Genomic DNA, 57,671 nt, shown 5'->3' on the forward strand with positions numbered 1-57,671 from the left:
AGCGCCCGGTGAAGGCGCCCGCGGCCAGCAGGCGGTCGCCGTCGGTCTTGAGCCCGGTGACCTGGGTGCGGCCGTCCTGGCCGCCGGGCAGGAAGGGCTCGAGTGTCTTCGCCCCGACGGGCCCGCGGTAGACGGTGCCGTCGGCGATGCTGCCGGTGTAGACGTAGCGATGGTCGGCCGTGACGCTCTCGGGGAAGGCGTTGTCGCCGTCGACGGCGATCGTCCGCACGCTGCCTTCGCGGCCCGTCGGCGCGGCCGTGGCGGAGGCGGGGATCACGAGGGCGGCCAGGACGGCGAACGTCGCGGTCGAGACGAACAGCATGCGCCGCCGGGTGGCGTGCGCGGTGGTGCCGGTGGACATGAGGAGTTGCCTTCTGACGTGCTCGGAGGGATTCGGAGAGATTCAGAGGGATTCACAGGGGTGCGTTCTCTCGCGACCGCGACGCGTATGCCGCCGGGCTGGGCGGTGATCGCAGCCGATGGCGGGCCGGGCCGGCGCAGCGCGTGAGCGGTGTCAGCGCGGGGTGTCGGCGGTGGCCGCCGCAGGGCGTCGGTGGTGTCAGCGCAGGGCGTCGGCGATCGCGTCGGCGAGGGACGTGGTGGGCCGGCCGATCAACCGGCTCAGGTCGCCCGAGTCGGTGAACAGCTCGCCCCGGCTCATGCCGAGGTCGGCGTCGGCGAGGACGTCGGCCAGCGCGGCGGGAAGGCCGGTGCCGGTCAGTACCTGGGCGAGTTCCGCGGCCGGGGTATCGGTGTAGCCGATCCGCCTGCCGGTGGCGGCCGAGACGGCCGCGGCGAACTCCGCCAGGGTGAAGGCCTCGTCGCCGCCCAGCTCGTACACCGCGCCGGCATGCCCCTCGGTGGTCAGCACCGCCGCGGCGGCCTCGGCGTAGTCGGCGCGGGCAGCGGCGCTGATCCTCCCCTGGCCCGCGGCTCCGGTCACCGCGCCCTGCTTGAGGATCACGGGGAGCTGCCCGGTGTGGTTCTCCAGGTACCAGCTGTTGCGCAGCAGCACGCTGGGCGCGTCGCGCTCCCGCAGGTACTCCTCGGTGGCGCGGTGCGTGGCGGCGAGGATCGTGGTGGCCGTGTCGGCGTGCACCATGCTCGTGTACGCCACCAGCGACACACCCGCGGCCAGCGCGGCGTCGATGGCGCGCCGGTGGTTGCCCAGGCGCTCGTCCACCGTGGTGGTGGAGATCAGGAGCAGCTTGTCGGCCCCGGCGAAGGCCGCCGCGAGGCTGTCCGGGTCGGCGAAGTCGGCCCTGCGCACCACGACGCCGCGGTCGGCAAGATCCTTGATCCTCGCGATGTCCCGGCCGGTGGCGACGATCTCGGAGGCGGGGACTCCCCGCCGCAGGAGCGCCTCCACGGCAAGCCTGCCCATCTGTCCGGTGGCTCCGGTGACGACGGTTGACATGGGTGTTCCTCATTCCTGCCGCGTCCTCCCGCGGCACGTTCCCCACGTTGACCTGGGCGCTCTCCATAGGGAAGTGACCACTTTTTGGTAAGGTGGCCACCCGCGGGAAAGGAACGAGGTGAATGCCGTGGCGTCCGGAGCGGCCGTGACCGAGCCCACACCGCCATGGGACCCGTACACGCGTGGCTGCCCCTCGCGCGACCTGCTCGACCAGATCGGCAGCAAGTGGGCCGTTCTCGTGGTGGGCGAACTCGGCAGGCACGGGGCGTGCCGCTTCACCCAACTGCGGAAGCAACTGGCGGGGGTGAGCGAGAAGATGCTCACCCAGACGCTGCGCGCCCTCGAACGCGACGGCCTGGTCCTGCGCACGGTCTATCCGGAGGCCCCGGTGCGTGTGGAGTACGCGCTGACCCCGCTCGGCCAGACGGTCCGGGAACCGCTGCGGGCGCTTGCCGACTGGTCGGTGCGGCACACGGACGAGGTCATCGCCGCCCGCGAGAGGTACGACACCCGCACCGGGCCGACCGGCTGACTCCTTGCCGCCGCGGTCTCCGGGAGCGGGCCGGCGCCTGGGTTGGGAGCGGGCCGTCGCCTGCGTTCCTGCTAGGCGAGGCCGTGGGAGAGCAGGCTGCGGGCGCAGTCGACCACGGTCTCGCGGGCCGGGCGCGGCTGCCATCCGAGGATGCTGTGCGCCTTGGCCGTGCTGTGCCGGTTGCGGCGCCCGAGGGCCGGGGCGATCTCGCTCATCGCGGGATTGCCGCGGACGACGTCGTCAGGGATCTCCTGCGTGGAGACGCGCTCGCCGTCCTCGCCCAGCTCTTCCTTCAGGGCGCGGGCCATGTCCAGCATCCAGGTGAACTCGCCCGTGGCGAGGAAGCGTTCGCCCGCGGCCTTGGCGGAGGTCATTGCGCGGATGTGGATGTCGGCGAGGTCGCGGACATCCACGATCTCCAGACCGATACGGGGTACGCCGCTCATGGCGCCGGTGAGCATCTGCTGGACGATGCCGGTCGAGCCCATGCTGCTTGTGGACAGGATCGGCCCGAAGACGGCGCCGGGCAGGATCGTGGTGAGTTCGGTGGGGCCGTCACAGGTGGCCATGTAGTCCCACACGGCCCGCTCGGCCAGCGTCTTGGAACGGCGGTACGGGATCAGTGTCGGGTCGTCGGGGTCGGTCCACAGCGTCTCGTCGGTGACGCCGTCCTCGGCGTACGAGGAGGGGCTCGCGGTGTTCGCCGCGGACGTCATCACCACCCGCCGCACTCCGGCCTCGGCGGCCGCGCGCACCACGCGCAGTGCGCCGCCGCGGGCGACGGCGACGAGTTTGTCCGGGTCGGCGTCCGCGCCGCCCATGGGGGAGGCGACGTGCAGGACATGGTCCACGCCCCTGACGGCCGTGTCCCAGCCTTCGTCCGATGTGAGGTCGGCGACCGCGAACTCCAGGCGGCCGTCCGCGTCCACCTGGCCGGCCACGGCGTCGCGCACCGCCTGTTCCCTGCCGCGGCTGCGCACGGTGGTGCGCACCTGGTAGCCGCGCCTCAGCAACTCGGCGACGCACCAGCCGCCGACATAGCCGGTGCCTCCGGTGACCAGAACCGTTTCCGGCATGCCCGTCCTCCAGGTGATGTGACAAACTTAAGCGGAAGCCCTTCCGGTACTTCCCCGCGAACGTAACGGAAGCCTCTCCGTTTTGCAACCGAGCCGATGGGACCAGCTGTGACCGCGTCCTCCTCCCGCGCCAGGCGCACCGACGCGCTGAGCAACCGGGCGCGCATCCTCGCCGTCGCGGGCGACGCCTTCGCCGCGTCCTCGGGCGCCTCGATGACCGCGATCGCCAAGCAGGCCGGGGTGGGCGTCGGGACGCTGTACCGGCACTTCCCCACCCGCGAGGCGCTGATCGTCGAGCTCTACCACCACGAGATCCAGAAGGTCATCGACCTCGCCCACACTCTCGCCGCCGAGTTGCCCCCGCTGGACGCCCTGCGCCGCTGGTTCGAGGAAGTGGCCCGGTACGGCACGTTCAAGTACGGCGTGTCCGAGGTCATCCACGCGGCGACCAACGGCGGCCTGGACGACAAGAACTACGCGCCCTTTCTCGGCGCCATCACGGCCCTTCTCGACGCCGGCACCGCCTTGGGCGACCTGAAACCGGGCCTCGACGCGGAGGACGTCCTGCTCCAGCTCAGCGTCCTGTGGCGCATCCCCCCGGGCGACGACGCGGCAGCCCGCGCCACCCGCCTGCTGACCCTCATCCTCGACGGCCTCCGCGCCCGCCCCGAGGAGCACGTGGGGCATCCCGGTCCCCCACCAGCTCCGCCAGCCTGCGGAGGATCACCTCCAGCTCCCGGTCGGTGAGGGGGACGAGTTCGAGCGTCAGCTCGCCCTTCTCCTTGGCCTCGGACATGACCCAGATCGGCGGGGAACCGCTTGCGAGCGCCTCGGCCAAGGCGGCGGCGGTCAGCCCCGCCGTGGCGGAGTCGACGTCGAGCCGTGCGCGCGGGAACGGCAGCCCGGTCGGGTCCGCGACGACCGTGGTGCTGATCCCCGGCAGCCGCCCTGCCGCTTCGGCGAAGCGCGCGGCCTTGTCGTACTGCTCCTGTTCCCACGCGGGCCGGTCCATCTCCTGCCGTGCTTTCAGGGCGGCGACCACACCGACGATGGCCTCCTTGCTCGGCTTCATCGCCCGGCCGATCCCCTTCTCCTGCGCCCGGACGGCCCGAACGAGGTCCGCACGGCCGATGACCAGCCCGGCGGTGGGCGAACCGAGGTACTTCTGACCACTGACAGCCACAAGGTCGGCACCCGTGGCCAGCAGTTCCTTGATCCGGAAGTCCTGGGCCGCGCCGTCGACGATCACGGGGACGCCGTGCCGGTGGGCCAGTTCCGTCGCCTCCGCGATCGGCAGGTCGTCTCCCCGGGTCAGCCGGGAGGAGACCATCAGCAGGCACGCCACATCCGGGCGCGCGAGGCCGTCCTCCAGTTCGCCGAGGGAGCATCCGGCATCCGACCCCAGGAGAACCGGGGTCGCTCCGGTCAGCCGGATGTCCTGGACGATCGGATGTCCGTAGTCGACAGCGTGCCCGGCCGGGAGGAGAACGGTCCCGGGCATCCCCTCGGTGTGCGGCAGGGCCGCGATCCGCGACGGTGCGGCACCGGTCATCGACGCGGCGACGGACAGAGTGATGGCCGCGGACGTGCAGTGCACGACGGTGCCCGCTTCCGCCCCCGTGACCTGGACGATGGTGCGATCGGCGAGGTCCTTCAGCTCCTCCATGACGAAGAAGCCGGACAGCGCCGCAGCCGCAGCCGCGGCGACCTCCTCCGTACTCCGCGAGACACCGAGCGGGGTGAACGTCCCCCGCGCGTTGATGACCGGTGTCAGGCCGTACTGGTCGTGCAGCTCCATGCTTCTCATCTTCGCTGTGCCGCCCCCTGGTGATCCACATACCAGGAGAGACGTTGCCTCGGCCGGATAAGGTGGCGCGATCACCTGCGGACGCGAGGAGCGAGGGCGAGGCATCGGAAGGCCACCTGCCGGTGTTCGCCGGACAGCTCCGGAGGAGCAGGCTCACAGGATCGAGGCAGTCCCGTCGAGATCGCCGCCGTCGCCACGGCCGAGGACGGGTACGAAGGCCCGCAGGAGTGACCATGACGCACCACCGAGCACGCAGTGAGCAGCAGGAGCCCCTGATCCGACCCAGAACCGAGGACGACCTCGGGGACTGCGCCCGCGCCCTCGCCGAGGTCCACCGGCAGGACGGCTATCCGCTGAACTGGCCCGAGCAGCCCGCCGAGTGGATCGCGGAGGCCGGTGGGCTCGGCGCCTGGGTCGCCGAACTCGACGGCCGGTTGGCAGGCCACGTCGGGCTGTCCCCGAGCGGACCGGGAGACCTCGCCCCGGTGCTCTGGGGCGACCGGAACGGCACAGGGCCGGAGCGGGCCGCCGTCGTGAGCCGGCTCTTCGTCGCCCCGGGAGCACGGGGTCACGGGATCGGGGCGCTGCTGATCGGCAGGGCCGAACGGGAGGCCCGGCGGCGGGGCTTGCACCCGGTGCTGGACGTGGCGGCTTCCGACAAGGCCGCCGCGGCCCTGTACGAACGGCTGGGCTGGGAACGGCTGGCCACGATGGAGCAGCAGTGGAGCCCGCGGCAGACCGTGACCGTCCACTGCTATGCCGCCGGCTCCCGCACCATCGCCCCCGCACGTCCGTAGCCGACTGCGGCCGACAGCGGCCGACACAGCGGGTGCCCGGACGCCGACGACCCTCCTGCCCGAATCGGGCAGGAGGGTCGCTGACGTGCACAAGCCGCTTGTGGAGCCTAGGAGATTCGAACTCCTGACATCTGCCTTGCAAAGGCAGCGCTCTACCAACTGAGCTAAGGCCCCGTGTCGGAGACAGCGTACCGGGTTCCGGGGCGGGAGCCGAGTCGGTATCGGCGAGGGAGGCGGGGGAACGGGGGGTGCGGGGCGGGGGAACGGGGAGGCGGGCGGGACGGGAAGCCGTGGGGCCTCGCCCGAGCGGGGGCGTACCTGGCAGAGTTTGTGCGTGCACCAGGAGTGAGCGGGCACCGCAACGGGATCGCCGCGGGCCGCGCGGACGGCGGAGAAGGGAGCGGGCGGCCGACCATGGGTGAGGTCTTCGCGGGCCGGTACGAACTGGTGGACCCGATCGGGCGCGGCGGGGTCGGGGCGGTCTGGCGTTCCTGGGACCACCGCCGGCGCCGCTACGTGGCCGCCAAAGTGCTCCAGCAACGGGACGCGCACGCCCTGCTGCGCTTCGTCCGCGAGCAGGCGCTGCGCATCGACCACCCGCACGTCCTCGCCCCCGCGAGCTGGGCCGCCGACGACGACAAGGTGCTCTTCACGATGGACCTGGTGCGCGGCGGCTCGCTGTCGCACCTGATCGGCGACCACGGCCCGCTGCCGCCCCGCCAAGTGACCGTCCTGCTCGACCAGTTGCTCGCCGGCCTGGGCGCCGTGCACGCCGAGGGCGTCGTCCACCGCGACATCAAGCCGGCCAACGTCCTGCTGGAGGCGACCGGCACCGGCACCCCGCACGTACGCCTGTCGGACTTCGGCATCTCCATGCGCAAGGGCGACCCCCGGCTGACCGAGGCGGACTATGTCGTGGGCACCCCCGGCTACTTCGCCCCGGAGCAACTGCTCGGCGCCGAGCCGGACTTCCCCGCCGACCTGTACGCCGTCGGCCTCGTCGCCCTGTACCTGCTCAGCGGCCGCAAGCCCGACGCCCAGGCGATCCAGGAGCGGTTCCTGGCTTCGGGCATGCCGCCGGCCCCGCTGGGCGTCCCCGATCCGCTGTGGCAGGTGGTCGGCGCGCTGCTCCAGCCGGACCCGTACGCCCGGTTCCGTACGGCGACCGGGGCGCGCAAAGCGCTGGCCGCCGCGGTGGAACTGCTACCGGATGCCGAGGGCGAGCCGCCGATCGAGGTGTTCGACCGGATCGGCCCGCTCCCGGAGGGCTTCGGCCCGGACGGCCCGCTGACCGCGAGCTCCGGACGGCACGCGATGGGGCCGCCGCTGGCCTTCGGGGCGGCCATCGGGGGGCAGCAACTGCCCGCGCCGGGCGACCGGGCGCCGAGTCCGCAGCCCCCGGCCGGCCCGCCGACCTTCCCGCCGGTCCCGCTCACCCCGCCCGACCCGACACCGGCCGGCGCCCTGCCGCCGCCCCCGCGTACGCCCCCACTGGCCCCGCCGCCGTCTCCGCCGAGCACCCCGCCGAACGCCCCACGAAGCGCGCCGCCCAAGCCCGCCGAGGCGCCGTCCTCCGGGGTGCCCCTCCTCCCGGCCCCGGCCCAGCAGCCCCTGCCGGACAGCGGCCCCGCCGCACACGTCCCCGCGGGCAGCCCCACCGGCGAGCCGCTGACCCACCCCCGCACCCGCCTCGACGTGCCCGCGCCCCTCCCGCTGCCGAGCCCCGCCCCCGGCCCCGTCCCGCCCGCGGCACCGACACCCGCGCCCGCGGCCCAGGCCGACACCGCCTCCGCCCGGCTCCCCGCGACCCGTCCGCGCCCCGGCCCCCCGGCGAGGATCGCGATCCCCGTCCTGCTCCTCGCGCTGATCTGCTTCGCCGTGGGCATCGCGGCCCTGGCAGCGTCCTGAGCGGCCCTCCGGGGCCAGGACGGACCGCAATTCGCCGCGCCCACGAAGGCCGCTTCGCGATGCCGCCCCACCAGGAACGGCTCAGCCAGTAACCCGTGTGCCGGCACCGCGCTACAAGCCCGCCCCCTCACAAGCCGCCCAAAGCCAGCCCTGCCAGGCACCCGCCCCACGAGCCCGTCCCCCCACCAGCCCGGCCCGCGAACCGCCCTACGACGCCGTTCGGCCCGAGCGGAGCGCCTGGCGGCGGGCCAGTACGTACCAAGCCGCCAGGCTGAGCAGCAGCACCGTCCCCGCCCCGATCGCCCCGAACCCGAGCAGCCGCAACGCGGAGGAGGAGGGCGCGGCGGAGGCCGAAGAGCCCCCCGTCGCCGTACCGTCCGCCGCTTCGGCCGCACGGCGGCTCAGCCCGATGCCCGAGGACGCCGGATCACCGGAGTAGTGCGGCCCCGCCTGGGCCGCGCCCCCGACCTCCACCCGCAGCGTGATCGGCAGCGCGCCCTTGACCATCCGCGCCACATCCGGGTGCACGGTCACCGCGAGGTAGTACCAGCCGGCGTAGCGGACGCGCTGGACGGTGTCGTCGTCCGAGGTGCGGTTCGCGTACGCGACCGGCGCCAACTGCTCGACGAGCGCAGCCGGATCGCCGTCGTACCCGGCGTCGACGCCGTCCACGTACTGCCGGGTGGGGCTGAAGACGGTCAGCCGGGTCCCCTCGCCCACCAGGTCGAAGCCCTTGCGGTCCGGGGCGCTGGAGAAGTCCGCGAAGACGGTGGCCTGCTGGCCCCAGTCGACGGGGACCTTGTAGAAGCGGGTCTCACCGGGCAGCACCCGGTCCGTCCAGATCCCGGTCCGCACCGCGGCGGCCGTCTCGAAGCTCGCCCCGCCGCTCGCCGGGCGCGGGGTGCCGGCGGTGAGCGGGGTCGGGGAGGCGCTGGGGGTCGTGGGCACCGGGCCCGGTACAGCGCCGGAAGCCAGCGGCGGTTCGAGGACGAGCCGCACCTCCAGCGGCCAGGGCGCGGGATCGGAGGTGCCCGCGCTGGTGCGGTGCACCTGGAGCGTGTAGGCGTTGGCGTCCTGGCAGATGTCGTCCGGGTCGGTGATCGTGCGGGCCACCGCGGTGCCGATCGGGCGGGCGTCCCCGTCGTCGTCGAAGTGTTCCTCGCCGCTGTCGCACTGCGTGCCGTCCGCGCTGGTCAGCTCGATCTCGATGCCGTCGTTGTAGGCGACCCGGGAGCCGGCCGGCGGGACGGCGAACGCCGAGGCGTAGGCGGAGGACCGGGCGTCCAGCGCGACGCCGTACATCCGGGTCTGGCCGGGCCGGATGCTGTCCCGGTAGGTGGTGCCGGGCTTCAGCGCGGGCGCGTCGGCGCTCGTGGCGGTCCCGCTGATCGCCGTGCCCTGCGGCTGCCAGACGACAGGGGCCGCGGGGGACGGCGGGGCCGTGGTGTCCGCGGCCGCCCGGCCCGGGAGGGCGGCCACCGCCAGCAGCGCGGCCGCGGCGGCGAACATCGTGCGCTTCATGCCCTGCTCCTGTCCGTACGGGTCCGTGCGCGGTGCAGAAGTGCGGTGGCGGTCATCCCGGCGAGCGCGAGCGCCCCGCCCACGCCGAAGGCCGCGAGGTCGGCCCCGTGCAGACCGCCGGGCAGCGTGCCGCCATCGGACGCGGCCTCCCGGGTGCGGCCCGAAGTGCCGTGGGGACCCCGGGAGTTGCCGGCGGCCGGGGAAGCGGTCGATGAGGCATGCGCGCCCGCCGGTCCTGCCAGCGGTGGCGCCTTGTACTGGGGCCCCGCCAGTTCGGTGCCGGTGACCTCCACCCGCAGCACCACGCCCACCGAGGTGTCCTGCCCGGACGCGACCGGGCCGAGGGTGACCGCGATCCAGTAGTCCCCCGCCTGGTGCACCGGCTGCGAAGTGGCGTCGTCCGTCCAGCGGTTGGTCCAGGTCACGGGTACGGTGCCGAGGCCCGCGGTGACCGGGGTGCCGTCGTAGGCGTGGGCGGTGCCCCCGGCCGCGCCGGCCGAGGCGTCCGCGACCGGCAGCCGGCCCGGGGCGTAGGCGCCGGTGGTGACGTAGGTGTCCACGTGGCCGCCGAGCGCGGGCGCGTTGGCGAACTGCGCGGCATAGCTGAGCTGCTGCCCCCAGCCGAGGTGCAGCCTGTACCAGCGGGTGCGGCCGGGCCGCAGCCGGTCCCGCCAGACACCGGCGCCGATCCGGGCGGCGTCGTCGAAGCCGCTGCCGCCGGCGGTGTCCCGCGGGGTGCCGGTGGCGGGTGCGGGCGCGGTGCCGTAGTCGGTGCGGGCGGCGGCCGGGGTGGTGCCGGCGGGCAGCGGCGGCTCGGTGGAGACGAGCAGGGCGAGCGGCCAGCGGGCCCGGTCTGAGCCGTCGCCGGTGGTGCGGTGGACGGCGAGGAGGTACGGGCCGGCCTTGTCGCACGGATCGGTGCCGTCGTGGCTCGGCACGCGGCTGACCGCGGCGGTCAGTGGAGCCGCGGCCGCATCCTGGCCGAAAGGCGCCGTTCCGGTGCCGCATGGGTCGCCTGAGGCGGTGGTCAGCGCCACATCGATGCCGTCGCCGTAGCCGGTGGCGGCGCCCGGCTCGGGCACGGCGGTGACGGCGAGGTCGGCGGTGGCGGAGGCGTCCAGGGCGATCCGGTACCAGCGGGTCTGGCCGGGGCCGATGGTGTCGCGGGAGCGGCCGGGGCCGATCATGGCGGCGGTCCGGGCGCTGCGGCCGCCCGAGACGGCGGTCCCGGCGACAGGGAAGGTGCCGGGTGGGGCGGCCGTGGCGGGCCCGGCGGCGGATAAGGCGGTGAAGGAGGCGAGCAGGGCGGCGGCGCCCGCTATGAGGCCGCGGGGGCGGCGCTCGCCGCTCGTACGGGCCGTGCCGGCTGCCCCTGCTGCCATGGCGTCCACCCCCTCACGTCCCTCGCCCTGCGTCAGCCAGCACCGTATGCGATGTGCGGCGGAACTCAAGGGCGCTCCCGGCAGGTGGGCCCGAACGCCCAGGCCGCGCCGGGGAACGGCGAAGCCCCGGCCGCGCTGCGACCGGGGCCCGAAAGGACGCCCGCGCGCCTTGCGGCGCTACCGTCGGCGTCTCACACGTTCGTGCCGGAACCGCCCGGGACCGAGTCCGTGGCTTCCGTCCACAGGTCCTGCTCGGCGCGGTCCGCCTGAATCTGTCGGTACACGAACAGCCCGGCGACGGCGGCCAGTGCGATCAGGAGAATCTTCTTCATCCCGTGACCCTCCTCCTTCTAGTGCGAGACAGGCTCTGACGCGCCCGACTATACACAGCGACCGATACCGAACGGTTACCTGCCACCGGTTTGACGCGACCGGCCCCGTGATCGGTCCGCGGAGCAGCGCACCGCGCCCGCTCACAACCGAGCCGGACAACGACGAAGGTGGTGCCGGTCCGGAGACCGGCACCACCTTCGATGCCTGTGGGGCTAAGAGGACTTGAACCTCTGGCCTCTTCCTTATCAGGGAAGCGCTCTAACCGTCTGAGCTATAGCCCCGCGCTGCACGGAAAGATTAGCGCACGTCAGGCCGAGCCCCAAAATCGGTTACTCGTCCTCCGCGAGGGTCAGCTCCACACCGCCGACGAAGCCCGCCGACAGGTTGTAGATGAAGGACCCCAGCGTGGCCAGCGCGGTGGCCAGCACCACGTCGATCACCGCGATGATCGTGGTGAAGGTGAGCACGCGGGACAGCGAGAGGAACGACACCAGGTCGAAGCCGCCCTTGCCGTTGTCGGTGGAGGTGGCGTCGTTGATGGTGGAGCCCACCGTACTGAAGACGCCCATGGTGTCCAGCACCATCCACAGCACCGCCACCGCCACGATCGTGCAGATGCCGAGCGCGATCGACAGCAGGAAGCTGACCTTCATCACCGACCACGGGTCGGCCTTGGCGACGCGCAGCCGCGCCTTGCGGGTGCGCGGCACGGACCGGGCGGCCGGCCTCGGTCTGCGCACCCCCGCGGCGGCCGCGGACCCGGGCGTGCCCGGCGGCTGCGGCGGCGCGTAGGCCGACGGCGGCTGGTGCGGCGCCTGTCGGGTGTCCGTCACGGTGTATCCCCCCTCTTGCGGACCGCTGCCGCCGGCCGAGCCGGCTGAGCCATGGGCACCGCCCGTCCTGCCGGATCGATCCCCGCCCGCGGCGCCCATGGCTCCACTCACGGCCTACTCCTCCGAATCAGCGGCCTGGGACGGGGTGTCCTGGGCCGCAGCGTCCTGCTGTGCTGCGCTGTCCTGCGCGGTGCCGGCCGGCTCGCCGCCGTCCGCCACTGCCGCCGCCTCCGGATCATCCTCCGCTTCGGCGTTCCGCGCGATGGCGACGACCGCGTCCCGCTTGCCGAGGTTGATCAGCTGGACGCCCATGGTGTCACGGCCGGTCTCCCTGACCTCGTCGGCCCGGGTACGGATCACGCCACCGCCGAGGGTGATGGCGAGGATCTGGTCGGCCTCCTCGACCACCAGCGCCCCGACCAGCGAACCGCGGTCCTCCACGATCTTCGCCGCCTTGATGCCGAGCCCGCCGCGCCCCTGGACGCGGTACTCGTCGACCCGGGTGCGCTTGGCGTACCCGCCATCGGTGGCGGTGAAGACGAACGTACCCGGCCGGACGACGTTCATGGAGAGGAGTTCGTCACCTTCGCGGAAACTCATCCCCTTGACGCCCGAAGTGGCCCGGCCCATCGGCCGCAGCGCCTCGTCGGTCGCGGTGAAGCGGATGCACTGGGCCTTCCGGCTGACCAGCAGCAGGTCGTCCTCGGCGGAGACCAGTTCGGCGCCGATCAGCTCGTCCGATCCTCCGGCGCCACCCGCCTCCCCCTCGGCCTCGCGCAGGTTGATCGCGATGACGCCGCCCGAGCGCGGGGAGTCGTAGTCCTTCAGCGCGGTCTTCTTCACCAGGCCGGACTTGGTGGCGAGCACCAGGTACGGCGCCGCCTCGTAGTCCTTGATCGCCAGGATCTGGGCGATCCGCTCGTCCGGCTGGAAGGCGAGCAGGTTGGCCACGTGCTGGCCGCGCGCGTCCCGGCCGGCGTCGGGCAGCTCGTACGCCTTGGCGCGGTAGACCCGGCCCTTGTTGGTGAAGAACAGCAGCCACTGGTGGGTGGTGGTGACGAAGAAGTGGTCGACGATGTCGTCCTGCTTCAGCTTGGTGCCGCGCACGCCCTTGCCGCCGCGCTTCTGCGAGCGGTAGTCCTCGGTCTTGGTGCGCTTGACGTAGCCGCCGCGGGTGATCGTGACGACGATGTCCTCCTCGGCGATCAGGTCCTCGATGGACATGTCGCCGTCGAAGGGCACCAGCTTGCTGCGCCGGTCGTCGCCGAACTTGTCGACGATCGCCTGCAGTTCCTCGCTGATGATCTGCCGCTGCTTCTCCGGGGAGGCGAGGATCGCGTTGTACTCGTTGATCTTCGCCTGCAGCTCGTCGTGCTCGGCGATGATCTTCTGCCGCTCCAGGGCGGCCAGCCGGCGCAGCTGCATCTCCAGGATCGCGTTCGCCTGGATCTCGTCGATCTCCAGCAGGCCCATCAGGCCCGCGCGGGCGGTCTCGACCGTGTCGCTGCGCCGGATCAGCGCGATGACCTCGTCGATCGCGTCCAGCGCCTTGAGCAGGCCGCGCAGGATGTGGGCGCGCTCCTCGGCCTTGCGCAGCCGGAAGCGGGTGCGCCGGACGATGACCTCGACCTGGTGGGTGACCCAGTTGCGGATGAAGGCGTCCAGCGACAGGGTGCGCGGCACGCCGTCGACCAGGGCCAGCATGTTGGCGCCGAAGTTGGTCTGCAGGTCGGTGTGCTTGTACAGGTTGTTGAGCACGACCTTGGCCACGGCGTCGCGCTTGAGCACGATCACCAGGCGCTGGCCGGTGCGCGAGGAGGTCTCGTCGCGGACGTCGGCGATGCCGCCGATCCGGCCGTCCTTCACCAGGTCGGCGATCTTCTGCGCGAGGTTGTCCGGGTTGACCTGGTAGGGCAGCTCGGTGACCACCAGGCACTGGCGGTTCTGGATCTCCTCGACCTCGACCACCGCGCGCATGGTGATCGAGCCGCGACCGGTGCGGTAGGCGTCCTCGATGCCCCTGCGGCCCACCACCAGGGCGCCGGTGGGGAAGTCGGGGCCCTTGATCCGCTCGATCAGGGCGTCGAGCAGCTCCTCCGGCTCCGCCTCGGGGTTGGCCAGGAACCACTGGGCGCCCTCGGCGACCTCGCGCAGGTTGTGCGGCGGGATGTTGGTCGCCATGCCGACCGCGATGCCGGCCGAGCCGTTGATCAGCAGGTTCGGGAAGCGCGACGGCAGCACCGTCGGCTCCTGGTTGCGGCCGTCGTAGTTGTCCGTGAAGTCGACGGTCTCCTCGTCGATGTCGCGGACCATCTCCATGGCCAGCGGCGCCATCCGGCACTCGGTGTACCGCATGGCGGCGGCCGGGTCGTTGCCCGGGGAGCCGAAGTTGCCGTTGGAGTCCACCAGCGGCATCCGCATCGACCACGGCTGCGCGAGGCGGACCAGCGCGTCGTAGATCGAGGAGTCGCCGTGCGGGTGGTAGGTGCCCATCACGTCGCCGACGACGCGGGCGCACTTGTAGTAGCCCTTCTCCGGCCGGTAGCCGCCGTCGTACATCGCGTACAGCACGCGGCGGTGCACCGGCTTCAGGCCGTCCCGCACGTCGGGCAGCGCGCGGGAGACGATGACGGACATCGCGTAGTCGAGGTAGCTGCGCTGCATCTCCGTCTCGAGCCCGACGGGCTCGATGCGCAGCGAGCCGGCCGAGTTGCGCTGGTCCTGCTCGGACTCCGGGATGTCGGGCACGGGCGGGTTCTCGGGGGTGGTGTCGTCGGCCATCGCTTCGTTCAAGTCCTTTCACACGGCCGGTGGGTCGGGGCCGACTCAGATGTCCAGGAAGCGGACGTCCTTGGCGTTGCGCTGGATGAAGGTGCGGCGCGCGTCGACGTCCTCGCCCATCAGCACCGAGAAGAGGTCGTCGGCCAGGGCCGCGTCGTCCAGGGTGACCTTGCCGAGCACGCGGTGGTCGATGTCCATCGTGGTCACCCGCAGCTCCTCGGCGTTCATCTCGCCGAGGCCCTTGAAGCGCTGGATGGAGTCCTCGCGCACCCGCTTGCCGCTCTGCTTGCCGAGTTCCACCAGGGCGTCGCGCTCGCGGTCGGAGTAGGCGTACTCCCAGTCGTCCCGGCCCCACTTGATCTTGTAGAGCGGGGGGCGGGAGAGGTACACGTGGCCGGCCTCGACCAGCGGGCGCATGAAGCGGAAGAGGAAGGTCAGCAGCAGGGTGTTGATGTGCTGGCCGTCGACGTCGGCGTCCGCCATGAGGATGATCTTGTGGTACCGCAGCTTGGCGATGTCGAAGTCCTCGTGCACGCCCGTGCCGAAGGCGGAGATCAGCGCCTGGATCTCCTGGTTCTGCAGGATCTTGTCGATCCTGGCCTTCTCCACGTTGAGGATCTTGCCGCGGATCGGCAGGATCGCCTGGTACTGCGGGTTGCGGCCGGACTTCGCCGAGCCGCCGGCCGAGTCGCCCTCGACGATGAAGATCTCGCACTTCGTCGGGTCGTTGGACTGGCAGTCGCTCAGCTTGCCGGGCAGCGAGGCGGACTCGAGCAGGCCCTTGCGGCGGGTCAGGTCACGCGCCTTGCGGGCCGCGACCCGGGCGGTGGCCGCCTGGATCGCCTTGCGGACGATGTCCGCCGCCTCGGTGGGGTTGCGGTCCAGCCAGTCGGCCAGGTGCTCGTGGACGACCTTCTGCACGAAGGTCTTCGCCTCGGTGTTGCCGAGCTTGGTCTTGGTCTGGCCCTCGAACTGCGGCTCGCCGAGCTTGACCGAGATGATCGCCGTCAGGCCCTCGCGGATGTCCTCGCCGGCGAGGTTGTCGTCCTTCTCGCGCAGCAGCTTCTTCTCCCGCGCGTAGCGGTTGATCAGGCTGGTCAGCGCGGCCCGGAAGCCCTCTTCGTGGGTGCCGCCCTCGTGGGTGTGGATGGTGTTGGCGAAGCTGTAGACACCCTCGCTGTACTGGGTGTTCCACTGCATCGCGACCTCGACCGACAGCATCCGCTCGCGGTCCTCGGCCTCCACGTCGATGACGGTGGGGTGCACCAGCTCGCCCTTGCGCGAGTTGAGGTACGTGACGTAGTCGACGATGCCGCCCTCGTAGTGGTACGTGGCCGACAGCGGCTTGCCCTCCTCGTCCACGTGCTCCGCGCGCAGGTCGGTGAGCGAGATCCGCAGGCCCTTGTTGAGGAACGCCATCTCCTGGAAGCGCCGGGAGAGCGTCTCGAAGGAGTACTCGGTGGTCTCGAAGATGTCCGGGTCGGCCCAGAAAGTGACCGAGGTGCCGGTCTCCTCCGTCGGCTCGTTCCTGGCCAGGGGTGCGGTGGGGACGCCCAGCTTGTAGTCCTGGCTCCAGCGGTACCCGTCGGTGCGCACCTCGACGGCGACGCGCGTCGACAGCGCGTTCACCACGGAGACGCCGACGCCGTGCAGGCCACCGGAGACCGCGTAGCCGCCGCCGCCGAACTTGCCGCCGGCGTGCAGGACGGTGAGCACGACCTCAAGGGCCGGCTTGCCCTCCGAGGGGACGATGCCGACCGGGATGCCGCGGCCGTTGTCCACCACGCGCACGCCGCCGTCGGGCAGGATCGTCACGTCGATGGTGTCCGCGTGGCCGGCCATGGCCTCGTCGACCGAGTTGTCGACCACCTCCTGGACGAGGTGGTGCAGGCCCCGCTCACCGGTCGAGCCGATGTACATGCCCGGGCGCTTGCGCACCGCCTCGAGCCCTTCCAGCACGGTGATCGCGCTGGCGTCGTAGGACCTGTTGGAGTTCTCGTTGGGGTTGCCGGAATCGGCCACGAAGCGCCCTTTCTGGCACAGCACGGGCCGGTCCCCGCCGGGGCGGGATCGGCCGTGTCGTCTAACTGTCGCTCGACATGTTCCGCTGGGGTCACCCCTGCCGGGCTCACCGGTACTGCCAGGGGAGGGCGGTGTACGACCAGTCTACCGGTAGCGCCGACATGAATGGGGCTTTGGCGGTACCTGAGTTCCCATGTGCCGACCGAATCCCCGCTCGCTGGACTCCCTCCACGCGGCCCCGGGGCCAAAACGGCTCACGCGGGCATTGCGGGCTTCCGGCTGTCAAGGCCCGGCTACGCACAGCAGGGGCACCCATGACCCGTCGGCAATGCCCGGGATATGACCGAAATCACCCCCGGTTCCCGGCTCCGCGCCCACCCATGAGGAGCGTCCACCTCCAGCCCACGCCGAGCCCACGCGGATTCCACGCCGTTTTCCCGCCGTACGCGTGTCCGGATCGCGCTCCCGCGTGCGCCGGCGGCTCACCCGTAGGTGTCGCCGGGTCCCTTGCTGCCGGGGGCGCGCAGCCGCCCGTACGAGCGGGGCGGGCCGGCCGGGCCGAGCACCTTGAGCAGCTTCACCGTGCCGTGGCCGAGGTCGGAGTTGAGCCGCGCTACCAGTGTGGGGGCGAGCAGCCGCAGTTGGGTCGCCCAGGCCGTGGAGTCGCACTGGACGGTGAGGACGCGCGCCTCCTCGTCGTAGGTGTCCGGGGCGCAGTGCTGCGCGACCTCGGGCCCCACCAGCTGCGGCCAGCGGCCCATCACCCCGCCGACCGCGGCCGGCGCCTCCCAGCCGCGCTCGGTGATCAGCCGGCTGATCGCGGCGCCCAGCGGCAGCGGGTCACGGCCGTCCGCGCGCGCTCCGCTGCGCAGCCCGCCGCGCCGGGCCTGCTTCTTCTGCATCGCGGCGTTCCCCCGGGCGCGGGCCTGCTCCTTGGCCGCCCGCAGCGCCACCCGGGCCAGGTCCACGCCCGAGGCGCCCTCCTGCCGCGGTACGGCGGCCCCGTCCCCCAGCTGCTCCGCGTCAGTCACTGTCGCTCACTGCCGTTCCACCGTCCCGTTCTCCACCGAGAACCGCGCCCCCACCAGCACGTCCGGTACGTCGTCGTCCACCGCGGCGGTGACCAGCACCTGCTCGCCGTGGGCGACCAGCTCCGCCAGCCGGTTGCGCCGGGCGGCGTCCAGCTCGGCGAACACATCGTCCAGCACCAGCACCGGCTCGCGGCCGTCCGCGCACAGCAGCTCGTAGGAGGCCAGCCGCAGCGCCAGGGCGTACGACCAGGACTCGCCATGGCTGGCGTAGCCCTTGGCGGGCAGCGGGCCGAGCCGCAGCACCAGGTCGTCGCGGTGCGGGCCGACCAGGGTCACCCCGCGCTCGATCTCCTGCCGCCGGGCCTCGCCGAGCGCGGCCAGCAGCCGCTCGTAGAGCTCCTCGCGGCCGAGGGAGGCCGGCTCCTGCGGGTCGGCCGGGGCGCCCGGTTCGCCGAGCGAGTCCTTGTAGTCCAGGCCCACCGGCCCGCCGCCGGGTGCCAGTTGCTCGTACGCCTTGTCGGCCAGCGGCTGCAGGGCCGCCACCAGGTCCAGCCGCTGGGCGAGCAGTTCGGCGCCGGCCCGGGCCAGGTGCTGGTCCCACACGTCGAGGGTGGACAGGTCGGCGCCGCCGGTGCGGCCGCCGGGGCCCGCCGCGGTCCTGGCCCCGTGCCGGCGGGCCAGGGCGGCGCTCTTCAGCAGGGTGTTGCGCTGCTTGAGCACCCGGTCGTAGTCGGCCCGCACCCCGGCCAGTCGCGGGGCGCGGGCGGTGACCAGCTCGTCCAGGAACCGGCGGCGTTCGCCCGGGTCGCCCTTGACCAGGGCCAGGTCCTCGGGCGCGAAGAGCACGCTGCGCACGATGCCGAGCACATCGCGGGGGCGGACCTGCGAGGAGCGGTTGATCCGGGCCCGGTTGGCGCGGCCCGGGTTGATCTCCAGCTCGACCAGCTGCTGCCGGGTGTCCTGCACCACCTGGGCGCGCACCACCGCCCGCTCGGCGCCGAGCCGGACCAGCGGCGCGTCGGCCGCGACCCGGTGGCTGCCGAGCGTGGCGAGGTAGCCGACCGCCTCCACGAGGTTGGTCTTCCCGTGCCCGTTGGGGCCCACGAAGGCCGTCACGCCCGGGTCGAGGGGGACCTCGGCCCGGGCGTAGGAGCGGAAGTCGGCGAGCGACAGGTGCGCGACGTGCATGCGCCTGCCCGCTACTCGGCCGCCGTGACCGCGTGGCCGCCGAACTCGTTGCGCAGCGCGGCGATCATCTTCATCTGGGGGGAGTCCTCCTGGCGGGAGGAGAAGCGGGCGAAGAGCGAGGCGGTGATGGCCGGCAGCGGCACCGCGTTGTCGATGGCGGCCTCCACCGTCCAGCGGCCCTCGCCGGAGTCCTGCGCGAAGCCCTTGAGGTTCTCCAGGTGCTCGCTCTTGTCGAGCGCGTCCACCGCGAGGTCGAGCAGCCAGGAGCGGATCACGGTGCCGGCCTTCCAGGAGCGGAAGACCTCGCGCACGTCGGTGACCGAGTCCACGGCCTCCAGCAGCTCCCAGCCCTCGGCGTAGGCCTGCATCATGGCGTACTCGATGCCGTTGTGGACCATCTTGGCGAAGTGGCCGGCGCCGACCTTGCCGGCGTGCACGGCGCCGAAGTCGCCCTCGGGCTTGAGCGCGTCGAAGAACGGCTGCGCCTTGGCGACGTCCTCGTCGGTGCCGCCGTACATCAGCGCGTAGCCGTTCGCCAGGCCCCACACGCCGCCGGAGACGCCGCAGTCGACGAAGCCGATGCCCTTCCCGCCCAGCTCCTTGGCGTGCCGCTCGTCGTCGGTCCAGCGCGAGTTGCCGCCGTCGATCACCAGGTCGCCGGGGGAGAGCAGCTCGCCCAGCTCGTCGATGGTGGCCTGGGTGGCGGCGCCGGCGGGGACCATCACCCACACCACGCGGGGTCCCTGCAGGGAGTCCACAAGCTCCTTGAGGCTGTGGACATCGGCGAGATCCGGGTTCCGGTCGTACCCGATGACGGTGTGGCCCGCGCGGCGGATGCGCTCGCGCATGTTCCCGCCCATCTTGCCGAGACCGATGAGACCGAGCTCCATCACAGACCCTTCGTTCGAAGCTGTCGACGCGTCACGGCGATACGCGACCGCGACTCCTGCCTGATACCTGCCTGACCTGACCCGAGCCTACGTCGGCCCGGTGACCGGATCTCCGCCGGACGCCCCTTGCCGCGCCGCCGGGCGGACTTCGGCGGGGCGGCAGCCGGTCACCCGGCCGGTTTCCGGCCTTTTCGCGGCCTTCTTCCGGCCGGGTGTCAGCCGGACAGGCGGACCGGCATGATCAGGTACTTGTACGCGTCGTCGGCCTCCGCGTCGACGGCGGGACGGCCGCTGAGCAGGGCGGGCTTGGTGGAGGTGGTGAACGACAGCTGGGCGGCGGGGGAGTCGATCGCGCTCAGGCCGTCGAGCAGGAAGGTCGGGTTGAAGGCGATCGAGATGTCGTCGCCGTCGAGCTTGGCGTCGACCCTTTCCACAGCCTGTGCGTCGTCGCTGGAGCCGGCCTCCAAGGTGAGCACGCCCTGCTCGAAGCTCAGCCGCACCGGGGTGTTCCGCTCGGCGACCAGGGCGACGCGCTTGACCGCCTCCACGAAGGGGGCGGTCTCGATGACGGCGACCGAGGCGAACTCGGTGGGGAACAGCGTGCGGTACTTGGGCAGGTCGCCCTCGAGCAGCCGGGTGGTGGTGCGGCGCCCGGCGCCCTCGAAACCGATCAGGCCCTCGCCCTGCCCGGCCCCGGCCAGCGCGATGGAGACGGTGTCGCCGCTGGTGAGCGACTTGGCGGTGTCCAGCAGGGTCTTGGCGGGCACCAGCGCGACCGCGGAGATGTCGGCCTGCTCGGGCTTCCACAGGAACTCGCGGACCGCGAACCGGTACCGGTCGGTGGCGGCAAGGGTGACGGTGTCGCCCTCGATCTCGATCCGCACGCCGGTGAGCACCGGGAGCGTGTCGTCGCGCCCGGCGGCGATGGCGACCTGGGAGGCGGCGGCGGCGAAGACCTCGCCGGGGACGCTGCCGGAGGCGGTGGGCATGGCGGGCAGCGCCGGGTACTCCTCCACAGGCAGGGTGTGGAGGGTGAACCGCGAGCTGCCGCAGACCACGGTGACCCGCACGCCATCGGTGGAGATCTCCACCGGGCGGTTGGGCAGGGCGCGGGAGATGTCGGCGAGCAGGCGGCCGGAGACGAGCACCGTGCCCTCCTCGTCGACCTCGGCCTCCACCGAGACGCGGGCGGAGACCTCGTAGTCGAAGCCGGACAGGCTCAGCTTGCCGTCGTCGGCCTTGAGCAGCAGGCCGGCGAGGACGGGCACCGGAGGACGGGCCGGGAGGCTGCGGGCGGCCCAAGCCACTGCCTCGGCGAGTACGTCGCGCTCCACCCGGATCTTCACCGGAACCGCCTCCTGCTTGTTGCTGGCTGTCGGGGTCCAGTCTGACGCACCGGACTGACAGCAGGTGCGCCTTGGCGTCAAGCCGTGACATGCGTGGCGGTCGGCACCGGGCCGAGTTGTGCACAGCCCCCGCTTCGAAACGACTTCGCAGCTCTCTCTGTGCAGTCGTAGTAGTAGGGGGTGTGGATACCGTGGATAACCACTTCCACCGCAGGTCAGGGGCCGTTTTTTGTCCACCGCACCTGTGGGCGGCGCCGGTGGACAACCAGGCCCTGCTGTGGACGGCGGAAAGTTGTGCACACCCGATGCACAGGCTCCACAGGGTTCTCCCCAGCTGCGTCCCCAGAAATACCCAGGTTCTCCCCAGCCCAACCCACCTCCTTGGTGTGACGGCTTTCACTCGATCGTGTGAGTGGGGGCATCGACTTGCCGAACAGTGGACACAGGTGTGGAGAAGCGGCCCCCTCCTGTGCACAAGGACGGGCATCCTGTGGGCGGGCTGGGGACAACCACCTGTGGGCGGCCGGGAGCCGCCTGCTCCGTCCACAGTCTGTGGATCGGGCCCGCCCACATTTCCCCAGCCCGCTGAGCTGCGGGTACGGTCCCCGGGGCGGCCCGGCTGTGGAGGACGCTCTGGACAACTCCGCCGTCCCCAGGGTGTGGACAGCGCATCCGCGCCGTTTCTGTGGAGAAACGGCACAGGCGCGGAGGGAATCGAACAGGCCGGACACATGGGCACGCCGACCGGACCCGCGCGAGGGCGCCCGCCGGACCCTCGCCGGGAGGCCAGGCGGCCCATCGGCGAGCCCGGCGGGACACGGCAACGCCCCGGGAGCGGGGCTTCCGGGGCGCTTGTGCAGACGGGGACGGGGCGGCCGGCGTCAGCTCTTGATGCGGTTCGTGAGCTCGGTCACCTGGTTGTAGATGGAGCGCCGCTCGGCCATCAGCGAGCGGATCTTGCGGTCGGCGTGCATCACGGTGGTGTGGTCGCGGCCGCCGAAGAGCGCGCCGATCTTCGGCAGCGACAGGTCGGTCAGCTCGCGGCACAGGTACATCGCGATCTGCCGGGCGGTGACGAGCACCCGGCTGCGCGAGGAGCCCGACAGGTCGTCCACCGCGAGCCCGAAGTACGCCGCCGTCTCCGCCATGATCGCGGTGCCGCTGATCTCCGGCACCGAGTCGTCGCCGCCGGGGATGAGGTCCTTGAGCACGATCTCGGTCAGCTGCAGGTCCACCGGCTGCCGGTTGAGGCTGGCGAAGGCGGTCACCCGGATCAGCGCGCCTTCCAGCTCGCGGATGTTCCGCGAGATCCGCGAGGCGATGAACTCCAGCACCTCCGGCGGCGCGTTCAGCTGCTCCTGCACCGCCTTCTTGCGCAGGATCGCGATGCGCGTCTCCAGCTCGGGCGGCTGGACGTCGGTGATCAGGCCCCACTCGAAGCGGTTGCGCAGCCGGTCCTCCAGGGTGACCAGCTGCTTGGGCGGCCGGTCGGAGGAGAGCACGATCTGCTTGTTCGCGTTGTGCAGGGTGTTGAAGGTGTGGAAGAACTCCTCCTGCGTCGACTCCTTCTGGGCCAGGAACTGGATGTCGTCCACGAGCAGGATGTCCATGTCCCGGTACCGCTTGCGGAACGCGTCCGCCTTGCCGTCCCGGATGGAGTTGATGAACTCGTTGGTGAACTCCTCCGAGCTCACGTACCGCACCCGGGTGCCGGGGTAGAGGCTGCGCGCGTAGTGCCCGATGGCGTGCAGCAGGTGCGTCTTGCCGAGGCCGGACTCGCCGTAGATGAAGAGCGGGTTGTACGCCTTGGCGGGCGCCTCGGCGACGGCGACCGCGGCCGCGTGCGCGAAGCGGTTGGACGCGCCGATCACGAAGGTGTCGAAGAGGTACTTGGGGTTGAGGCGGGCCGTCGGCTCCACGGCGCCGCCGCTGCTGCCGCCCGCGGGCGCCCCGGGCACGCCAGGCACACCTGAGGAGCCGGGGCCGCCGGGGGGCTGCTCGCTGCGGGCCGGCGGGACCTGGCCGGGCTGCGGATAGGACGGACCCGGGCCCTGCCCGTAGGAGGGGCCGCCGCCCTGGCTGCCGGGGTGCCCGCCCGGGTGGCCCTGGTGCGGGACACCGGGGTAGCCGTCGCGCGGCTCGGGGCGGTAACGCCGCTCGTCGTAGGGCTCGGGCCGGCCGTCGTAGCCGCCGGGGTCTCCCGCGTCGCCGCGGGACTCGTACCTGTCGCGCCGCTCGTCGTAGGAGTCGCGGCGCTCCTCGTACGCCGGCTCGCGCCGCTCCTCGTAACTGTCCCGGCGCTCGTCGTAGCCGTCCCGCCCATCGCGCACATCACGGACATCGCGGACGTCCCTGGCATCCCTGATGTCGCGGCGGACCTCATAGGTGTCGCGGCCGTGGAAGTCGGCGCCGACCGGGACGCCCCAGCTGCCGAGCTTGGGCTGCTGCCAGTCGGCGTGCTCGGGATAGGCCGGGCGCACCCGGGGCTCCTCGGCGGGCTCCGGCGCGGGGGCCTGCTCCTGCTCGCCGCCGGAGGCGACGGCGATGGCGATCCCCACCGGGTGACCGAACTCACTGCTGAGCACCTTGGTGATCAGCGGCATCAGCCGCCCCTCCAGGACGCTCTTGGCGAACTCGTTCGGCGCGGAGAAGACGGCGGTGCCGGCCACCAGCGTCAGCGGCTGGGTGCGCTGCAGCCACTCGGCGTCCTTGGGCTTGAGCTCGCTGTCGACCAGCAGCTTCTGCAGTACCCGGGGCCACACTGCGGCAAGATCGGCAGTCACGTCGGCCACAGTGCACGCTCTCTCGGTCGCTTGGTGGTGCTGAGAACTCCCGCGAACGTGTGATCCTCCGGGCGGGCGGGAAGAGTACGAGGTTCGGTCGGCGGATCGGCCCGGGGTCCAGCCACGGTAGTCAGGGCGGCCTGTGTGGTTCAAGTCGTTGTCCACAGGCTGTGTACAAACACCCGGTGGCCGCGGTGCGAGTTTGACCGGATGGCCTAGCCGCACGTACCGTATCGAGGTCGAGTTGTCGATGGCTGCTGCCGCCTGCCTACTGATGGGCGAAGATCCTCCGGGTGCTCCGAGCCTCCGGGCGATCGTGAAAAGCGGTGTATCCGATCGGTCCGCGAGCTTTCTCGTGGGCGCACGGTGACAGCCAGGCGACGCACCGCCGAACACGATCTTCCTGGAGCCCCCGAGTGAGCAAGCGCACCTTCCAGCCGAACAACCGCCGCCGCGCGAAGACCCACGGCTTCCGTCTGCGTATGCGCACCCGCGCCGGCCGCGCCATCATCGCGACCCGCCGCAGCAAGGGCCGCGCCCGCCTGTCCGCCTGATCACCACAGGTCTCATGCCGTGCTGCCCTCCGAGAATCGGCTGAGGCGGCGCCAGGACTTCGGAGAAGCGGTTCGCCGTGGACGCCGGGCGGGTCGCCCGTCGCTGGTCGTCCATCTGCGCCGCGCCGCCACGGACCCGCACGCGCCAGGGGGAAGCGCTCCCCCGGCACGTGCGGGTTTCGTCGTGAGCAAGGCCGTCGGCGGCGCCGTCCAACGCAACCTGGTCAAGCGCCGCCTGCGTCATCTGGTGCGAGACCGCTTGTCACTGCTTCCCCCCGGTAGCCTTGTGGTAGTACGCGCGCTGCCACCCGCGGGCAGCGCGGACCACGCACAGCTGGCCCTGGACCTGGACGCCGCACTGGAGCGGCTGCTGGGCCGTGACACCCGTGGCGACGCCGAGGAGAGGGTGTCCCGATGAAATACCCGCTGCTGGCACTGATCAAGCTCTACCAGTGGACGATCAGTCCGCTGCTGGGGCCCGTGTGCCGTTACTACCCCTCCTGCTCGCACTACGGATACACGGCCGTCGACCGGCATGGTGCGATCAAGGGCACGGCCCTGACCGCATGGCGCATTCTGCGGTGCAACCCCTGGTCGCCCGGCGGCGTGGACCACGTCCCGCCGCGCAAGCGGCCGCGATGGCACGAACTGCTGCGCCGCTACCTGCGGGGCGGCTCCGACGGGCCCGTCACGCCCGAGCCCACCGGACCCTCTCACGCCCAAGGAGCCTGACCGTGGGGATCTTGAACCCCCTCTATGACGCTGTCTCGTGGATCATTGTCCAGTTCCACTCGTTGTACAGCCTGGTTTTCGACAAGGACAGCGGCTGGGCGTGGGGTCTGTCCATCGTCTCGCTGGTGATCCTGATCCGGACGGCCCTGATCCCGCTCTTCGTGAAGCAGATCAAGTCCACCCGGAACATGCAGGTGCTCCAGCCGAAGATGAAGGCGATCCAGGAGCGCTACAAGAACGACCGGCAGAAGCAGTCGGAAGAGATGATGAAGCTGTACAAGGAGACGGGTACCAACCCGCTCTCCTCGTGCTTGCCGATCCTCGTCCAGTCGCCGTTCTTCTTCGCCCTGTACCACGTGCTCAGCAACGTGGCCAAGGGCCACACGGTGGGCGTGATCCACGAGAACCTGGTGCAGAGCGCGCAGAACGCGCACATCTTCGGCGCGCCGCTCGCGGCCAAGTTCCTCGACTCCTCCACCACCGTGAGCAACCTGGGCGCCTCGCTCACCACGGTCCGTGTCGTCGCCGCGCTCATGATCGTCCTGATGTCGCTGTCGCAGTTCTACACGCAGCGCCAGCTGATGACGAAGAACGTGGACATGTCGGTGAACACGCCGTTCATGCAGCAGCAGAAGATGCTGATGTACGTCTTCCCGGTGATCTTCGCGGTCTTCGGTATCTTCGCCCCGGTCGGCGTGCTCCTCTACTGGCTGACCACCAACGTCTGGACGATGTGCCAGCAGTTGGTCGTCATCCGGCGCAACCCCACCCCGGGCAGCCTCGCCTTCAAGCAGCGCCAGGAGCGGCTGCGGGCGAAGGGCAAGCTGGTGGAGCCGCCGGAGGAGGTCAAGGCGCGCGAGGCCGTCGAGGTCGCGCGGCAGAACCGCACGCAGCCCAAGCGGCAGAGCAAGTCGCAGCGCACGTCGGGCGGCGGTACGGCCCGCAGCGGCGGGTCGGGCAGCGGCTCGGGTGGTGGTGCTCCGGCCGCCGGGCAGCAGGGGGGCAAGCAGGCCGGCGGCGGCAAGCAGTCCGGCGGGTCCGGCTCGGGCGGCGGTTCGGGCTCCGGCAAGCCCGGTGCGCCCCGGGCGGGGGCGCCACGAGCCGGTGCGCCCCGGGCGGGAGCCACCAAGCAGGGCGGCTCGTCCGGGAAGTCCTCGGGCGGCAAGGGCAAGCCGAGCAACCTGTCGAAGAAGAAGTAAGAGGAGTCCAGGCGTGAGCGACGTCAACACGACCACGGCACCCGACAGCGGCTCGGCCGCGGGCCTGAGCCGGCTGGAGCAGGAGGGTGAGATCGCCGCGGACTACCTCGAGGGTCTGCTGGACATCGCCGACCTCGACGGCGACATCGACATGGACGTCGAGGGCGAGCGCGCCTCGGTGTCGATCATCGGGGACGGCCCCAGCCGCGACCTGACCAAGCTGGTCGGCCGGGACGGCGAGGTGCTGGAGGCGCTGCAGGAGCTCACCCGGCTCGCCGTCCACCGGGAGACCGGCGAGCGCAGCCGGCTGATGCTCGACATCGCGGGCTTCCGGGCCCGCAAGCGCACCGAGCTGGCGAAGCTGGGGGCGAGTGCCGCCGAGGAGGTCAGGCAGACCGGGCAGCCGGTGAAGCTCGACCCGATGACGCCCTTCGAGCGCAAGGTGGTGCACGACGCGGTCGCCGCGGCGGGCCTGCGCAGTGAGTCCGAGGGTGAGGAGCCCCAGCGCCGGGTGGTCGTCCTCCCGGCCTGACCGGCCAGCCGCCCCTCATGTCGTGTCCGGCCCCGTCTGCTCGCAGGCGGGGCCGAATCTTGTAACCCTGATGGTGCACACTCGCGCCAGCCCTCCGCACCCTCTGCACAGAGGACCTCACCCGCAGGAAAGGACAGGCCCGTGACCGAGGCAGCAGCGGAGCTTCCCGCGCCGCCCGAGCAGGCCAGGACGGTCTTCGGCGACCGGTTCCCCGACGCTCTGCGCTACGCCGGTCTGCTCGCGGACGCCGGCGTGCGGCGCGGACTGATCGGCCCCCGCGAGGTGCCGCGGCTGTGGGAGCGCCACCTCCTCAACTGCGCGGTGCTCTCCGAGGTGATCGAGGAGGACGTGTCGGTCTGCGACGTCGGCTCCGGTGCCGGGCTGCCCGGCATCCCGCTGGCGCTGGTCCGCCCGGATCTGCGGATCACCCTGCTCGAACCACTGCTGCGCCGGACCACCTTCCTGGAGGAGGTGGTCAAGCTGCTCGGGCTCACCAATGTCACGGTGGTGCGCGGCCGGGCCGAGGAGATGGTCGGCTCGCTGCCCCAGGTGGACGTGGTGACCGCGCGGGCGGTCGCGCCGCTGGACCGGCTGGCCGGCTGGGGGCTGCCGCTGCTGCGGCCGCACGGGGAGATGGCCGTCCTCAAGGGCGACACCGCAGAGGAGGAGCTGAAGGCGGCACGGGCCGCGCTCAGCCGCCTCGGAGCCGTCGGCGCCACCGTGGTCCAGGTCGGCGAGGGAGTGGTCGATCCGCTCTCCACCGTGGTGCGGGTCCAGGTCGGCGAGAGCCCGGGCGGTGTGCGGGCGGCGACCCGGCGGGCGAAGGCGGCGCGGGCGAACCGCGCGTCCCGCCATTCAGGTGGAGGCGGTCGGCGCCGCCGCTGAGCTTCCGTCAATCTCTGTACGCCATACAAACGGCCAAACCGCTATAAATCGGAGTGTCTTCGGACACGGGCGACTGCCGCTGTGCATCGTGTTCCACGTGAAACGTCGCTCTCTACTGCCCGGAGTCCTCAGCCGTGGGCGGGCCGCGGCCGAGGCACACGCCAAAAAACCCGTCAGGGACACTCCTCCTGTGGACAGTTCCCGGGATTTGTCCACAGGCAGCCGGGGCTCGCTGGTTCAGCACCCCTCGGGCATGGCAGGCTCTTCTCATAGCGACCCTGAAGTCGAGGAGAGTGAGTCCTTGCGGTCCGACGCCAACATCGCGGGGCCGATGACCGATCCGGTCCCGGGTCCCCGCTCAGCCGACACCGCCGGCGGACCCCTTTCCGGGCCCCCGGGGTACGGGAGCGATGTTTCACGTGAAACATTGCCTCCCATGGATGACACCCCCATCGGCCGTGCTGCCCAGCTGGCCGTGGAGGCCCTGGGCCGGGCCGGTGAGGGGCTGCCACGACCTGCGCAGACGCGGGTGATGGTGGTGGCCAACCAGAAGGGCGGGGTGGGCAAGACCACCACGACCGTGAACCTGGCGGCCTCCCTCGCGCTCCACGGCGGCCGTGTGCTCGTGATCGACCTCGACCCGCAGGGCAACGCCTCGACGGCTCTCGGCATCGACCACCACGCCGAAGTCCCCTCCATCTACGACGTGCTGGTGGAGAGCAAGCCGCTCTCGGACGTCGTCCAGCCGGTAGCCGACGTCGAGGGCCTCTTCTGCGCCCCTGCCACCATCGACCTGGCGGGCGCCGAGATCGAACTCGTCTCGCTGGTCGCCCGCGAGAGCCGGCTGCAGCGGGCGATCGAGGGGTACGAGCAGCCGCTGGACTATGTCCTCATCGACTGCCCGCCCTCTCTCGGCCTGCTCACCGTCAACGCCCTGGTGGCCGGTGCCGAAGTGGTCATCCCGATCCAGTGCGAGTACTACGCCCTGGAGGGCCTCGGCCAGCTGCTGAAGAACGTGGACCTGGTCCGCGCCCACCTGAACCCGCGGCTGCATGTCTCCACGATCCTGCTGACGATGTACGACGGCCGGACCCGGCTCGCCTCCCAGGTGGCCGAGGAGGTGCGCACCCACTTCGGCAAGGAGGTGCTGCGCACCAGCATCCCCCGGTCCGTCCGCATCTCCGAGGCCCCCAGCTACGGCCAGACCGTGCTGACCTATGACCCCGGATCGAGCGGCGCCCTCTCCTACCTCGAAGCCGCGCGGGAAATGGCGCTGCGCGGCCTGCCCGAGGGCCTGAACGTCCATTACGACCCACAGCACGGTGACGCGCATGATCCGCAGCACCTTGAGCACAACCCGCACATGTCGGAGGGGATCCAGTGAGTGATCGACGCAGAGGGCTCGGCCGTGGTCTCGGCGCGCTGATCCCTGCCGCGCCGCAGCCGGCCGGGACATCGCCGGGCGGTACGCCGGCGCTGGTGCCGGACCGTGGGGTGGCCGCGGCAAAGGTGGCCGGCCTGGTGGAGCGCCGTCCGATGGACGGCGGCACCGCCGTGGCGGAGATCCCTGTTTCACGTGAAACAGAGCCGGACCTCTCGCCCTCGCCGGCCCCGGTCTCGGGCGCCTACTTCGCCGAGCTGGAGTTGGACGTCATCACGCCCAACCCCCGCCAGCCGCGCGAGGTCTTCGACGAGGACGCCCTCAACGAGCTGATCATCTCCATCAAGGAGGTGGGCCTGCTCCAGCCGGTGGTGGTCCGGCCGATCGGCTCGGACCGCTATGAGCTGATCATGGGCGAGCGCCGCTGGCGGGCCTGCCGCGAGGCGGGCCTGGAGCGCATCCCCGCGATCGTCCGGGCCACCGACGACGAGAAGCTCCTCCTGGACGCCCTCCTGGAGAACCTGCACCGGGCCCAGCTGAACCCGCTGGAGGAGGCCGCGGCCTACGACCAGCTGCTGCGGGACTTCGCCTGCACCCACGAGCAGCTCGCCGACCGGATCGGCCGGTCCCGCTCGCAGGTCTCCAACACGCTGCGGCTGCTGAAGCTTTCGGCACCGGTGCAGCGGCGGGTCGCCGCGGGCGTGATCTCCTTCGGCCACGCCCGGGCGCTGCTCGCCCTGGAGGACGCCGAGGAGCAGGACAAGCTCGCCCACCGGATCGTGGCCGAGGGGCTGTCCGTCCGGGCGGTCGAGGAGATCGTCACGCTGATGAACAGCGAGCCGAAGGCGACCCGCAAGTCCGCGGCACCGCGGGCCGGCCGCCGGGTCTCGCCCGCGCTGACCCATCTCGCGTCGCGGCTGTCGGACCGCTTCGAGACTCGGGTGAAGGTGGACCTGGGTCAAAAGCGCGGAAAGATCGTTGTGGAGTTCGCTTCGATAGAGGATCTGGAGCGCATCCTGGGATCGATGGCCCCCGGCGAGGGCAAGGTCCTGGAGAACAGGCTGGAGGACGACGCCGAGGACGCCGAGGACGGCGTCGAGTGAGGTGAGGGCACCCCGGTGGACCATCGGGGTGCCCTGTGGGGGCGGTTGGTTCACGAGAGAGACGGGGGCTTCACCGCATGGGACGCCGGCTTGTACCGCTGACGCTCGACAACCTTCCCGACATCCCCAGGCCCTGCCGGCGCTGCGTCTTCTGGGAGTTGGACCCGGTGAGCGGGGCCGCGGCCGTCCAGGCCGGCCGGCCCGAGCTGGAGAAGGAGTCCTGGATCTCCGCGGTCCTGCTGGAGTGGGGCTCCTGCGGACGGCTGGTCTATGTCGACGAGGTCCCGGCCGGTTTCGTGCTCTACGCCCCGGCCGCCTACGTCCCCCGCTCCACCGCCTTCCCGACCAGCCCCGTCTCCGCCGACGCGGTGCAGCTGATGACCTCCCGCGTGCTCCCCGGCTACCAGGGGCAGGGACTCGGCCGCGTGCTCGTCCAGACCGTCGCCAAGGACCTGGTACGGCGCGGCTTCCGCGCCATCGAGGCGTTCGGGGACGCCGCCTGGGAGACCCCGGCGTGTGTGCTGCCCGCCGACCATCTGACGGCGGTGGGCTTCAAGACGGTCCGCCCCCATCGCCGTTACCCCCGGCTCCGGTTGGAACTGCGGACGGCGCTGTCGTGGCGGGAGGACGTGGAGATGGCGCTCGACCGGCTGCTGGGCGCCGTGCAGAAGGAGCCGGCGCTGCGGCCGCTGTAGAGCGACGGGAGAACAGCGACGGGAGAACGACGACGGCCCGTCGTGTTCCACGTGGAACACGACGGGCCGTCGTGCTGTGCCGTCCTGGGCGGGCGGGACTCAGCCGATGAAGTCGGACAGGTCACGCACCAGGGCCGCCTTGGGCTTGGCGCCCACGATGGTCTTCACGACCTCGCCGCCCTTGTAGACGTTCAGCGTCGGGATCGACATCACGCCGTACTGGGCGGCGGTCACCGGGTTCTCGTCGATGTTCAGCTTCACGATGGTGATCTCGTCCGGGTGCTCGGCGGCGATGGCCTCGAGCGACGGCGCGATCTGGCGGCACGGGCCGCACCACTCTGCCCAGAAGTCGACCAGCACCGGCTTGTCGCTGGCGAGCACCTCGGCGGCGAAGGTCTCATCGGTCACGTGCTTCGGCTTGGTGTCCTTGATGTTCTCGGCCACGGCGGCCTCCTCGGAGTGTCTGGGTGCGGTAGGGAGAGCGAGAGTCTCGGGGCGCCGGAGCGTCAGGCGGCCTTCTCGGCGTCGGTCAGCGCCGCCAGGTACCGTTCGGCGTCCAGCGCGGCGGAACAGCCGGTGCCGGCCGCGGTGATGGCCTGGCGGTAGGTGTGGTCCACGACGTCGCCGGCTGCGAACACGCCGGGGATGTTGGTGCGGGTGCTCGGCGCCTGCACCTTCAGATACCCCTCGGCGTCCAGGTCGAGCACGCCCTTGAAGAGCTCCGTCCTGGGGTCGTGGCCGATCGCGATGAACAGCCCGGTGACCGGCAGCTCGGACGTCTCACCGGTCTTGGTGTTGCGCAGCGTCAGACCGGAGAGCTTGCCGTCGCCGTGGATCTCCGCGACCTCGCTGTCCCACACGAACGAGATCTTCGGGTCCGCGAAGGCCCGCTCCTGCATCGCCTTGGAGGCACGCAGGCTGTCCCGGCGGTGCACGATCTTCACCGAGCTGGCGAAGCGGGACAGGAACGTCGCCTCCTCCATCGCGGTGTCGCCACCACCGATGACGGCGATGTCGTGCTCCCGGAAGAAGAAGCCGTCACACGTCGCACACCAGGAGACACCGCGGCCGGAGAGCTGGTCCTCGTTGGGGAGGTTCAGCTTGCGGTGCTGGGAGCCGGTGGTGACGATGATGGCCCGCGCCTTGTGGACCTTGCCCGCGGAGTCCGTGACGGTCTTGACGTCGCCGCTGAAGTCGACGGCGACGATGTCGTCCGGGATCAGCTCCGCTCCGAAGCGCTCAGCCTGGGCCCGCATGTTGTCCATCAGGTCCGGGCCCATGATGCCGTCCCGGAAGCCGGGGAAGTTCTCCACCTCGGTGGTGTTCATCAAGGCGCCGCCGGCGGTGACGGACCCTTCGAAGACCAACGGGTTGAGAGAGGCACGCGCCGTGTAGAGCGCGGCGGTGTATCCCGCGGGCCCTGAGCCGATGATGATGACGTTACGGACGTCGGTCACGGGTGATTCCTCGTCTCTGCGAACTGCTGCGGGGGCCCTGGCTGGACTCTCGTCCTGCCTAACGGATACTACGGGCCCGGCATTCCCCTGGCAGTACGCCGCACGCGTGCTCGCGGGTGAGGGCGCGCACAGCGGCTCGACGCCGGTCGTCAGCGCGGATACGTGGCCTGGAAGAGCACCGTTCCGGTGCCGCCCTGCGCGCAGGAGGCGTCAACGACGACTGCGTCCACAAGGGTGCCGTCGCCGGGGTGCGGCAGCACCAGAAGATAGGAACGGATGCCGTCGAAGGTCTCCCGCTGCGTGGCCAGCGGCGGCTGCGCGTGCCCGGCTGCCTTGAGCACACAGGAGGGCACGTCCGCGGCCCCCGCACCCGGGGCCGCTCCCGGCCCGGTGAGCATAGGGGTGTTGCCGCGGTTCGGGACGGCGGGTGTCCCGCCGTTCGGCCGGTTCGCCGTACCCGAGGCGGCGAGCAGCTGGCGCACCTGGTCGCCCACCGCCTGTTCCTGGCCCGTGGAGCCCGCGGTGCGCTTCGCCGCCGCACTGGTGTCGGCGGAGCTGCCGCCGCTCCCACCGGCCGCGGTGATGCCGTAGACGGCACCACCGAGCACGAGCGCCGCGGCGGTCCAGACGCCGGCGAGGACCCCCCGCCGGCGGCGCCGGGCACGGCGGCCGGCGGGCCCGTCGTCCCGGGTCGAGCCGGACCGCGGCGAGCGGCCCGGGCCGGTGGCGGCCGCGGGGTGCCCGGCCGGACGGGTCGATGTTTCACGTGGAACATTAACGGGCGCGGGTGCGGACGTGGGCTCGTGTCCCGCAGACGGGGAAGGCGGTTCGACCGGTCCGGTCGGTGCCGTGGAATCGGGCGATGTTTCACGTGGAACATCGGCACGGGTGGCGTCGAGAAGTGCCTCGGCGGCGAGGGCGGCGTCGATCCGGGCGGCCACGTCGTCGGGGATGGGTTCGGGCGCGGGGAGCGATCCGAGGAGGCTGCGGATCTCCGCCAGGGAGGCCAGCACCTCCGCGCACTCCTCGCAGCCCGCGATGTGCCCGCGGACCTCGGCCGCGCGGTCGGCGGGGAGCAGGTCCTCGGCGAGGTCGGAGAGCACCGTGTCCTCGGGATGCGGGGTACCGCCCGCGTTCGATGTCATCGGTGTCCACCTCCGTCCTGTTCCGAGCCCGTCTGTGGGACGGATGTCCCCTCCGTCCGGTTCCGTCGTCCGCCGCCGGGGCTCTCCCCCGCGCCCGACCGGAGATGGCCCAGCAGCGGCAGCAGCCGGGCCCGCCCTCTTGCGCATCTGCTCTTCACGGTGCCGACCGGGACGCCGAGTACCTCCGCGGCTTCTGCGACCGGGTATCCCTGCATGTCCACGAGCACCAGTGCCGCCCGCTGTTCGGGCGGCAGTGTCTCCAGGGCGGCCAGCAGCTCGCGGTGGAGCTCGTGCCGCTCGGCGGGGGCCGCCGCGGACTCCTGCGGCTCCACGATCGCGTCGAGGTACTGCTCGTCGGCCACCGGCGCGGTCCGCCGCGAGGCCGCCCGGCGGGCCCGGTCCAGGCAGGCGTTCACGGTGATGCGGTGCAGCCAGGTGGTGACGGCCGACTGGCCGCGGAAGGTGTGGGCGGCCCGGAAGGCGGAGACCAGTGCGTCCTGGAGGGCGTCGGCGGCCTCCTCGCGGTCGCCGAGCGTCCGCAGCGCCACCGCCCACAACCGGTCGCGGTGGCGCCGCACGATCTCACCGAAGGCGTCGGGGTCGCCTGCCACGTGCCGGGCGAGCAGCTCGGCGTCGCCGGGCGCGGTCCCGTCCTCCAAGGCAGCCTCCCCGTCCGCGGTCGTCGGGCCGGTGCTCAGCCCGTGACGTCGATCTCCGAGATACTGCCACGGAACGGCAGGCTGCCGGAGGAGGTCTGCGGGAGCTTGGTCAGCCAGACCAGGAGGAAGCGCGCGGTCAGTTGCGAGGAGGGCGTCAGCTTGACCTTGGCGCCCGTCGCCGAGGCCACCTTGGTGAAGTCGGCGAGCCGGCTGGGCATCGAGGTCGCGTCCCTGCCCGCCGCCATGAGGTCCACCGAGGTGGTGTTCCCTATGAAGTCGACGCTCACCGACGTCACCCGCTGCGCGCTGCCCAGATCCAGGATCAGCCCGACGCCGGGCTTCAGGCCCCCGAAGTCGGCCTGGGTGTAGCTGCTGGTCTGCCAGTAGGTGGACGGGTTGCCGTCGTACGCCTTGGGGACGAGCTCCGAGTTCTCGCTGCCGTCGCCGAGCGGGTCGAAGTCCTTGGCCGTGACGATCCGGATCGGGTGGGCGGCCGGCGGCGCCGACGTGTGCTGCCCGGACTTCTGGCCGTTGGGCGTGCGGTTCGCCGAGTGGCCCCCGCGGGACTTGAGAGCGTCCGCGAGTTGCCAGCTGCCGAGGCCGATTGCCACGATCAGCAAGGCGGCCACGACGCCCTTGAGGAACTGCCCCGTGCGGCCGGGCAGCGCCGGCGGAGGAGGCGGCGGAGCCACGGGCTGGCGGGTGGGCACCCCCGGCGGCTGCGGCGGCTGCTGGTAGGCCGGCACGCGGTACGCCGGCGGGGTGTGCACGTCGACCGGGCGGATCCGCGGCAGCGCGGCGACCGCCTTGGCCAGCTCCTCAGGGGTCGTGCAGGGCGGGTCCTCACGCGAGGCGGTGGCGCCGTCGTTGGCGAGCGCCCGCATCGCGATCTCGGACAGGCCGCGGTGCACGCCTGCCCGCACCTGATCGGGTGCGACCAGGCCGACGCCCTTGGGCAGCCCCGCGAGGCCGTGCGCGTCGTCCTCGTAGGGCCAGCGCTGGGTCAGCGACGCGTAGAGCAGGGCGCCGATCGACTCGGTGTCCTGGCGCTGCGGGTGGTCCGAGCTGAGGCCGCGCAGAGCGGCCGCGACGGCCAGGCCCCGGATGCGGTACTGGCCCGAGACCGTGCGGAGCACCGCACCCGGGTCCAGCCGCAGGTGCGCCAGGCCCTCGCGGTGGGCGGCGGCCATGGCCTGGGAGACCTGGCTGACCATCTGGTACGCCTCGTACGGGTCCAGGGCGCTCGTGGCGAGCAGGTCGGCCAGGGAGGCCGCGTCCGGCAGCCATTCGTGGATGACGTAGACGAGGTCGTCCTCCTCGACGGCGTCGAGGACTTGGACGAAGCGGGGGTCGCCCAGGAGCGCCGCGGCCCGGGCCGCCGCCAGCACCGCGCGGGCGCGCGGGTGGTCGGCGGGCAGGACGTGGATGCCGACGGCACGGCGCAGCTTCTCGTCCACCGCGCGCCAGCTGCTGAAGCCGTCGACCCGGGTCACGCACTCGGCGAGCTGGTAGCGGCGGGCGAGCTTGTGGCCGCTGTGCAGCTCCGGGGCGCTGACCTTGGGGCGCGCGGCGGGCTTCGCGGCCGCGGGTTTCTCACCGGCCTCGCCGGTGGCCTTGGCAGCGGGTGTGGCGGTGGGCTTGTCGGTGGGTCCGGTCGCGGTCTTCCCGGCGGGCACGTCTGCAAGCGCGGGCTCGGCCGCGGCTGTACCGGTGGGCTTCTCGCCTGCCTCGGCGGCGGGCTTGCCGCCGGCCTTGGCGGAGGGCTCGGCGGTGGGCTTCCCGGCGGACTTGCCGTCGGTTGTCCCGGCGGGCTCGGCCGAAGCCTTGCCGGCCGTCCCGGCGGCCTTGGGCGCCGCCTCAGCGGGCTTCCCACCGGCCCTCTGCCCGTTCCCGCCCGCCGCCTTCCGGGGGCTCTTGGCGGCCGCCTCCGCGGGGCGCGCGGTGCCGCTCTGCGATCCGTTCGCCCCCGCGGCCTTCGGGATCTCCGCGGTGTTGCCCGGGACGTCGTCGATGAAGGCCATGGGGGCCTCCACCGTGTCCAGCGCGCTGACGTCCGCCGTCGAGTCGCCGCCGTCCGGCTGCGCGGCCTCCTGGGCGGGGTCGGGCTCGGCGTCCGGCTGGGTTCCCGGCTGTGTCTCCAGGACGGCGGTCTCCGCCACGGTGTTGCCCATGACGGCTGTCTCCGCCTCGGTGGGGTCGATGCGTGCGGTCTGCGCCTCGGCGGGGTCCAGGACCTCGGTCTCGGCAGTGGTGTCGGTTGCTGCGTCGGTCGCTGAGTCGTTCGCGTCGGCCGCGGGTTCGGCCGAGGTGCCGCTTGCGGTGTCGGTGGCGCTCTTCTTCCCGGACGGCTCCGGCGCGTGTGCCTGCTGCGTGGTCTCCGTGGGCCGTTCGATGGTGGTGGTCCGCGGCTGCGACGACGCCTCCTTGGCGTCGTCGCCGGCGGTGCCGCCGGTCCGGTCGTCCGTCGTGGTTCCGTCGGATGTGGCGCCGTCCTCCTGGGCGGCGGACGGTGTCGCGCCGCCCTCGTTGGCCACACCGACGGCGGCCGTGCTCCGATCCGCCACCGTCGTTCCTGCCTCCCCATCCGTTGTGCGCTCTCACGTCAGGCTGATGACAATTGTGCCCACACTCCGGCTCTATGCACGACACACAGCGGACCGGGATGGTTGTGCGGATGCCCGGTGGAGTGCGGGGCGGCTCCCGATCAGCGCCCGAGACGCCCCCGGACCATGCCGATCATGGCGTTGGTCTCCTGGATGCGCATGCGCTTGGCGGCGAAGAGGAAGAGAACGATCAGCAGCACCCCGCCCACGACGAGCGAGGCGAGCGCCCCCACCGCGCCCCCGCCGAGTGCCTTGGTGACCACCACGACGGCGATCCCGGCGGCCACGGAGCCCGGCACGCACGCCCCCACCAGCCGCGCGTACGTCCGCATGACGCGCTTGCCGTCCAGGTCGCCCCGCAGCCGCTTGCGCAGCCGCTTCCAGGCCACCCCGACGCCGACGGAGTACGCCAGGCCGTAGGAGAAGGCCATGCCGACCACGGCCCAGCGGGAGGGCAGCGCGAGGAAGAAGAGGACCGAGGCGATCGCGTTAACCGCGGCCACCACGACCGTGTTGTAGAAGGGGGTGCGGGTGTCCTCGAAGGCGTAGAAGCCGCGCAGGATCACGTACTGCGCGGAGTAGGGGATCAGGCCGACGCCGAACGCCATGAGGATGAAGCCGATGTTCTGCGCGGACTCCGCGCCGGTGCTGGCGTAGAGCACGCCGCACATGGGCACGCCGAGCGCGAGGAAGGCGAAGGAGGCCGGCACGATCGCCACCGCGGAGGTGCGCAGGCCGTAGGAGAGGTCCTCGCGCACCGCGCTGAGGTCGCCGTCCGCGGCGGCCCGGGAGATCCGGGGCAGCACCGCGGCCATCACCGAGACGGTGATGATCGCCTGCGGCATCTGCCAGATCAGCAGGGCGTTGTTGTAGGCGGTGATGCCGGTGCCCTGGTAGCCGCTCTTGGCGGCGTCGGCGCCGGCCCAGGTGGCGAGCTGGGTGACGACGATCAGGCCTGCCTGGTTGGCCAGCACGAAGAAGAACGTCCACTTGGCGAGCTTCGCGGTGTGGCCCAGGCCGTGGCCGCGCCAGTCGAACCGGGGCCGGAACTTGAAGCCGGCGTCCCGCAGGTAGGGCAGCATCGACAGCGACTGCACCACCAGGCCGAGCAGGGTGCCGATGCCCAGCAGGCGGGTGCCCTCCGGGGTGATCGTGCTGGCGTCCATGTTGGTGGAGCTGAAGGGCCCGTAGACCCAGATGAACATCAGGAAGGTGAAGATCACCACGACGTTGTTCAGGACCGGGGTCCACATCATGGCGCCGAACCGGCCGCGGGCGTTGAGCACCTGGCCCATGACCACGTGGACGCCCATGAAGAAGATGGTCGGCAGGCAGTAGCGCGCGAAGGCGACCGCGGTGGCGTAGGAGTCCGGGTCCTGGGCGATCTTCGGGGACATCAGCTTGATCAGCAGCGGCGCCCCGAACACCGTGACCGCCACGATGCCGGCCAGCACCACCATGACGACGGTCAGCAGCCGGTTCGCGTACGCGGTGCCGCCGTCCTCGTCGTCCTTCATCGCCCGCGCGAGCTGCGGGACGAAGACCGAGTTCAGGCCGCCGCCGATGGTGAGGATGTAGATCATCGTCGGCAGCGTGTTGGCGACCGCGTAGGAGTCGCCGAGGGTGGCCACGCCGATCGCGGCGGCGGTGACCAGGGTGCGGACGAAGCCGGTGACACGTGAGACCAGGGTGCCCGCGGCCATGAGCGCGCTGGATTTGAGGACGTTGCCGCCCTTGCCACCCTTCGCGGGGGCCGGCGGGGCGACGGTCGGCATCTGGCCGGTGGCGTCCTGCGGCGGCGCCTCCGGGCCGGGCTGCGGCCCCCCGGGTCCGCCGGGCGGTTGCTGGTACGGCGGGCCGTAGCGCGGGTCGGCGTACCCCTGAGCGGGTCCCTGTCCGGCGCCCTGGGGGCCTGCCTGGCCGTACCCGGCCCGGGGGTCGCCCTGGTACGGGCCCGCGTAGCCCTGCTGCTGCCCGTAGGGGTGGTCGCCCTGGTAGGTGGTCGGCTGCCCGTACGGCGGCTGCGCGTAACCGGCGCCGCCGTCGCCGGGTGCCTGCGGGTAGCCGTAGCCCTGCTGGTACCCCTGCTCGTAGCCCTGCGGGGGCTGCTGCTGGTACTGCTGCTGCTGGGAGTAGCCCTGCCGCGGGTCCTGCTGCTGGTAGCCCTGCTGCTGCGGGGGGTACGCGTCGCCCCGCTGGTCGCGGAAGAGGTGCTCGTAGGCGTCGTACACCGGCAGCGCGCCGGTCTGCCCGAGGTCGTCGACGTAGAGCGAGGCCGGGTTGTCGCCGTACGGCTGGTTGTACGTGGTCTGCTGCCACTGCTGGGCGGCGTACGGGTGCTGGGCCTGCTGTGGGGCCTGCTGCTGGGCCTGCGGGGGGTAGGGCTGCTGCGGCTGCTGCTGGTACGACGGGTCCGCGGCCTGGTCGTAGAAACCGTCCTGCCGGCCCTGCGCCGAAGGGTCCTGGCGGTAGGGATCGTAGGCGTAGGTGCCCTGCAGATAGGGGTCGGGTGGCGAGGGCTGCTGATCGGACGAGTGGGGCATCCGGCCCGCAGAGTCGCGGTCACCGTCATACGGCGCGTTCATCAGTGCCCCACCTTATTGTCCGCTGGCTATCCGTCCACTTTCTCACCTGCCGGAGACCGCTCCGGGCTTTCCTGTCCGGTGTTCGCGGCAGGGTCACCCGGCTGCCCGGGGTCGGTGCCGTCGGTGTCCGCAACCCCGCCGTCCGCTCCGCCGTGCCCGCCGCCTGCAGCGGCGTGCCGCTTGCGCTGACGGTAGATGCGTACCCCGGCGAGCACCAAAAGCAGCAGACCCGCCGCGATGATGAGCATCACCAGGTCCGTGACGTTGGTCAGCTGGACCTTGAAGTCCACGGCCTTGTCGTAGAGCGCGCCGTTCTGCGTGTAGAGCTGCGCCGTGATCTGCGCCGGACCGTTGGCGCTCGCCGTGGTCTCGAACTTGAGAGTACGGGTGTGGCCGCCGTCGATCGCGATCGGCTGCTGGGGGTTCTTGATCTTCAGCCGGATGTTGGAGTCGGAGCTGAGCCGCAGCACCAGGCCGGTGATCGGCTGGCCCAGGTCGTTCTTGACCGTCACCGGGATGGTGCCGCTGCGGCCGGAGAGCGTCAGATCGGACTTGCTGAGGATGTGGACCGCGCCGATGAGGTCGGTGAGGTAGCGGCCGATCGTGTTGCGGTAGATCTTCTCGCCCCGGGCGTCGCCCCGCCAGTTCGTGGACGTCGCCCGCAGCATCGCGTTGCGGAACGGGACGGTCACCCGGTCCTTGATGGTGAGGATCACCACGAAGTCGTCGAGGTTGAGCTGCACCTCGTGCAGCTGCCTGAAGGCGTCCGCGGGCAGTTCCTGCGCCCGCAGCGACTTCGGGTAGGCGTGGGCGGACGGCACGTGGCGGGAGGCCAGCGGGTCCGCCTTCGCGGACAGCACCCCGTTGAGGTCGGTGGGCTCCACCCAGTCGCCGGCGTCGGTCTGCCGGATCGCCTCGGCCATGGCGGCGGCCTGCGCGGCGCTCGGCATCCGCTGCGGGGCGACCAGGATCGTGCGCTGCGTGTCGGGCGCCTGCATGGTCACCAGCAGCGTCTGGGCGATGTACTGCTGCACTGCCAGGTTGGCGCTCTGCCTGCTGCCCATGTCGCCCTCGAACGCGGTCGACAGGGCCGCGTCGGCGACCGCGGCGGTGGTGCCGTGGCCGATCGGGCGGGCGGCGTTCGGGGTGTAGACGAGCGAGGCGCGCTCCTGGAGGGAGTCGCTGCGGGCGATGACCGTGTCGGCCCCGCCGTCGCGGGCCACCGAGACGATCGAGGGGTCGATGGCGCCGTCCTGCGGCCAGGCGACCTTGGAGGTGGCCTGGATGCCAAGGATGGTGTCCACGGTGGTCTTGCCGAGGGCTGTGCCCGTCTTCACCAGGCTGACGTTGCTGTGGTCGTCCGCGCCGTTGTGGGCGAGCGAGGCGAGGTCCGGGTCGCCGAAGGGCAGCGCCACCACCTGCTGGTTGGCGACCGCCGTCTTCAGCAGGTTCAGCCACTGCTTGGCGACGGCCGAGCCGGTGCCGGCCGTGGTCCGGGTGATGTCCCCGTGCGGGCCGGCCACGCGGTAGGGCTTGGTCATCGCCTCCACCGTGGCCAGCAGGTCGGGGTCGACGACCCAGGTGATCGGCAGCTGCTTGCCGGTCTGCACCAGCTGCCACAGCCGGCCGCCGCCGTGGCCCGCGGCGTCGCCGGGCTTGAGCTCGGCGGCCAGGGAGTCGTCGAGGAAGATCGGGCTCTGCTGGGAGTCGATGTCGCCGCGCGGGTCGATGTGCGGGCGGTCGGTGAGCGGCCACAGGTAGCCGATCCGGGTCGACTTCGCCGTCTCGCCCGAGGGGTACCAGGGCACGAAGGTGCGCTTGATGCCCAGCACGTGGTCGTAGGGCTCAGCGCTGTCCTGCCCGTCCAGGCCGATGCCGATGCCGTAGACGCCGGTGGCGCCCAGGTCGAGGGCGCTGACCGGGAAGGTGATGGTGAAGGGCTCGCTGCGGCCGGGGGCGAGGTCGGGCATCGTGACCGTGTGGCCGTTGATCTCCGGGCCGTCCTTGGCCGCGTCGAAGACGGTCCGGGTGGCCTCGGCCTCTATCGCGCTGCGGGAGCGCAGCGGGCCGGTGCCGGCGATGTGGACGGCGATCTTGGCCGGGCCGATCGTCACGCGGCTGTTGTTCACCACCGAGCCGCTGACCGTGATGGTGTCGCCGGCGGCCGGGATGCGCGGGGAGATGGAGTTCAGCGTGACCGCGGCCGTACGCGACCCGGTGCCGTTCCTGGAGCTCTTGACGGCGGCCAGCGAGGGCGCAGAGCCGGGGGTGAGGGCGCCGGCACCCGTGGCCTGGAGCAGCCCGGTCAGGAGCGCGGCCCCCGTCAGCAGCGCCGTGCCGCGCAGCCCCCGCCGGCGTGGTGCCGACGGCCTCGTACCGGCTGCCTGTGCCGCCTCGCCCACGCGCTCGCCCGTCCCTCACTGGTCGTCTGTCGTTCGGTCGTGTCGTTCGGTCGTGCCCTACGGTTGTGCGTGCTGGCATCGTAACGATCGCGCGTGTGCCCGCGTGCTACGGAGTCGGTCGTCGACTGTCACAGCTCGGCACCGTCTGCGGCGGGAGACCGGGAGCGGGGCCCGGCCCGCGCCCCGTACCCTTTGTCGTTGTGCCGAATGCCAGCAATGCCGCCCAGACCCCGCAGGCCCGCCACCGGATCGAGCCGGTCGCCGAAGACCTCGGCCGGCTCTTCCGAGCCGCCGGGTTCCAGCTCGCCCTCGTCGGCGGCTCCGTGCGCGACACCTTGCTCGGCCGGCTCGGCAACGACCTGGACTTCACCACCGACGCCCGCCCGGAGCAGGTGCTGAGGATCCTGCGCCCGTGGGCGGACGCGGTCTGGGAGGTCGGCATCGCCTTCGGCACGGTCGGCGCCCGCAAGGACACCGAGGACCGCGACTTCCAGATCGAGATCACCACCTACCGCTCCGAGGTCTACGACCGCACCTCCCGCAAGCCCGAGGTCTCCTACGGCGACACCATCGAGGAGGATCTGCTGCGCCGCGACTTCACGGTCAACGCGATGGCGGTCGCCCTGCCCGGACCGGACTTCATCGACCCCTACGGCGGCCTGGACGACCTGGCCGCCCGGGTCCTGCGCACCCCCGGCACCCCGGAGTCCTCCTTCTCCGACGACCCGCTGCGGATGATGCGCGCCGCCAGGTTCGCCGCGCAGCTGGACTTCGAGGTGGCGCCCGAGGTGGTGGCCGCGATGACGGAGATGGCCGACCGGATCTCGATCGTCTCGGCGGAGCGGATCAGGGACGAGCTGAACAAGCTGCTGCTGTCCGCGCACCCGCGCAAGGGCCTGCGGCTGCTGGTGGACACGGGCCTGGCCGACCGGGTGCTGCCCGAGCTGTCCGCGCTGCGGCTGGAGCGCGACGAGCACTTCCGGCACAAGGACGTCTACGAGCACACCCTGACGGTGCTGGAGCAGGCGATCGACCTGGAGACCGACGGCCCCGATCTGACACTGCGGCTGGCCGCGCTGCTGCACGACATCGGCAAGCCCAGGACCCGGCGGTTCGAGCCGGACGGCCGGGTCTCCTTCCACCACCACGAGGTGGTCGGCGCCAAGCTCACCAAGGCCCGGATGACGCAGCTGAAGTACCCCAACGACCAGATCAAGGACGTCTCCCGGCTGGTCGAGCTGCACCTGCGCTTCCACGGCTACGGCAGCGGCGAGTGGACCGACTCCGCGGTGCGCCGCTATGTCCGCGACGCCGGGCCCCTGCTGGAGCGGCTGCACAAGCTGACCCGCTCGGACTGCACGACCCGCAACAAGCGCAAGGCGCTCGCGCTCTCACGCACCTACGACAGCCTGGAGGCGCGGATCGCCGAGCTGAAGGAGCAGGAGGAGCTCGACGCGATCCGGCCGGACCTCGACGGCAACCGGATCATGGAGGTCCTGGGCATCCCGCCGGGGCCTGCGGTCGGCCGGGCCTACCAGCACCTGCTGGAGCTGCGGCTGGAGAACGGGCCGCTGGGCGAGGAGGGTGCCGAGGCGGCGCTGCGGGAGTGGTGGGCCGCCCAGCAGTGAGCCGACGGCCGGGCGATGTTCCACGTGGAACATCGCCCGCCGAGTCTCTTGCCCGCGAAGCCGTTCGTTCCTGAAGCCGTCCGCGAAGCCGCCCGCCCGTGAAGCCGCCCGGTGCTGGAAGCGGTCCGTCCGGGCAACGGCCCGTCCGGGACGGTCACGCGCCCCCTGTGCTCAGCCCTCTTCGTGTTCCACGTGGAACATCGCCGGATGTTCCACGTGGAACATCGCGCCCGCCACCATCGCGTAGATGAGCGCGAGACTGACGACCAGCGAGGCCAAGCGCCCGTCCTGCGGCAGGATCAGCGCGGCCACGGCCGCCGCGCCCACGAACGAGACGTTGAAGAAGACGTCGTAGAGGGAGAAGACCCGGCCCCGGTAGGCGTCGTCCACCTGTGTCTGCACCACCGTGTCCGTGGCGATCTTCGCGCCCTGGACGGTGACGCCGAGGACGAAGGCCGCCAGCAGCATCGGCGCGGTCCGGAACGGCAGCGCCAAGGGCGGCAGCAGCACCGCGGAGGCCGCCGCGCAGCCGGTGATCCAGCCGGAGGTGCCGAATCGCCGGGTCGCCCATGGGGTCACGAGAGCGGCGACGAGGAAGCCCGCGGCCGACAGGCCCAGCGCCAGGCCGAGCAGCCGGAGCCCGGCGTCGGTGTCGTCCGGGTCGGACCAGGCGTAGCGGCAGAGCATCAGCAGGGTGACGGTCAGGGCTCCGTAGCAGAAGCGCATGGCCGTCATCGCGGACAGCGCCTGCCGGGCGGCGGGGCGCCGGGCGAGGTGGCCCAGCCCCTCGCCCAGGCCCCGGGCGGTGCCCGCGAGTTCGGTGCGTACGCGGGCGCGTCCAGGCAGCCGGTCCGGGCCGAGCAGGTCGCGGCCGAGGGTGAGCGCTGACAGGCCGGCGCACAGGTAGAGCGCCGCGCCCAGCAGCACTGTGGCGGCGTCGGCGCCCGCGCCCGAGGAGAGGAAGAGGTGCACGACGAAGGCGGCGCCCCCGCCCGCGGAGGCCGCCAGCGTGCCCGCGGTCGGCGACACGGAGTTCGCCGTCACCAGTTGCTCCTCGCCCACCACCCGGGGCAGCGCGGCCGACAGCCCGGCGAGGACGAAGCGGTTGACCCCGGTCACCGACAGGGCGGAGAGGTAGAAGAGCCAGTCCGGCACATGCAGCAGGATCAGTGCCGCGGTGCCGCAGGACAGGACCGCCCGCAGCAGGTTGCAGAAGAGCAGCACCTGGCGCCGCCGCCAGCGGTCGAGCAGCACACCGGTGAACGGGCCGAGCAGCGAGTACGGCAGCAGCAGGACGGCCATCGCCGAGGCGACCGCGCCGGCGGACGCCTGCTTCTCCGGGGAGAAGACGACGTAGGCGGCGAGCGCGACCTGGAAGACGCCGTCGGAGAGTTGGGAGAGCAGCCGCACCGCCAGCAGCCGCCGGAAGTCCGGCAGCCGCAGCAGCGTACGGAGGTCGCGCAGGAAACCCATGGTCATACCCTCACACGCCGCATGGGGCCCCGGGGATGCACCCCGGGGCCCCACATGGATGTGCCGGCGACGCGCCTTGCGCTGAGGGCCTCCCCGAGAGGTCCCAGTGGCGAGGGCGGCGCGGCGGACTCAGCGCTCGACGTCGCCGCGGATGAACTTCTCCACGTTCTCGCGCGCCTCGTCGTCGAAGTACTGCACCGGCGGGGACTTCATGAAGTAGGAGGACGCCGACAGGATCGGGCCGCCGATGCCGCGGTCCTTGGCGATCTTCGCGGCGCGCAGCGCGTCGATGATGACGCCGGCGGAGTTCGGGGAGTCCCAGACCTCGAGCTTGTACTCCAGGTTCAGCGGGACGTCGCCGAACGCGCGGCCCTCCAGGCGGACGTAGGCCCACTTGCGGTCGTCGAGCCACTGGACGTAGTCGGACGGGCCGATGTGGACGTTCTTCGCGCCCAGGTCGCGGTCCGGGATCTGCGAGGTGACGGCCTGCGTCTTGGAGATCTTCTTGGACTCCAGGCGCTCGCGCTCGAGCATGTTCTTGAAGTCCATGTTGCCGCCGACGTTCAGCTGCATGGTGCGCTCCAGGACCACACCGCGGTCCTCGAAGAGCTTGGCCAGCACGCGGTGCGTGATGGTGGCGCCGACCTGGGACTTGATGTCGTCGCCGACGATCGGGACGCCCGCCTCGGTGAACTTGTCCGCCCACTCCTTGGTGCCGGCGATGAAGACCGGCAGCGCGTTGACGAAGGCGACCTTGGCGTCGATGGCGCACTGCGCGTAGAACTTGGCGGCGTCCTCGGAGCCGACCGGCAGGTAGCAGACGAGGACGTCGACCTTGCGGTCCTTGAGGATCTGCACGACGTCGACCGGGGCCTCGTCGGACTCCTCGATGGTCTCGCGGTAGTACTTGCCGAGGCCGTCCAGGGTGTGGCCGCGCTGCACGGTGACACCGGTCTGCGGGACGTCCGCGATCTTGATGGTGTTGTTCTCGCTCGCCCCGATGGCGTCCGCGAGGTCGAGGCCGACCTTCTTCGCGTCCACATCGAACGCGGCGACGAACTCGACGTCGCGCACGTGGTAGTCGCCGAACTGCACGTGCATGAGACCAGGCACCTTGCTGTCCGGGTCGGCGTCCTTGTAGTACTCGACGCCCTGCACGAGCGACGTGGCGCAGTTGCCCACCCCGACGATGGCTACGCGAACCGAACCCATACCGGTTGCTCCTTGTGAAATCGTCACGCGGTTCCCCGATCGCCGGGTCGGCCGCCGTTCTCTTGGTTGTTTTAGTCGTCCCGCTCGCCGGCCCGGCGCTCGGTGCGCCCGGCCCGCTCGGTCTCGATCAGCTCGTTGAGCCACCGGACCTCGCGCTCGACCGACTCCATGCCGTGCCGCTGCAGCTCGAGGGTGTAGCCGTCGAGCCGGTCCCGGGTGCGCGCGAGCGAGGCGCGCATCCGCTCCAGACGCTCCTCCAGGCGGCTGCGCCGCCCTTCGAGGACACGCATCCGGACGTCCTTCGACGTCTGGCCGAAGAAGGCGAAGCGGGCGGCGAAGTGCTCGTCCTCCCAGGCGTCCGGCCCCGAGGCGGCGAGCAGCTCCTCGAAGTGCTCCTTGCCGGAGGCCGTCAGCCGGTAGACGATCTTCGCCCGCCGGCCGGCGAGGGCCGTGGCCGGCGGGTCTCCCTCCGGCACCGACTCCTCGACCAGCCACCCCTGGGCGACCAGCGTCTTCAGGCAGGGATAGAGACTGCCGTAGCTGAAGGCGCGGAACACCCCGAGCGAGGTGTTGAGCCGCTTGCGCAGCTCGTAGCCGTGCATCGGGGACTCACGCAGCAGGCCGAGGACAGCGAACTCGAGGATTCCGGATCGCTTGCTCAACCCCTCGTCCCCTCGTCTCGTGGTGTCTCGGCCTGATGTATCGAGTCGATACATCGTGACGATAGAACGGCCCGAGACATCAACGCAAGGTCGACCCCGGTGACCGGCGTCACATCCGCGAACCTGTGAACGGCCAACTGTCCGGTTTGCGATGGATGTTCGCGCGGATCGACTTTTGACCGTGCGTACTCTGTTCGCCATGCAGAGCACCGGGAACCCTGTGGCGCCAGGCGGCGTCATGATCCTTGGTGCGGTGCGGCCGAATCCGGCCGCGCGAAGGGGGACCCGACCGCAATGTCATCGATGCCTGCAGGCAGTCCCGCCTGTCGAGGAGTAGCTGTTCAATGAGCGAGCACCGTCGCAAGCCGCCGCAGTCGCCATCCGGCGGCCGTGCTGCCGCCCGACGCGGGGGACAGCCGCCGACGCCCCCTCCCTCCGGTGGTGGACGGCGCGCCGCCGGCCCGGCGAGCGGGGGGTCCTCCGCAGCAGGCCCCCGCTCGACGGGCTCCCGCTCCGGCGGGTACGCCGACGGCCCGCCGTCCGCCGCGTCCGGCGCCGGTACGGGCCCGGCCTCGGGCGACCAGCCCTACGAGGGCCGGGCCGCCGCCCGCCGCGCCGCCCAGGGCCGCGGCGGCGGCAGCCGCCGCAGGGCCGGCGCGGGCAGCGGGCCCGGCGGGACCGGCCCGGGCGGCCGCGGCCCCGGTCGCGGCCCCGGCAAGAAGCGGTTCATCGACTACCCGCGGTTCGGCAAGGAGGGCTGGCGCCGCTGGATGCCCTCCTGGCGCCAGGTGACCGCGGTGTTCGTCGGCTTCGTCGGCACCATCATCGGCGTGGCGGGCATCGCCTACGCCATGGTGGACATCCCCGACGTCAACAAGATCGCCACCGCGCAGAACAACGTCTACTACTGGGCGGACGGCACCCGGATGGTCGCGGCCGGCGGCAGCCAGGTGAACCGGCAGAACATCACCTACGACCAGATCCCCAAGGCGATGCGCTACGCGGTGATCTCGGCCGAGAACAAGACCTTCGAGACGGACAAGGGCGTCGACCCGATGGGTATCGCCCGCGCGCTGTACAACATGGCCCGCGGCGGCGAGACCCAGGGCGGCTCGACGATCACCCAGCAGTACGTGAAGAACTCCATGCTCGACCAGTCGCAGACGGTCAGCCGCAAGTTCAAGGAGCTCTTCATCTCGATCAAGGTCGGTGCGAAGGTCAGCAAGGACGACATCATCACCGGCTACCTGAACACCTCGTACTTCGGCCGCGGCGCCTACGGCATCCAGGCCGCCGCGCAGACGTACTACGGGGTCAACGCCGAGCAGCTCGACCCCAGCCAGTGCGCGGTGCTCGCGGCCCTGCTCAAGGGCCCGACGTACTACGACCCGAACGGCAACACCGGCATCGACCCGGCGGCGACCGCGGCGGCGAACACCGCCCGGGCGAAGTTCCGCTGGGCCTCGATCCTCGACAACGAGGTCAGGTTCGGCCACATGTCGGCGAGCGAGCGGGCGAAGTACACCAAGTTCCCGATGCCGCAGGGCCCCAAGGCGCAGGTCGGCATGACCGGGCAGATCAGCTACCTGGTGGCGACGGCCAACCAGTACGTCGAGCAGCACTCCAAACCGCAGATCACCGCCCAGGACCTGGACCGCGGCGGCTACCAGATCTACACGACGTTCAAGAAGAAGGACGTCGACGCCCTGAACCAGGCCGTCGACAAGGTCCGCAAGAAGAACATCAAACCCGGCGGCTCGCACCCCTACCTGGGCTCGGACCCCCAGTACAAGGGCACGGACGCGGATTCCAATGTGCAGTTCGGCGCCGCGTCGGTGGTGCCGGGCGACGGCGCGATCGTGGCCATCTACGGCGGCGCCGGCTACGAGCACAACGAGTTCAACAACAACGCCGACACCTCCGGTGTCCCGGTCGGATCGACGTTCAAGCCCTTCGTGCTCACCGCGGCCATGACGTACGGCACGAACCACAGCGGCGGCAAACCGATCACGCCGGACAGCAAGTACAACGCCGACGACGAGATCGTGATCAAGGACCACAACGGGCAGCCGGTCCTCGACAAGGACGGGCAGCCGTTCCGGCAGAAGAACGAGGACAACTCGATGCCCGGCTACCTCACCTTGAAGGTGGCCATGCAGAACTCGATCAACAGCCCGTTCGTCCAGCTCGGCGAGGACGTCGGCCTGGACAAGGTGAGGGCCACCGCGATCAAGGCCGGCCTGCTGAACAACGACAGCATGGCCTCGCTGGTGCCCTCGTTCTCCATCGGCACCTCGACACCGAGCGCGATCCGCATGGCCGACGCCTACGCCACCTTCGCCAAGTCCGGCGTCCAGGTCGACCCGTACTCCGTCACCCGGGTCCAGCACGACGGCAACGACGTGGCCGGCTTCCAGAAGCCCAAGCCGCACCAGGTCTTCGACCCGAACATCGCCAACACCGTGACCAACGTGCTGCAGAACGTGGTCCAGCACGGCACCGGTACGGTGGCGCTCGGCCTGCACCGCACCGCGGCCGGCAAGACGGGTACCACCGACAGCCCCGGCGGCACCCGGTCCGCCTGGTTCGACGGCTACACCCCGCAGCTGTCCACCACGGTCGTGATGTTCCGGCAGGACACCAAGAAGAAGGAGCTGCTGCCGATGTCCGGCACCGGCGGCAACTCCTCCGTGCACGGTGGTGACATCCCGGCGACGATCTGGACCGACTACATGAAGGTCGCGCTCGGCGGGATGCCCGACGCCGGCTTCCCGAAGGCGACGAAGATCGGCCCGCCGCAGAACGAGCCCGGCGCCCCGCTGCCGACGCCCACGATGACCGCGACGCCGACCGTCACCACGCCGCCGCCGAGCACGACGCCGCCGCCGGCCACCACCACGCCGCCGGCGACCACGCCGCCGGCCAGCCCGACCGACACCTACACCCCGCCGTGCGGCCTGTTCTGCTCCTCCAACGGCGGCGGGAACGGCGGCCCGACCTCCTCGCCGACCACCACCGCGCCCACTGGCACCAGCAACGGAGGGGGCACCGGCGGGAAGGGGCCGGGCGGCGGGGGCGGCACCCCGTAGCGTCCCCCCCCGCACGTTTATCCGACAGGCCCCGTGGCACAGCCCGCGGGGCCTGTCGCGTCGAAGGGGCGCCCGCGGCTCCCCGAGCGCCCCCGGCCCGGCCGACTGCGGCCCGGGGCTTAGGCCCGCACAGCCCCGTACGGCAGGATGGCGCCATGACGAGCGTTCGCCACCGCGAAGAGGACGACCGGCGGGACATCCCCGTGCGCCCCACGGACGACGATCCGCTGGCCGCGACGGGCAGCGAGTTCATCGGCGGCCCCGCCGGCCGGTGGGCGCGCTCCGGCCACCGCTGGTGGAACCCGCTGCGGGTGATGGTCCTGGTGGTCGTCGGCATGTTCGCCCTCGGCATGGTGCAGAAGGCGAGTTGCTACTCCACCGGCTGGTTCCAGGCCGGCGACGGGCAGTACATCCACGCCTGCTACTCCGACATCCCGCACCTGTACACCCAGCGCGGCTTCGCCGCCGACCTGGTGCCGTACTTCGACAAGATCCCCGTCTCGCTCAGCCAGAACGGCGACATCCACTACCTGGAGTACCCGGTGCTCACCGGGCTCTTCATGGAGGTCGCCTCCTGGCTCACCCCGGCCGGCACCGACCCGCACAGCGCCCAGGTGTACTGGCTGGTGAACGCCGGGATGCTGATGATCTGCGCGGTCGTGCTCGTGGTCTGCGTGGCCAGGACCAACCGGCGGCGCCCCTGGGACGGCCTGTTCGTCGCCCTGTCCCCCGCGCTGGCGCTGACCGCCACGATCAACTGGGACCTGTTCGCCGTCGCGCTGGCCGCCGCCGGCCTGATGCTCTGGTCGCGCGGCCGCCCGGGCTGGGCCGGCGTCCTGATCGGCCTGGCCACCGCCGCCAAGCTCTACCCGGTGCTGCTGCTCGGCGCGCTGTTCGTCCTGTGCCTGCGGGCCGGGCGGCTGCGGCAGTTCGGCGCGGCGCTGGGCGCGGCGGCCGGCGCCTGGTTCGTGGTGAACCTGCCGGTGATCGCCTTCGCCCCGCACGGCTGGGCGCAGTTCTATTCCTTCAGCCAGTCCCGCACCACGGACTACGGCTCGCTGTGGCTGATCATCAAGGAGCGCTCCGGCGACTCGCTGAGCGGGGTGAACGAGTACGGCACCGCGCTGATGCTGCTGCTGTGCGTCGGCATCGCCGCCCTCGCGCTGTACGCCCCGCGCCGGCCCCGGGTCGGCCAGATGGCCTTCCTCGTGGTGGCCGCGCTGCTGGTCAGCAACAAGGTCTACTCCCCGCAATACGTGCTCTGGTTGCTGCCGCTGGCCGTGCTCGCCCGGCCCCGCTGGCGCGACCTGCTGATCTGGCAGGCCGCCGAGGTGCTGTACTTCCTGGGCATCTGGTACCGGCTGGCCTACGTCACCGGCCCCAAGCACCACGGGCTGACCGCCGACGCCTATCACCTGGCGATCGGCATCCACCTGCTCGGCGTGCTCTACCTCTGCGCCCTGGTGGTGCGCGACATCCTGCTGCCGGACTACGACGTGCTGCGGCAGGACGGTGCCGACGACCCGGCCGGCGGCGTGCTCGACGGGGCCCGGGACGTCTTCACGCTGGGCGCCCCCGCGCACGAGCCGCGGCACGCGGGCAGCGGCGGCGAGCAGGGCCTCTGAACGGGCGCGCAGGGGCGCCCGGGAGGCCCGTACGAGCCCGTACGAGGCTCCGCAGGCGCCCGCGGAAGCCCATGGAGGCCCACTGAGGACCGCAGAACCGAGAAGGCGGCCACCCCTTGCCGGGGCGGCCGCCTTCTCGTCTCCGCGGGCGTACGGGCCTCCCGCGGGCGGACCCGCCGGCCCGGTCGGGCTCAGACCGACTGGCGGTCCACCACGCGGTCGAACTGCGTGGTGGTGTGCCGCAGGTGCGCGACCAGCTCGTCGCCCACCGCGGGCGGCGCAACGTCGCCCGGCAGGAAGAGGATCGAGACCTGCATGTGGGGCGGCTCGGCGAACCAGCGCTGCTTGCCCGCCCACACGAAGGGCGACAGGTTCCGGTTCACCGTGGCCAGGCCCGCCCGGGCCACGCCCTTGGCGCGCGGCATCAGTCCGTGCACCGCCTTGGGCGCCTCCAGGCCCACGCCGTGCGAGGTGCCGCCGGCCACGACCACCAGGTGCCCGTCGGCGGCCGCCTTCTCCTGCCGGTAGCCGTACCGCTCGCCCTTGGCGATGCGCGTGACGTCCAGCACCGCACCCCGGTACTCGGTGGCGTCGTGGTCGCCCAGCCACATCAGGGTGCCGATCCGGGCCCGGAACCGGGTCTGCGGGAACTGCTGCTGCAGCGCCGCCAGTTCGGTGGCCTTCAGATGGCTGACGAACATCGTGTGCAGCGGCAGCCGGGCCGCGCGCAGCCGCTCCATCCAGGTGAAGACCTCCTCCACCGCGTCGCTGCCGTCGGGCCGGTCCAGCGGCAGGTGGATGGCGAAGCCCTCCAGGCGGACGTCGTCGATCGCCGTGTGCAGTTTGACCAGGTCGTCCTCGGCGACACCGTGCCGGCGCATGGAGCTCATCACCTCGATGACCACCCGCGCGCCCACCAGGCCGCGCACGCCCTCCACCGAGGAGACCGAGCGGATCGCCCGGTCCGGCAGCGGCACCGGCTCCTCGCCGAGCCGGTAGGGGGTGAGCACGAGCAGGTCGCCGCCGAAGAAGTCCTTGATGCGGGCCGCCTCGTACGTCGTGCCGACCGCGAGCATGTCGGCGCGCAGCCGGGTCGCCTCGTCGGCGAGCCGTTCATGGCCGAAGCCGTAGCCGTTCCCCTTGCAGACCGGCACGATGCCGGGGAACTGGTCGACCACCGACTGCTGGTGGGCGCGCCAGCGGGCGGTGTCGACGTACAGGGTGAGCGCCATCGCCTGCTCAGGACCTTTCTGTTGGGGTACGCCCGGCTCCCGGCCGGGCGGAGCGCCGACCGGTCAGCGGCGGGACATGTAGAGGTCGAGTGCCTTGTGGAGCAGCTTGTTGAGCGGGAAGTCCCACTCGCCCAAGTATTCGGCAGCCTGGCCGCCCGTGCCCACCTTGAACTGGATCAGGCCGAACAGGTGGTCCTTCTCGTCCAGCGAGTCGCTGATGCCGCGCAGGTCGTAGACGCTGGCGCCCATGGCGTACGCGTCGCGCAGCATGCGCCACTGCATCGCGTTGGAGGGGCGCACCTCGCGCTTGTGGTTGGCCGAGGCGCCGTAGGAGTACCAGACGTGCCGGCCGACGGTGAGCATGGTGGCCGCGGCCACCGCCTCGCCCTCGTGCATCGCCAGGTACAGCCGCATCCGGTTGGGGTCCTCGCCGTTGAGCGCGGTCCACATCCGCTGGAAGTACGACAGCGGGCGGGGGCGGAAGTGGTCGCGCGCGGCCGTCACCTCGTACAGGTTCTGCCAGACCGGCAGGTCGTCGTAGCCGCCCTGGATCACCTGGACGCCGGCCTTCTCGGCCTTCTTGATGTTGCGGCGCCACAGCTGGTTGAAGTTCTTCAGGATGTCGTCCAGCGAGCGGTTCTCCAGCGGCACTTGGTAGACGTAGCGCGGCTGCACGTCGCCGAAGCCGGCGCCGCCGTCCTCGCCCTGCTGCCAGCCCATCCGGCGCAGCCGCTCGGCCACCTCGAAGGCGCGCGGCTCGATGAAGGTGGCCTCCACGTCCCGCAGCCGCGTGACGTCGGGGTTGGCGATGCCGGACTTGACCGCGGTGGCGTCCCAGCGGCGGATGATCACCGGCGGGCCCATCTTCACGGTGAACGCGCCCTGCTGCTTGAGATGCCTGAGCATCGGCTGCAGCCACTCGTCCAGGTTGGGCGCGTACCAGTTGATCACCGGACCCTCGGGCAGGTAGGCCAGGTACCGCTTCACCTTGGGGATCTGGCGGTAGAGCACCAGGCCGACGCCGACGATCCGGCCGGTGGACTCGTCGATCCAGCCCAGGTTCTCCGAGCGCCACTCGTTCTTCACATCAGCCCATGCCGGGACCTGGCAGTGGCTCGCCGACGGCAGGCTCTGGATGTACGCCAGATGCTGCTCGCGGGTGATGGTCCTCAGGGTCAGGCTCATGCGGGGCGCTCCCCATGCTCACGACTGCCGGGTTTTCTGGCCCGAAGCCTACTGCGAGGGGGGAGCGCCGCCGCTACTACCTGCGGTCCGGTGGCGCCCCCGGATGACGGTGCCGGGTACTGGGGCGGGTGCTGGGGCCGGTCAGGAGAAGCCGCCGTGCGCCATGCCGAGGTAGAAGCCGAGCGCGGCCATGCCCAGTCCGATGACGAAGGCGAACCGCTCGGCCGTGGTCGCCGACAGGTATTGGCCGAGGCCGCCGGTGATGATGCCCGCGAGCCCCGTCGCCGAGCTGGTCACGTGCAGGTGGTGGAAGCCGGCCGTGGCCACGGCGATCACGCCGAGCACCAGGGTGACGACGACCAGGGAGTTCTCCAGCGGATGGGGCCGGCCGTCGGTGTTGAAGGTGAGGTGGTGGGTACGTGCCGCTTGCTGTTGTGCCATGGGGCACCTCCGTGACGGAGACGTGGCGCCGAGTAGCGCCCCTTCACCCGATGTATCCAGATTGGCGGCATAAGCGGACGGATTTCAACCCGGGGGACGGAGCCGGGTAGGCTGTACGGTCTGCACCGGTCTTTCGCCGGGTGACGGCGGCGCCGAGGGCTCTGTCAGTGGCCCGCGCTACCGTTGCGACGCAAGTACGACCCTCCTGCCACGGAAACGCCGTGGCCGCCTGAGTCCAAAGGAGGTGGGTTCCCCTATGCGTCATTACGAGCTCATGCTCATCCTCGACCCCGATCTCGAGGAGCGCGCCGTCGCCCCGCTGATCGAGTCCTTCCTGTCCGTCGTCCGCAACGGCGGCGGCAGCGTGGAGAAGGTCGACACCTGGGGCCGTCGCCGTCTCGCCTACGAGATCAACAAGAAGCCCGAGGGCATCTACTCGGTCGTCGACCTCAAGGCCACGCCCGACGTCGTCAAGGAGCTGGACCGCCAGCTCAACCTGAACGAGTCGGTCATGCGGACCAAGGTCCTGCGTCCGGAACTCCACTAGCCGTACCGGTTCGCCGGGCCCGGACGTCCGAGCAGCGGCCAACAGCACTGCCCACAGCACTCGAGAGGTCATCCCATGGCAGGCGAGACCGTCATCACGGTCGTCGGCAATCTCGTCGACGACCCCGAGCTGCGCTTCACCCCTTCGGGTGCCGCGGTCGCGAAGTTCCGCGTCGCGTCCACCCCCCGCACCTTCGACCGGCAGACCAACGAGTGGAAGGACGGCGAGAGCCTCTTCCTCACCTGCTCGGTCTGGCGGCAGGCGGCGGAGAACGTCGCCGAGTCCCTCCAGCGGGGCATGCGGGTCATCGTGCAGGGCCGCCTGAAGCAGCGGTCCTACGAGGACCGCGACGGCGTCAAGCGCACGGTCTACGAGCTGGACGTCGACGAGGTCGGCGCCAGCCTGCGCAGCGCGACCGCCAAGGTCACCAAGACCAGCGGCGGTGGCGGGCGCGGCCAGCAGGGCGGCTACGGCGGTGGCAGCCAGGGCGGCGGCGGTGGCGGCGGCTGGGGTGGCCAGCAGGGCGGCGGCGGTGCTCCCGCCGACGACCCGTGGGCCACCAGCGCGCCGGCCGGCGGCGGCCAGGGCGGCGGAGGCGGCTGGGGCGGCGGCTCCGGCAACTCCGGCGGCGGCTACTCGGACGAGCCGCCCTTCTAAGGGCGACACCCTCACACTTCTTGATCGCATAGGAGAGACACCATGGCCAAGCCGCCCCCGCGGAAGCCGAAGAAGAAGGTCTGCGCCTTCTGCAAGGACAAGACCGTCTACGTGGACTACAAGGACACGAACATGCTGCGGAAGTTCATTTCCGACCGCGGCAAGATCCGTGCCCGCCGGGTCACCGGCAACTGCACGCAGCACCAGCGCGACGTCGCCACCGCGGTGAAGAACAGCCGCGAGATGGCGCTGCTGCCGTACACCTCGACGGCTCGCTAAGGAGAGGGTGACCGACCATGTCCAAGATCATCCTCACCAACGAGGTCAGTGGCCTCGGCGCTGCCGGCGACGTCGTGGACGTCAAGCCGGGTTACGCGCGCAACTACCTGATCCCGCGCGGCTTCGCCATCGCGTGGACCAAGGGTGGCGAGAAGGACGTCGAGCAGATCCGCCGCGCCCGCCGCATCCGCGAGATCCACTCGCTGGAGGACGCGAACGCCGTCAAGGCCCAGCTGCAGGCCGTCAAGGTCAAGCTGAGCACCCGCGCCGGCGGCACCGGCCGCCTCTTCGGCTCGATCACCCCGGCGGACATCGCCGCGGCGATCAAGGCCGCGGGCGGTCCGGTGGTCGACAAGCGCCGGGTCGAGGTCGCGGTGCCGATCAAGACGCTCGGCGCCCACAAGGTGTCGGTGCGGCTGCACCCCGAGGTCGAGGCCGTCCTCGACCTGGAGGTCGTGGCCGCGTAACGCGCCGCTTTTGTTCCACGTGGAACACGAAGGGCCGGATCCCCTGTGCAGGGCTCCGGCCCTTTTCGTGTGCGGGTTCATGCGGGGATTTCGTATGCGGGTTTCGTGTACGGGCCGGGCTCGTGGCGGCGGGGTGGGGTTCGGGCCTTCGGGATGTGGGGCCTCGCCGCTTGTGGCAACGCGCCTGCGGTCAGCGGGGTGGAGTGGGCAACGCGGACGCGGTCAGCGGGTCGCGCCCGTGACCACCCAGCGGCCCGAGCGGGAGCGCAGCACCAGGGCCACGAGCCGGGTGAGCATCATCAGGCCCATCGCCCACCACAGCGCGGTCAGCCCGCCGCCGAGCACGGGCACGCAGAAGGCCGCGGGGGCGAAGACGGCGAGGGTCACCAGCATCGACCAGGCGAGGTAGGGGCCGTCCCCGGCGCCCATGAGCACGCCGTCGAGCACGAAGACCACACCGCAGACCGGCTGGGCGAGGGCGACCACCAGCAGGGCGGCCGCCAGCGCGTGCCGTACGGCCGGGTCGTCGCTGAAGACGGGGCCGATCAGCGGCCGGGCGGCCACCACCAGCACCCCGAGCACGGCGCCGCAGGCCAGACCCCACTGGACCATGCGGGTGCAGGCGGCACGGGCCCCGGTGGGATCGCCGGCACCGAGGTAGCGGCCGATGATGGCCTGGCCGGCGATCGCTATCGCGTCCAGGGCGAAGGCGAGCAGCGACCAGACGGTGAGGGTGATCTGGTGGGCGGCGATCTCGGTGTCGCCGAGCCGGGCCGCCACGGCCGTGGCGATCATCAGCACCGCGCGCAGACTGATCGTCCGCACCAGCAGCGGCACGCCGGCCCGGGCGCAAGCGCGGATGCCGGCCGCGTCCGGGCGCAGCATCGCCCGCCACGTGTCCGGCGTACGGTGGCGGGCACCGCGGATCACCATGGTGAGGTAGGCCGCGGCCATGGCGTTCTGGGCGATCACCGTGCCCCAGGCGGAACCGGCGATGCCGAGGCCGGCGCCGTAAACGAGGGTCACGTTGAGGCCGGCGTTCGCGGTGAAGCCGGCGACGGCGACGTAGAGCGGGGTGCGGGTGTCCTGCAGGCCGCGCAGCACGCCGGTGGCGGCGAGCACGACGAGCATGGCGGGCATGCCGAGCGAGCTGATCCGCAGATAGCTCGCCGCGTACGGGGCCGCGGTGTGGGACGCGCCGAAGAGGTGGACGAGGCCGGGGGCGGTGGGCAGCACCACCGCGATCAGCAGGGCGCCGAGCAGCAGGGCGAGCCAGATGCCGTCCATGCCCTGGCGCAGGGCCGCGGGCAGGTCGCCGGCGCCGACCCGGCGGGCCACCGCGGCGGTGGTGGCGTAGGCGAGGAAGACGAAGATGTTGACGGCGGTGGTGAGCAGGGCGGCCGCCACGCCGAGCCCGGCGAGTTCGGCGGTGCCGAGATGGCCGACAACCGCGCTGTCGACCATCACGAAGAGGGGTTCGGCCACCAGGGCGCCGAAGGCGGGCAGTGCGAGGGCGAGGATCTCGCGGTCGTGGCGGCGGCGGACCGCCGCGGGAAGGCGGTCGGGCCGTTGCGGCAGGGGCGGACCGGCGACCG

At 71.7% G+C, this 57,671-nt stretch carries 48 protein-coding genes, 2 tRNA genes and 1 pseudogene (1 of these 51 running past the window's edge); 20 read left to right on the top strand and 31 right to left on the bottom strand.

The features are described from left to right. A protein-coding gene (locus BLR33_RS04035) for an SMP-30/gluconolactonase/LRE family protein (protein WP_093782870.1) crosses the window boundary here: on the bottom strand, positions 1-361 show its start. 629 nt of this gene lie to the left of the window's left edge; the window shows 361 of its 990 coding nt (coding positions 1-361); the start codon lies at positions 359-361; its stop codon lies beyond the left edge, outside the window. A gap of 198 nt (positions 362-559) precedes the next feature. Next, on the bottom strand, positions 560-1,417 hold the full coding sequence (locus BLR33_RS04040) for an NmrA family NAD(P)-binding protein (RefSeq protein ID WP_093782871.1): 858 nt from the start codon (positions 1,415-1,417) through the stop codon (positions 560-562). 145 nt (positions 1,418-1,562) lie between these two features. On the opposite strand from BLR33_RS04040, the gene BLR33_RS04045 reads away from it, so the two are divergent. Further along, positions 1,563-1,949: a winged helix-turn-helix transcriptional regulator gene (locus tag BLR33_RS04045; RefSeq protein WP_245771146.1), complete on the top strand. Its 387-nt coding sequence runs from the start codon at positions 1,563-1,565 to the stop codon at positions 1,947-1,949. A 71-nt stretch (positions 1,950-2,020) separates the two neighbouring features. On the opposite strand, the gene BLR33_RS04050 is transcribed toward BLR33_RS04045, so the two are convergent. Then, complete coding sequence (locus BLR33_RS04050) at positions 2,021-3,025, bottom strand: NAD-dependent epimerase/dehydratase family protein (RefSeq protein WP_093782873.1); 1,005 nt, start codon at positions 3,023-3,025, stop codon at positions 2,021-2,023. Between the two features lie 96 nt (positions 3,026-3,121). Here BLR33_RS04050 and BLR33_RS04055 point away from each other — a divergent pair, with 96 nt between their 5' ends. Beyond that, entirely contained in the window at positions 3,122-3,772 is a 651-nt protein-coding gene (locus BLR33_RS04055; RefSeq protein ID WP_176930116.1) for a TetR/AcrR family transcriptional regulator, read from the top strand. On the opposite strand, the gene BLR33_RS04060 is transcribed toward BLR33_RS04055, so the two are convergent. Beyond that, the gene (locus BLR33_RS04060) at positions 3,666-4,823 is read right to left on the bottom strand and encodes an aminotransferase class V-fold PLP-dependent enzyme (protein ID WP_093782875.1); all 1,158 of its coding nucleotides are present in this window, start codon (positions 4,821-4,823) and stop codon (positions 3,666-3,668) included. The genes BLR33_RS04055 and BLR33_RS04060 overlap by 107 nt on opposite strands. Positions 4,824-5,065: 242 nt before the next feature. Between BLR33_RS04060 and BLR33_RS04065 the strand changes: the two genes are divergently transcribed. Continuing rightward, positions 5,066-5,629 (top strand): GNAT family N-acetyltransferase, encoded by a 564-nt coding sequence (locus tag BLR33_RS04065; protein WP_093782876.1) that lies wholly within the window; start codon positions 5,066-5,068, stop codon positions 5,627-5,629. A gap of 101 nt (positions 5,630-5,730) precedes the next feature. On the opposite strand, the gene BLR33_RS04070 is transcribed toward BLR33_RS04065, so the two are convergent. After that, positions 5,731-5,803 (bottom strand) — tRNA-Ala (locus BLR33_RS04070). 240 nt (positions 5,804-6,043) lie between these two features. Between BLR33_RS04070 and BLR33_RS04075 the strand changes: the two genes are divergently transcribed. Beyond that, positions 6,044-7,537 carry a serine/threonine-protein kinase gene (locus tag BLR33_RS04075; RefSeq protein WP_093782877.1) on the top strand — a complete coding sequence of 498 codons (1,494 nt, stop codon included), beginning with the start codon at positions 6,044-6,046 and terminating at the stop codon, positions 7,535-7,537. Positions 7,538-7,744: 207 nt separating this feature from the next. On the opposite strand, the gene BLR33_RS04080 is transcribed toward BLR33_RS04075, so the two are convergent. The 12 genes and pseudogenes from BLR33_RS04080 to dnaA form a co-directional block, all read right to left on the bottom strand. Continuing rightward, positions 7,745-9,058 (bottom strand): hypothetical protein, encoded by a 1,314-nt coding sequence (locus tag BLR33_RS04080; protein WP_093782878.1) that lies wholly within the window; start codon positions 9,056-9,058, stop codon positions 7,745-7,747. Continuing rightward, entirely contained in the window at positions 9,055-10,440 is a 1,386-nt protein-coding gene (locus BLR33_RS35005; RefSeq protein ID WP_176930117.1) for a hypothetical protein, read from the bottom strand. Before BLR33_RS35005 ends, BLR33_RS04080 begins: the two co-directional genes overlap by 4 nt. A gap of 191 nt (positions 10,441-10,631) precedes the next feature. Further along, positions 10,632-10,772 carry a DLW-39 family protein gene (locus BLR33_RS35010; protein ID WP_176930118.1) on the bottom strand — a complete coding sequence of 47 codons (141 nt, stop codon included), beginning with the start codon at positions 10,770-10,772 and terminating at the stop codon, positions 10,632-10,634. A gap of 208 nt (positions 10,773-10,980) precedes the next feature. Continuing rightward, positions 10,981-11,054: transfer RNA gene (locus BLR33_RS04090), tRNA-Ile, on the bottom strand. Between the two features lie 48 nt (positions 11,055-11,102). Next, on the bottom strand, positions 11,103-11,705 hold the full coding sequence (locus BLR33_RS04095) for a DUF3566 domain-containing protein (protein ID WP_093782880.1): 603 nt from the start codon (positions 11,703-11,705) through the stop codon (positions 11,103-11,105). A 15-nt stretch (positions 11,706-11,720) separates the two neighbouring features. Beyond that, entirely contained in the window at positions 11,721-14,387 is a 2,667-nt protein-coding gene (gene gyrA / locus BLR33_RS04100; RefSeq protein WP_322987089.1) for a DNA gyrase subunit A, read from the bottom strand. A 45-nt stretch (positions 14,388-14,432) separates the two neighbouring features. After that, entirely contained in the window at positions 14,433-16,433 is a 2,001-nt protein-coding gene (gene gyrB, locus BLR33_RS04105; protein WP_093782881.1) for a DNA topoisomerase (ATP-hydrolyzing) subunit B, read from the bottom strand. Between the two features lie 458 nt (positions 16,434-16,891). Further along, entirely contained in the window at positions 16,892-17,440 is a 549-nt protein-coding gene (locus BLR33_RS04110) for a DUF721 domain-containing protein (protein WP_245771147.1), read from the bottom strand. A 6-nt stretch (positions 17,441-17,446) separates the two neighbouring features. Continuing rightward, positions 17,447-18,628 carry a DNA replication/repair protein RecF gene (gene recF / locus BLR33_RS04115; protein ID WP_093782882.1) on the bottom strand — a complete coding sequence of 394 codons (1,182 nt, stop codon included), beginning with the start codon at positions 18,626-18,628 and terminating at the stop codon, positions 17,447-17,449. An 11-nt stretch (positions 18,629-18,639) separates the two neighbouring features. Then, a pseudogene (gene gnd, locus BLR33_RS04120) lies at positions 18,640-19,551 on the bottom strand (phosphogluconate dehydrogenase (NAD(+)-dependent, decarboxylating)); the annotation flags it as partial. 182 nt (positions 19,552-19,733) lie between these two features. After that, positions 19,734-20,864, bottom strand: a complete 1,131-nt coding sequence (gene dnaN, locus BLR33_RS04125; RefSeq protein WP_093782884.1) for a DNA polymerase III subunit beta — start codon at positions 20,862-20,864, stop codon at positions 19,734-19,736. 881 nt (positions 20,865-21,745) lie between these two features. Then, positions 21,746-23,656, bottom strand: coding sequence for a chromosomal replication initiator protein DnaA (gene dnaA, locus BLR33_RS04130; RefSeq protein WP_093782885.1), 1,911 nt, complete (start codon positions 23,654-23,656; stop codon positions 21,746-21,748). 407 nt (positions 23,657-24,063) lie between these two features. Between dnaA and rpmH the strand changes: the two genes are divergently transcribed. The 9 genes from rpmH to BLR33_RS04175 all read left to right on the top strand — a co-directional run bounded on the left by rpmH (position 24,064) and on the right by BLR33_RS04175 (position 30,728). Then, positions 24,064-24,201 (top strand): 50S ribosomal protein L34, encoded by a 138-nt coding sequence (rpmH, locus tag BLR33_RS04135; protein ID WP_059010105.1) that lies wholly within the window; start codon positions 24,064-24,066, stop codon positions 24,199-24,201. A 19-nt stretch (positions 24,202-24,220) separates the two neighbouring features. Continuing rightward, positions 24,221-24,619: a ribonuclease P protein component gene (gene rnpA / locus BLR33_RS04140; protein WP_093782886.1), complete on the top strand. Its 399-nt coding sequence runs from the start codon at positions 24,221-24,223 to the stop codon at positions 24,617-24,619. Beyond that, positions 24,616-24,933, top strand: a complete 318-nt coding sequence (yidD, locus tag BLR33_RS04145) for a membrane protein insertion efficiency factor YidD (RefSeq protein ID WP_093782887.1) — start codon at positions 24,616-24,618, stop codon at positions 24,931-24,933. The genes rnpA and yidD overlap by 4 nt, the downstream gene beginning before the upstream one ends. A gap of 2 nt (positions 24,934-24,935) precedes the next feature. Further along, positions 24,936-26,132: a membrane protein insertase YidC gene (gene yidC, locus BLR33_RS04150; protein ID WP_245771148.1), complete on the top strand. Its 1,197-nt coding sequence runs from the start codon at positions 24,936-24,938 to the stop codon at positions 26,130-26,132. Positions 26,133-26,145: 13 nt separating this feature from the next. Next, positions 26,146-26,664, top strand: coding sequence for a Jag family protein (locus tag BLR33_RS04155; RefSeq protein WP_093782889.1), 519 nt, complete (start codon positions 26,146-26,148; stop codon positions 26,662-26,664). Positions 26,665-26,805: 141 nt separating this feature from the next. Continuing rightward, positions 26,806-27,549 (top strand): 16S rRNA (guanine(527)-N(7))-methyltransferase RsmG, encoded by a 744-nt coding sequence (gene rsmG, locus BLR33_RS04160; protein WP_093782890.1) that lies wholly within the window; start codon positions 26,806-26,808, stop codon positions 27,547-27,549. Positions 27,550-27,802: 253 nt separating this feature from the next. Then, a complete protein-coding gene (locus tag BLR33_RS04165; protein WP_093782891.1) occupies positions 27,803-28,933 on the top strand; it encodes a ParA family protein in 1,131 nt (376 codons plus the stop codon). After that, on the top strand, positions 28,930-30,033 hold the full coding sequence (locus tag BLR33_RS04170; RefSeq protein ID WP_093782892.1) for a ParB/RepB/Spo0J family partition protein: 1,104 nt from the start codon (positions 28,930-28,932) through the stop codon (positions 30,031-30,033). Before BLR33_RS04165 ends, BLR33_RS04170 begins: the two co-directional genes overlap by 4 nt. A gap of 77 nt (positions 30,034-30,110) precedes the next feature. Next, positions 30,111-30,728: a GNAT family N-acetyltransferase gene (locus tag BLR33_RS04175; RefSeq protein ID WP_093782893.1), complete on the top strand. Its 618-nt coding sequence runs from the start codon at positions 30,111-30,113 to the stop codon at positions 30,726-30,728. A 99-nt stretch (positions 30,729-30,827) separates the two neighbouring features. Here BLR33_RS04175 and trxA read toward each other — a convergent pair whose 3' ends face one another. The 7 genes from trxA to BLR33_RS04210 form a co-directional block, all read right to left on the bottom strand. After that, positions 30,828-31,160: a thioredoxin gene (trxA, locus tag BLR33_RS04180; protein WP_093783250.1), complete on the bottom strand. Its 333-nt coding sequence runs from the start codon at positions 31,158-31,160 to the stop codon at positions 30,828-30,830. 74 nt (positions 31,161-31,234) lie between these two features. After that, entirely contained in the window at positions 31,235-32,185 is a 951-nt protein-coding gene (trxB, locus tag BLR33_RS04185; protein WP_093782894.1) for a thioredoxin-disulfide reductase, read from the bottom strand. 149 nt (positions 32,186-32,334) lie between these two features. After that, positions 32,335-33,330, bottom strand: a complete 996-nt coding sequence (locus BLR33_RS04190) for an anti-sigma factor family protein (protein WP_093782895.1) — start codon at positions 33,328-33,330, stop codon at positions 32,335-32,337. Beyond that, entirely contained in the window at positions 33,327-33,989 is a 663-nt protein-coding gene (gene sigM, locus BLR33_RS04195; RefSeq protein ID WP_093782896.1) for an RNA polymerase sigma factor SigM, read from the bottom strand. The genes BLR33_RS04190 and sigM overlap by 4 nt, the downstream gene beginning before the upstream one ends. Before the next feature lie 35 nt (positions 33,990-34,024). Further along, positions 34,025-35,665, bottom strand: a complete 1,641-nt coding sequence (locus BLR33_RS04200; RefSeq protein WP_245771201.1) for a protein kinase family protein — start codon at positions 35,663-35,665, stop codon at positions 34,025-34,027. Positions 35,666-36,693: 1,028 nt separating this feature from the next. Then, positions 36,694-39,177, bottom strand: a complete 2,484-nt coding sequence (gene murJ / locus BLR33_RS04205) for a murein biosynthesis integral membrane protein MurJ (protein WP_093782897.1) — start codon at positions 39,175-39,177, stop codon at positions 36,694-36,696. A 26-nt stretch (positions 39,178-39,203) separates the two neighbouring features. Then, the gene (locus BLR33_RS04210; protein ID WP_093782898.1) at positions 39,204-41,579 is read right to left on the bottom strand and encodes a DUF6049 family protein; all 2,376 of its coding nucleotides are present in this window, start codon (positions 41,577-41,579) and stop codon (positions 39,204-39,206) included. Between the two features lie 200 nt (positions 41,580-41,779). Here BLR33_RS04210 and BLR33_RS04215 point away from each other — a divergent pair, with 200 nt between their 5' ends. Further along, a complete protein-coding gene (locus BLR33_RS04215) occupies positions 41,780-43,207 on the top strand; it encodes a CCA tRNA nucleotidyltransferase (RefSeq protein ID WP_093782899.1) in 1,428 nt (475 codons plus the stop codon). Positions 43,208-43,378: 171 nt separating this feature from the next. On the opposite strand, the gene BLR33_RS04220 is transcribed toward BLR33_RS04215, so the two are convergent. The 3 genes from BLR33_RS04220 to BLR33_RS04230 form a co-directional block, all read right to left on the bottom strand. After that, positions 43,379-44,680, bottom strand: a complete 1,302-nt coding sequence (locus BLR33_RS04220; RefSeq protein ID WP_093782900.1) for an MFS transporter — start codon at positions 44,678-44,680, stop codon at positions 43,379-43,381. Positions 44,681-44,809: 129 nt separating this feature from the next. After that, positions 44,810-45,892, bottom strand: a complete 1,083-nt coding sequence (locus tag BLR33_RS04225; protein WP_093782901.1) for an inositol-3-phosphate synthase — start codon at positions 45,890-45,892, stop codon at positions 44,810-44,812. 71 nt (positions 45,893-45,963) lie between these two features. Beyond that, the gene (locus BLR33_RS04230; protein WP_093782902.1) at positions 45,964-46,554 is read right to left on the bottom strand and encodes a PadR family transcriptional regulator; all 591 of its coding nucleotides are present in this window, start codon (positions 46,552-46,554) and stop codon (positions 45,964-45,966) included. Between the two features lie 344 nt (positions 46,555-46,898). Between BLR33_RS04230 and BLR33_RS04240 the strand changes: the two genes are divergently transcribed. Then, positions 46,899-49,643 (top strand): transglycosylase domain-containing protein, encoded by a 2,745-nt coding sequence (locus BLR33_RS04240; protein WP_176930119.1) that lies wholly within the window; start codon positions 46,899-46,901, stop codon positions 49,641-49,643. A 155-nt stretch (positions 49,644-49,798) separates the two neighbouring features. After that, positions 49,799-51,268 (top strand): glycosyltransferase family 87 protein, encoded by a 1,470-nt coding sequence (locus BLR33_RS04245; RefSeq protein ID WP_093782904.1) that lies wholly within the window; start codon positions 49,799-49,801, stop codon positions 51,266-51,268. Between the two features lie 191 nt (positions 51,269-51,459). Here BLR33_RS04245 and BLR33_RS04250 read toward each other — a convergent pair whose 3' ends face one another. The 3 genes from BLR33_RS04250 to BLR33_RS04260 form a co-directional block, all read right to left on the bottom strand. Then, positions 51,460-52,500, bottom strand: a complete 1,041-nt coding sequence (locus BLR33_RS04250) for an alanine racemase (RefSeq protein WP_093782905.1) — start codon at positions 52,498-52,500, stop codon at positions 51,460-51,462. Between the two features lie 63 nt (positions 52,501-52,563). Beyond that, positions 52,564-53,685 (bottom strand): lipid II:glycine glycyltransferase FemX, encoded by a 1,122-nt coding sequence (locus tag BLR33_RS04255; RefSeq protein WP_093782906.1) that lies wholly within the window; start codon positions 53,683-53,685, stop codon positions 52,564-52,566. A 141-nt stretch (positions 53,686-53,826) separates the two neighbouring features. Next, a complete protein-coding gene (locus BLR33_RS04260; RefSeq protein ID WP_093782907.1) occupies positions 53,827-54,126 on the bottom strand; it encodes a hypothetical protein in 300 nt (99 codons plus the stop codon). A 256-nt stretch (positions 54,127-54,382) separates the two neighbouring features. Between BLR33_RS04260 and rpsF the strand changes: the two genes are divergently transcribed. The 4 genes from rpsF (at position 54,383) to rplI (ending at position 56,076) form a co-directional block, all read left to right on the top strand. Next, entirely contained in the window at positions 54,383-54,673 is a 291-nt protein-coding gene (gene rpsF / locus BLR33_RS04265) for a 30S ribosomal protein S6 (RefSeq protein ID WP_093782908.1), read from the top strand. Between the two features lie 75 nt (positions 54,674-54,748). Beyond that, the gene (locus BLR33_RS04270; protein ID WP_093782909.1) at positions 54,749-55,330 is read left to right on the top strand and encodes a single-stranded DNA-binding protein; all 582 of its coding nucleotides are present in this window, start codon (positions 54,749-54,751) and stop codon (positions 55,328-55,330) included. Positions 55,331-55,372: 42 nt separating this feature from the next. Continuing rightward, positions 55,373-55,609: a 30S ribosomal protein S18 gene (gene rpsR / locus BLR33_RS04275; RefSeq protein ID WP_031512678.1), complete on the top strand. Its 237-nt coding sequence runs from the start codon at positions 55,373-55,375 to the stop codon at positions 55,607-55,609. A gap of 17 nt (positions 55,610-55,626) precedes the next feature. Further along, positions 55,627-56,076 carry a 50S ribosomal protein L9 gene (gene rplI / locus BLR33_RS04280; protein ID WP_093782910.1) on the top strand — a complete coding sequence of 150 codons (450 nt, stop codon included), beginning with the start codon at positions 55,627-55,629 and terminating at the stop codon, positions 56,074-56,076. A 222-nt stretch (positions 56,077-56,298) separates the two neighbouring features. On the opposite strand, the gene BLR33_RS04285 is transcribed toward rplI, so the two are convergent. Continuing rightward, positions 56,299-57,654, bottom strand: coding sequence for an MATE family efflux transporter (locus BLR33_RS04285; RefSeq protein ID WP_093783251.1), 1,356 nt, complete (start codon positions 57,652-57,654; stop codon positions 56,299-56,301). Between the last annotated feature and the right edge of the window lie 17 nt (positions 57,655-57,671).

This window comes from Actinacidiphila guanduensis (assembly GCF_900103985.1).
GTDB classification, from domain to species: domain Bacteria; phylum Actinomycetota; class Actinomycetes; order Streptomycetales; family Streptomycetaceae; genus Actinacidiphila; species Actinacidiphila guanduensis.

Bases quoted from the DNA above. Each gene is read 5' to 3' on its own strand.
- rpsF (WP_093782908.1), top strand. From the start codon at position 54,383: ATGCGTCATTACGAGCTCATGCTCATCCTCGACCCCGATCTCGAGGAG.
- BLR33_RS04270 (WP_093782909.1), top strand. From the start codon at position 54,749: ATGGCAGGCGAGACCGTCATCACGGTCGTCGGCAATCTCGTCGACGAC.
- BLR33_RS04065 (WP_093782876.1), top strand. From the start codon at position 5,066: ATGACGCACCACCGAGCACGCAGTGAGCAGCAGGAGCCCCTGATCCGA.
- BLR33_RS04175 (WP_093782893.1), top strand. From the start codon at position 30,111: ATGGGACGCCGGCTTGTACCGCTGACGCTCGACAACCTTCCCGACATC.
- recF (WP_093782882.1), bottom strand. From the start codon at position 18,628: ATGCACGTCGCGCACCTGTCGCTCGCCGACTTCCGCTCCTACGCCCGG.
- rplI (WP_093782910.1), top strand. From the start codon at position 55,627: ATGTCCAAGATCATCCTCACCAACGAGGTCAGTGGCCTCGGCGCTGCC.
- BLR33_RS04075 (WP_093782877.1), top strand. From the start codon at position 6,044: ATGGGTGAGGTCTTCGCGGGCCGGTACGAACTGGTGGACCCGATCGGG.
- BLR33_RS04040 (WP_093782871.1), bottom strand. From the start codon at position 1,417: ATGTCAACCGTCGTCACCGGAGCCACCGGACAGATGGGCAGGCTTGCC.
- BLR33_RS04260 (WP_093782907.1), bottom strand. From the start codon at position 54,126: ATGGCACAACAGCAAGCGGCACGTACCCACCACCTCACCTTCAACACC.
- BLR33_RS04095 (WP_093782880.1), bottom strand. From the start codon at position 11,705: ATGGGCGCCGCGGGCGGGGATCGATCCGGCAGGACGGGCGGTGCCCAT.
- BLR33_RS04250 (WP_093782905.1), bottom strand. From the start codon at position 52,500: ATGGCGCTCACCCTGTACGTCGACACCGCCCGCTGGCGCGCCCACCAG.
- BLR33_RS04080 (WP_093782878.1), bottom strand. From the start codon at position 9,058: ATGAAGCGCACGATGTTCGCCGCCGCGGCCGCGCTGCTGGCGGTGGCC.
- BLR33_RS04165 (WP_093782891.1), top strand. From the start codon at position 27,803: ATGGCAGGCTCTTCTCATAGCGACCCTGAAGTCGAGGAGAGTGAGTCC.
- BLR33_RS04225 (WP_093782901.1), bottom strand. From the start codon at position 45,892: ATGGGTTCGGTTCGCGTAGCCATCGTCGGGGTGGGCAACTGCGCCACG.
- BLR33_RS04255 (WP_093782906.1), bottom strand. From the start codon at position 53,685: ATGAGCCTGACCCTGAGGACCATCACCCGCGAGCAGCATCTGGCGTAC.
- BLR33_RS04190 (WP_093782895.1), bottom strand. From the start codon at position 33,330: ATGACATCGAACGCGGGCGGTACCCCGCATCCCGAGGACACGGTGCTC.
- gyrA (WP_322987089.1), bottom strand. From the start codon at position 14,387: ATGGCCGACGACACCACCCCCGAGAACCCGCCCGTGCCCGACATCCCG.
- BLR33_RS04060 (WP_093782875.1), bottom strand. From the start codon at position 4,823: ATGGAGCTGCACGACCAGTACGGCCTGACACCGGTCATCAACGCGCGG.
- BLR33_RS04245 (WP_093782904.1), top strand. From the start codon at position 49,799: ATGACGAGCGTTCGCCACCGCGAAGAGGACGACCGGCGGGACATCCCC.
- BLR33_RS04220 (WP_093782900.1), bottom strand. From the start codon at position 44,680: ATGGGTTTCCTGCGCGACCTCCGTACGCTGCTGCGGCTGCCGGACTTC.
- BLR33_RS04055 (WP_176930116.1), top strand. From the start codon at position 3,122: ATGGGACCAGCTGTGACCGCGTCCTCCTCCCGCGCCAGGCGCACCGAC.
- BLR33_RS04050 (WP_093782873.1), bottom strand. From the start codon at position 3,025: ATGCCGGAAACGGTTCTGGTCACCGGAGGCACCGGCTATGTCGGCGGC.
- murJ (WP_093782897.1), bottom strand. From the start codon at position 39,177: ATGAACGCGCCGTATGACGGTGACCGCGACTCTGCGGGCCGGATGCCC.
- BLR33_RS35010 (WP_176930118.1), bottom strand. From the start codon at position 10,772: ATGAAGAAGATTCTCCTGATCGCACTGGCCGCCGTCGCCGGGCTGTTC.
- BLR33_RS04240 (WP_176930119.1), top strand. From the start codon at position 46,899: ATGAGCGAGCACCGTCGCAAGCCGCCGCAGTCGCCATCCGGCGGCCGT.
- rpsR (WP_031512678.1), top strand. From the start codon at position 55,373: ATGGCCAAGCCGCCCCCGCGGAAGCCGAAGAAGAAGGTCTGCGCCTTC.
- yidD (WP_093782887.1), top strand. From the start codon at position 24,616: ATGAAATACCCGCTGCTGGCACTGATCAAGCTCTACCAGTGGACGATC.
- BLR33_RS35005 (WP_176930117.1), bottom strand. From the start codon at position 10,440: ATGGCAGCAGGGGCAGCCGGCACGGCCCGTACGAGCGGCGAGCGCCGC.